The sequence below is a fragment of the Amycolatopsis azurea DSM 43854 genome (assembly GCF_001995215.1).
GTDB lineage: Bacteria > Actinomycetota > Actinomycetes > Mycobacteriales > Pseudonocardiaceae > Amycolatopsis > Amycolatopsis azurea.
In genome coordinates this window covers 115,343-171,785 of the sequence record NZ_MUXN01000011.1, presented here as the reverse complement: position 1 = coordinate 171,785, position 56,443 = coordinate 115,343, and the positions used below count along the sequence as shown (strand labels likewise).

The window sequence follows — 56,443 nt, the reverse complement described above, 5'->3', positions numbered from 1 at the left end:
TGCGGAGCGTGTCGAGGGTGTCCACCAGGACAGCGTAGCGAGGGGAATAAAGTTCTCACTGCGCAAGTTTGCACAGTGAGCAATAATTGCCCCGAACGCTTGAAAGGACGCCATGAAGACCGAAGGAACGGCGGAGGCACCGTCGGGGGCGATGGGGCACCGCCAGGTGCTCGAGTCGCTGTCCGGGCTGCTGCTCGCGCTGCTCGTGGCGATGATCAGTTCGACGGTGGTGTCGACCGCCCTGCCGTTGATCATCGGTTCGCTGAACGGCTCGCAGACGCAGTACACCTGGGTGGTCACGGCCACCCTGCTGGCGGCGACGGCCACCACCCCGATCTGGGGCAAGCTCGCCGACCTGTTCAACAAGAAGACGCTGGTCCAGGTCGCGATCGTGATCTTCGTGATCGGCTCGATGATCAGCGGGTTCAGCCAGAACACCGGGCAGCTGATCGCCGCCAGGGCGTTCCAGGGCATCGGCGTCGGCGGCCTGCAGGCGCTGGTCCAGGTCGTGATCGCGGCGATCATCCCGCCGCGCGAGCGGGGCCGCTACAACGGTTATCTCGGCGCGGTCATGGCGGTCGCCACGGTCGGCGGCCCGCTGCTCGGCGGCCTGATCGTCGACGTGCCGTGGCTGGGCTGGCGCTGGTGCTTCTTCGTCGGCGTGCCGATCGCGGTGGCGGCGTTCATCGTGCTGCAGCGGACTCTGAAGCTGGAGACGGTGCGCCGGGAGAACGTCCAGGTCGACTACCTCGGCGCGGGTCTCATCGCGGCGGGCGTGAGTGTCCTGCTGATCTGGGTCTCGTTCGTCGGCAACAGCTTCGACTGGCTGTCGTGGCAGACGGCGGTCATGGTGGCGGGCGGTGTCGTGCTCCTCGCGCTCGCGCTTGCGGTGGAACGGAAGGTCCGCGAACCCGTCGTGCCGTTGCACATCATCACCCAGCGCACCCCCGCGCTGGCGATCGTCGCGAGCCTCGCGGTCGGCATGGCGATGTTCGGCGGGGCGGTGTTCCTCGGCCAGTACTTCCAGGTCGGGCGCGGCTACTCCCCCACCGAAGCCGGTCTGCTGACCATCCCGCTGATGGGTGGCGTGCTCGTGTCCTCGACCGTTTCCGGGCGCCTGATCAGCCGGACCGGGCGGATCAAGCCGTACATCGTGGCGGGCACTATCACCCTGGTGATCGGCTTCCTCGGACTCGGCACGGTCGACCACGCGTCGCCGCTGTGGCTGGTCGGCGTCGCGATGGCGATCGTCGGTATCGGGGTCGGCATGACGATGCAGAACCTCGTGCTCGCCGTGCAGAACACCGTGCCGTTGCGGGATCTGGGCGCGGCCAGCGCCTCGGTCACGTTCTTCCGGTCGCTCGGCGGCACCATCGGGGTCTCGGTGCTGGGCGCGGTGCTCGCGAACCGGGTCACCGCCGATCTGTCCACCGCGCTGCACGTGCCGGCGGGCCAGGCGTCGACGGGCAGTGTCAGCGCGCTGAACCTCAAGGCGCTGCCGCCAGAGGTCCAGACGATCGTGCACACCGTGTACGGCGACGCGACCGCGCACATCTTCCTGATCTCCGCGGCGGTGGGCGTCGTGGGCGTGATCGCGGCGCTGCTCCTCAAGCCGCTCACCCTGCGTACCACCCTCGACGTGGAGCCGAAGACGGAAGCCCCGGCTTCCGACCCGGTCGCGCGGTAGGCCCGCGATGAACGGGAACGCCGCCGGGGCCTTCGAGTCCACTGTGGAGCGTTTCGGCCCGCCCCGGCAGCAGTCGGGGCGGGCCATCCTGGCCGGGGTCGACGGCTCCGACACGGCGATGCGGGCCGCCGCTTTCGCCTTCGGGATGGCGCGGCGTGAGAGTGGCAGGCTGATCGTCGCGTTCGTCGTCTGCCGCACGGCGCTGACCAATCTCGGACCGGCGGTCGCGACGACCGTGGAGCACGACACGACACTCCAGCTCTACGCCGAACTCCGCGATCAGATCCGCGAGGCCGCCGAAGAGCTGGAAGTGCCGGTCAGTTTCCTGAAGACGTTCGGCGATCCGTACACCGCGCTCCGCGACACCGCCGACCGCAGCCAGGTCGACACGGTCGTGGTCGGCGCGTCACAGAAGGCCGGTCACCGGTTCGCGGGGTCGGTCGCGACGAAGCTCATCAAGACCGGGCACTGGCCGGTGCTCGTCGTGCCTTGACGATCGGCCGCCGAGGAACGACAGGGCTCCCACCGTGGCGACGACGAGCGCACAGCCCGCCAGTTGCAGCGCCGTCGGCCACTGGCCGAGCAGGAGCGCGCCGAACAGGATCGCGGCGGCGGGTTGCAACATGAGCACGGCGGACCCGCCGCTCGCCGGAAGGGCCGACAGGGCCTTGCCGATCAGGAGCCAGCCGAACACCTGTGCCGTGACGGCCAGCGCGAGCAGCCACAGCAGCGACGAAGCGGACGGCGTGACGTCGAGGGTTCCCGCCGCCAGCCCCGAAAGACCGCCCACGCTCGCGGAGGCCGCGGTCGCCGTGGCGAGCATCGTCGTGTGGCCGCCGCCTTCGGTCCCGGCGCGGCGCAGCAGGATCAGGTAGCCGGCGTAGGCCACGCCCGCCAGCACCGCCATGACGGTGCCGTACCAGGGATCGCTGCCCGCGGTCCCGCCGTCCGCCAGTCCCCCGGCCAGCGCCGTCCCCGCCAGCATGACCGGGATCGACAGCCAGAACAGCCGCGACGGCCGTTCGCCGAACCACAGCAGTCCGGCCAGCGGGACGAGGACCACCTGGACGTTGACCAGTGCCGTGGCGACGCCCGCCCCGACGGAGAAGATCGCTTCGCTCCACAGCACCATGTCGATCCCGAGCAGGACACCGGCCAGCACGTGCCGCCGCCGTGCGGCCGGGGTGGGGCGGTGCCCGCGCTCCCGCGTCCTGGCCAGCAGCACGAGGATCGGCAGCGCGAACAGGCAGCGGAAGAACGTCGCCGTCGTCGAGCTCACGCCGGACAGCGCGACGAGCGGGGCGGACAAGGCGATCGCGAGCGCTCCGAGGACTCCTTGCGCCCGCGGATCGGCGAGAATTCTGTGCTGGGACATGCTTTCGATTCGATCGCACGAAGGCGGGCAGGACCAGCGAGATCCTCTTACCCCGAGGGTTAAGCTCGGCTAATGAGTGGCGAACTGTCCAATGTGGAGCGGCTGCGGATGCTGCACGCGGTGTGGCGGCGGGGCTCGCTCGCCGCGGCGGCCGAGCTGCTGCACGTGACGCCGTCGGCGATCTCGCAGCAGCTGACCAAACTGGAGCGGGAGGCGGGCACCGGGCTGCTCGTCCGGCACGGGCGCGGTGTCCGGCTCACCCCGGCCGGGCTGCTGCTCGCGCAGCGTTCGGAGCGGGTCCTCGCCGAACTCCGGGCCGCCCGCGCCGATCTCGACTCGCTCACCGGGGAGACGACCGGCGTCGTCGAGCTCGGCGCCATCCCGTCCGGGGTGCACACGTTCATCACGCCCGCGCTCACCGGCCTCGCCGTCCGGTATCCCGGCATCGAGGTGCGGCTGCACGAGGTCGAACCGGAAGAAGCCCTTCCCGCGCTCGCCGACGGAGTCTTCGACGTCGTTGTCGTCGAGAGCTGGGAGAACCTGCCGCTCACCCGGCCGCCGAGCACCCGCTGGACCGTCCTGCGCGACGACGCGGCGACGATCGTGCTCCCGGCCGGGCACCGTCTGGCCGGCGCGGACTCGATCCGCGCCGAAGACCTGGCGGAGGAGATCTGGGTCGCCTGGGCCCGCCCGACCCTCGCGAACGCCTGGATCCGCCACACCCTGCGCGAACGCGGCATCGAACCGACGGTGCGCCACACGGTCAGCGGGTTCGGCACGCAGTTCGCCGTCGTCGCCGGGCTCGGCGCGGTCACGGTCGTGCCGGGCATGGCGACCACGATCGCGCCGCCGACCGTGGTGTGCGCGCCGCTCGAACCCGTGCTGCACCGCCGGCTCTACGCCGTGCAGCCCCAGGGGGAGACCCGGCCCGCTGTCGCGGAATGCGTCGCGGCCCTGGTCGATGCGGCCCGGTCCTGGGGCGCTTCGGGGTCGTGAGTGTTTTGGGTCGTTCTAACGCTCTTTATCACTCACGACCCCCTGCCCCAGCGCGGGTCAGACGATCATGCCCGGCACCACGAGGGCCAGCCGTCCCACCGGCGGGAGCGACGCCGGTTCCGGCACGGCCCGGAAGGACTGGATCGCGAGCGCGGCGAACCGCCGGGACGCCGCGACCTGAGCGGCGGGCGAAGCGGCGTGGATGCCGTTGTTGGCCATGAGCATGAGGATCAGGTCGTCGATGACGAAGTCGGCGCGCAGTTTCCCGGCGTCCTTGGCCCGGCTCGCCAGCTCCGCGATCGCCTTGAGCGCGTCGTTGCGGCCCGAGGTGAAATCGACCGCTTTCGGGAAGGCCGAAACGAAAGCCGCGGTGAAGCCCCGGTCGCGCGAGTGCAGTTCGCAGATCTTCTCGATCACGGAACAGAAACCACGCCACGGATCCGGGTCGGCGAGGCCCTCGTCGACGATGACGTGGCACAGGCACATCTGGTCGGCGAAGGCCTCCGTCGCCAGGATCTCCTTGGTCGGGAAATGGCGGTACAGCGTGGCGGGGCCGACGTCGGCGCGGCGCGCGACTTCCCGCATCGGCACGTTCAAGCCTTCGGTGGCGAACAGCGCGCGAGCCGCTTCGAGGATGCGCTCACGGTTGTCCACGGCGTCGGAGCGCGGGATCCGAGTCAAACGGTCGGTCACCACTCTCACTTTAGCCAAACCGGACGCAGGCGTCCGTTAACGTCCGCCCGACCAGCGATCGAAGACCGAGGAGACAGAAATGCGAGCAGTCGAGATCCGGAAATTCGGTGCCCCCGAAGGACTGGCCGTCATCGACCTCCCCGCGCCCGTTCCCGCCGAGGGAGAAGTGCTGATCGACGTGGAAGCGATCGGCGTCGGCGGCGTCGACACCGTGGTCCGGAGCGGCGCTCTCGCCGGTTTCGGTTTCCAGGAAGGGTTCATTCCCGGCAACGAGATCGCGGGCACCGTCGCCTCGGTCGGCGACGGCGTCGATCCGTCCTGGACCGGGCGGCGCGTCTGGGCGTTCACCGGTGAAGGCGGCGGTTACGTCGAGCGGACGACGATTCCCGTCGACAAGGTCGTCCCCCTGCCCGAGAACCTACCCGCCGACGCGGCGGTCGCCCTCGGGACTTCCGGCATGGTGGCGCATTTCGCCCTCGCGCACGCCCATTTCGCACCCGGCGAGTCCGTGCTGGTGCGCGGGGCGGCGGGCAGCATCGGGATCATGACGGTGCAACTGGCGGCGGCCGGTGGCGCGAGCGCGGTGGCGGTGACGACGTCCTCGGCCGAACGCGGCGAACGTCTGCGCGAACTGGGCGCGACCCACGTGCTCGACCGCTCCGGCGACGGGGACGGCCCCGCGGCGTATGACGTCGTCATCGACATCGTGGCCGGTGCGGACATGCCGTCCTTCCTCGACCGGCTCGAACCGAACGGCCGCCTGGTGACCGTCGGCGTGATCGCGGGCATGCCACCGGCGGACTTCGGCGCGAAGCTGCTGACGGCGTTCCGCAAGTCCCTGTCGGTCGCGGCCTTCAGCGCGGACTCGATCCCCGAACCGGACCGGCGGGCGGTGACCGCGGCGCAGTTCGAGACGGCCGTCCACGGCGGACTGCGTCCGGTGGTGCACGAACTGCTGCCGTTGGAGAAAGCCGTGCTGGCGCACCGGAAGATGGACGACGGCGAGGTGTTCGGCCGGATCGTGCTGACTCCGTAGCCAGGTCCTTTGTGGAGACCGCGTCACCCGGTCGGTGCACTTTTCCCCTCGCCCGCGCCCCTCGCACTAGGCTGCCCACTCGTGCCCGAACCGTCCAGACCAGAGGCGGCGCCGATGCCAGAGGGACCCGGTTTCACGGCGGTCGACCTGCGACCGCTCGCCGCCGGGGAGGGCACCAGCGCCTACTGCGTGAACGACGCCGGGATGATCGTCGGCGAGTCGGGTTCACGACCGGTCCGCTGGGATCGCGACGGGAATCCCACGCCGTTGCCGATTCTCGACGGCTGTTCCGGCGGTCGCGCGGTCAGCGCCAACATCGCCGGTGTCATCGCGGGCGCGCTCTACACCGGCGAGCATCTCCGGCCGGTGTGCTGGCGGCCCGACGGCCGGGTGCACGCGCTCGAGCTTCCCCTCGGCGTGATCTCCGGTACGACGTGCCGGGTGAACGCGCGCGGTTCGATACTGGGGAACGCGATGCGGCCGGGCTACCGCTGGCGGGCGCTGCGCTGGGAACCCGGCGGCGAGGCGGTGGAACTCGGTGCCCTGCCCGGCGGCGGCGAGACCCAGGGGCACGACCTGAACGGGCTGGACGAGGTCGTCGGTTCGGCCAAGAACGGCGCGGGCGGCGGCCGGACCGCGGTGCGCTGGGATCCCTCGGGGAAGATCAGCAAACTGCCCCCGCCCCGCCGCGCGACGGCCTGCGGGATCACCGATTCCGGCGCCATTCTCGGCGACGGGGTCGTGTGGAACCGTGACGGGGGAACGATCCTGCTGACCGGCGGACCGGAGTTCGCGGCCGGACAGGTCGTCCGGATCACCGGGCGCGGTGTCGCGATCGGCTGGGGCGTGACCCCGGACCGGCACGGCACCTGCGCGCGCTGGGATCGCGACGGACGGCCGACCGTGCTCCGGCCCTTGCCCTCGGACGTCGCCAGCACGTGTTACGACATCGACGACGCCGGGACGGTCGTCGGCGAGTCCGTGAGCAAGGGGACGGTGCGGCCGGTCCGCTGGGACGCCGACGCGACGCCGTTCCCGCTGCCGTCGCCGCGCGGTCTCACCGCGATCATGGCCCAGCACATCAGCGCGAGCGGCGCCGTGATCATCGGCTACGGCTTCGATCCGGACGGCTCCACCTATCGCGGGATCGCTTGGCGCCGCTCGTGATCAGCTGCTGGAGTGTTCCTCGACCGTCCACGACCGGGTCCGCGAACGGTCGAGGAACCGGGCTTCGTCCTCGGCGACCCCGGAGCCGTCGGCGAGCACGAGGGCCAGCCAGGCGCCGCGGGTGGCCTCGTCGGCGAACTTCATGTGCGTGATCACGTCGAAGTCGGCGGGGAAGCCGCGCTCCCCGGTCTCCGGCAGGTAACTGCGGGTGTAGAGGGCGGGCGCCGGTGCGAGACCGAGGATGAGCGGGACGTGCCGGTTCTCGTAGTAGTCGACGAACTCGTCCCGGCTGAGCCCTTCACGGGCCTTGAGCAGGGCGATGGTGGTGATCACAGGCGTTCTCCTTCTGCCGCATCAGCCGCCGACCCGGTCGAGCACCGCACGCGTGTACTCGGCGGTGTCGGCCGTTCCGCCGAGATCGACGGTACTGACACCTTCGGCCAGCGCGCCGAAAGCGGCGGCCAGCAGCTCCTCGCTCGCTTCGGGGTGTCCCAAGTGGTCGAGCATCATGGCCGCGGACCACAAGGCGCCCAGCGGATTCGCCTTGCCCTGCCCGGCGATGTCGGGAGCGGAGCCGTGCACCGGCTCGAACATCGACGGGAATTCCCGTTCGGGGTTGAGGTTCGCCGCCGGGGCGACGCCGATGCTCCCGGCCACCGCGGCGGCCAGGTCGCTGAGGATGTCGCCGAAGAGGTTGGAGCCGACGATGACGTCGAATCGCTCGGGCGCCAGGAGGAGCTTCGCGGCGAGCGCGTCGATGTGCTCCTTGTCCGTGCGGACGTTTTGGTGCCGTGCCGCCGCTTCTTCCACCAGTTCGTCCCAGAACGGCATCGTGTGGACGATGCCGTTGCTCTTCGTCGCCGAGGTCACGTGACCGCGGCGGGTCCCGGCCAGCGCGTACGCGTACTCGACGACGCGAGTGACTCCCTTGCGGGTGAACACCGCCTCCTGCACGGCCAGTTCGTCCTCGGTGCCCCGGCCGAGCCTGCCGCCGATCTCGGAGTACTCGCCCTCGACGTTCTCGCGGACCACCACGAGGTCGACGTCCCCGGCGCCGGCGTTCCGCAGCGGGCTGGGCACGCCGTCCAGCACCTTGACCGGCCGCAGGTTCACGTACTGCCGGAAGCCGCGCCGGATCGGGATCAGCAGGCCCCACAACGAAACGTGGTCCGGCACGCCCGGCCAGCCGACCGCGCCCAGTAGTACGGCGTCGTGCCGCCGGATCCGGTCGAGACCGTCGGACGGCATCATCGCGCCCTCGGCGAGGTAGCGCTCGCAGGACCAGTCGAAGGAGTCGTAGGTGAAGGCGATCCCGTGCCGCTTGCCGACGGCGGCGAGCACGGCCTGCGCCGGGGGCAGCACCTCGGTGCCGATGCCGTCGCCGGGGACGAGCGCGATGCGATAACTGGTCATGGGTCCAGTGGACGTCGAGCCGGACCGCCGCGTCCAAGACCTGGTTCTTGCCACGCTGAGAGGCTGCGCCTATCAGCCAGAAGCGGCCAGCTCGTGGAACGCCGCCGCGGCCGGGCTCAGCCGTCCCTGCCGGGACACCAACGACACCACGAGGGAATCGGGACAGTCGAGCGCCCGGACGGCCGCACCTGCCGCTTCCGCCAGCACGCGCCAGGAATCGCTGACCACCGCGATGCCGACGCCGGCGAGAACCAGCGGCAGCACGGCTTCCCGGTGTTCCACCTCGACCGCGAACCGGCTGCCGGGGGCCTCGCGGAGCACGCCATCGGCCACGGCGCGCATCCCCGTTCCCTGCTGGCCGACGATGAGCGCGGCCCCGGCGAGTTCGGCGGGACGGACCGGATCCCCGGCGGGCAGTGCCGCGTCGTCGCGGCCGAGGACGGCGAAACGCTGGATCTCCAGGTGCAGGGCGGCCAGACCGGGCAGCGACGCGGCCGTCGGCGAGGCCGCCACGACGCCGAGTTCGGCGTCGCCGGTCGTGAGCATCTTCCCCACGTCCGCCGGGGTGCTCGCCGCGCGCACGGAGATCCGCACGCGCGGGTTGGCGACGGTGAACGCGGCGATCAGGTCCGTGAGCGGACTGACCGACTGCGACGGCATCGAGGCGATGACCAGTTCCCCGCCGAGGAGACCGTCGACCGCCTCGACCGTCGCGCGGGCGAGGTCCAGCCCGCGCATGACCTCACGCGCGGGCGCCACGAGCGCGTGCCCCGCCGCCGTCAGCACCAGCCGCCGGCCGGTCCGGTGGAACAGGAGGCTCCCCAGGTCCCGCTCCAGCGCGCGCAGCGACTGGGAAACCGAGGGCTGGGCGACGAAGAGCAGCTCAGCGGCCCGGTGGACGCTTCCGGCGTCGACGACGGCCAGGAAGTACCTCAGCTGACGGGCATCCACTCCGTACCTCCTCGTGGTCGATAGCCGGTACCTATCAGCTTGCCAGCAACCCGGTCTTGGACCGGCGACCCGTCCGAGGGGCTTACTGGGTCGCTACGAGGGACGGCACCGGCGCCGGCCCGCCGCGAGTCCGAGGAGGGCACCGTGTCCGATGCCTGGCTCCTTGCCCACACCGGCATCGCCATCGTGGGCATCGTCGTGCTGATCACCTGGCTCAAGACGCCCCCGATCTTCGGTCTGCTGATCGGCGCCACCTATCTGGGGCTGGCCACGGGCCTGGGAGCAGGCGGCACGACCGAGGCGCTCACCGCCGGTTTCGGTGCCGTGATGGCCGAGATCGGCCTGCTGATCACCTTCGGAGTCGTCATCGGCTCGCTGCTCACCGCCACGAACACCCTGCACCGTGTCCTGGAACGGCTGCTGGGTGTCTTCGGGCGGAAACGGGTACCGATGGTGTTCGCGGTCTCGCTGTCGACCGTGTTCACGTCGATCTACTCCGACGTGGTCCTGGTGCTCACCGCGCCGCTGGCCCGGCGCCTCGGTTCCCGGCTGGGCCCGCGTGGGGTCGCGCTCATGGGCGGCGCGCTGACCGCGGGGATCGAGGTCGGGCTGGTGTTCGTCGTCCCCGGCGTGGCCGCTCTGGCCGTCGCGGGCCTTCTCGGCGTGCCGCTCGGCGAGATGTTCCTGGTCGGGCTGGCCGTCGGCCTGCCCACCGCCGTGCTGACCACACTGGTCTTCACCGTGCTGGTTCGCCGGACGCTCCGCTGGGATCCGGCGACCGACGAACTGGAGACCGAGCAGGCCGACGACGCCGACGACGCCGACGACCCTGAAAAGACCGACGACACCACGCCCGCATCGGAGGTCCGGCGGCTGCCGCTCTGGCTGTCGGTGTCGCCGGTGGTGGTGACGCTCGCGCTGATCGCCCTCGGCGCGCTCGCCGACGCCTTCCGCTTCCCGCTGGGGCCTGTCGCGCTGCTGACCGAGCCGGTGATCGCCATGGCGATCGGCGCCGGCCTCGCGCATCTGCTGGCCCGCCGTGTCCTGCCCCGGCTCGAGGTCAATGCCGCCGTGGGCAAGGCGCTCGCGATGGCCGGGCCCATTCTCGTGCTGTCCGGGCTTTCCGGCTCGGTCGCCGAGGTGATCGGCGAGTCGGGACTGCGCGACGTGCTGGCGGGCTCGTTCGGCACGGGCTTCCTGCCACCGCTCGTGCTGGTCTGGCTGATCGCCGCCGTCCTGCACATCGCGATGGGGTCCATCTCGATCTCAGCGATCACGGCGGCGGGCATCCTCGCGCCGATCGCGGGCTCGCTCGGGGTCCCGGTGGTGCTGGTCGCCCTCGCCGCCTGCTCCGGCGCGCTGTTCCTCCCGCACGTCAGCAGCAACTTCTTCTGGATGTTCCAGTCGCTGCTGGGGCTGAGCACACGAGGCACGTTCAAGACCCACACCGTCGCCATGTCACTGGCTTCGGTGATCTCGCTCCCGATCGTGCTCGTGCTCGGCCTCGTCTTCTGACCGCGACGTCACTCGCGCCAGCGGTTGTTGAGGAAGGCGTCGTCCTCGTCGTCCACCGGTGCCGGACGACGAGGAGCACGCCGGGGCGCGTCCCGCCCCGCGCGGGCGGGCGGCTCCGGGGTGAACGAAGCCGCCGGCTCGTCGAAGGTAGGAGCGTCGTCGAACGCCGACGCGTTCCCCGGTTCGGCGTGGGACCGGTCGGTGCTCCAGCCGGACTTCGTCTTGCGCTCCCCCAGCTCCCGCCGATGCTCGACGTAGCGCTGGGCGGTCATGACCTGTTTGGTCATGACCTCCTGCGCGCTGGCCTTGATCTCGTCGGCCTTCTTGTCCCGCAGCCCCCGGCGCTCCGCCTGCTCGCGGACGAGACCGTCCAGGGCCGTCTTCATGGCCGAGGTTTCATCGACGCTCATCTGCTTCTCCCCTGCCTCGGACTACCGCCTGCGGGTGGACGGCTGGTCCTCATCGTCCAGCAACGAACCGGTGATCCGCCCGGTGGGTTCGTTGATCTGGTCGAACACCTCGCCCTCGATCCGGTACGCGCGGTTGGTCCGCTCCTGGTCGCCGCCGCCTTGGCCGCCACCGGCGCCCATGCCACCCATCGGCATCCCGCCCATGGGTGCTTGGCCGGGCGACGATCCGCTCAGCGGGGCGGACGGGGCGCCTGCGGGCACCGCCTGCGGCTGGTGCGCCACACCGCCTCCGCCCGTGTGCACGCCTTCGGTCAGCGACTGGCCCGTCGCCGGGGCCGCGGTTTCGAGCGAGACCCCGGTCGCCCCTCCGACTCCGTGGGCACCGCCTCCGCCTCCGCCACCACCGCCGCCGACATCCCCGCCGCCGATGTGGCCACCGCCGAGACCGTCGGGCACGGTTCCGCCGCCACCGTGGTGCGGGGTGAACGCCGGACGGGAATCGGGCTGGACCGTCCCGGTCAGGGGCTTGGCCGCAGGTGAGGCCTTGTCCGTGTCCGAGGGGTCCTTGTCCTCGCCGAGGGTGTACGTGGTCGGCTTGCCGGTGCCGTCGTCGACGGTGACGACCGTCGGACCGGACGGGCCGTCGGGACGTTCGGCGGTGATCTTCACATCGCCGTCCTGGATGTGGATCTTGCCGTCCGCCCCGGGGCGATGGACGTCGTCCTTCTTGTCGTCGCCGCCGGGCGCGTCGCCCAGCTTGGACTCGTCGTCGGTCCAGTCGAGCTTGAAGTCCTTGGCAGGCCCGGAACCGTCGCCGATCTTGATGTCCATCTCGCCGTCTTTGTCCGGCTCGGTCATCTCGAAGGTCTTGTCGCCCTGCTTGACCTTGAGGGTCTCGCGCTCGCCGTCCTCGGCCTTGTCGCCATCCTTGTCGCCGTCACCGGGCTTGTCATCGGTCAGCTTCTCGCCGCCTTCGCTGCCCGGAAGCTTGTCGTCGATCTTGTCGAGCTCTTCGGAGGCCTTCTTCTTCGCCTCCTCCGTGGCCTTTTCGGCGTCCTGCTTGGGATCGCCGTCCTTGGAGTCACCAGGCTTGGAATCGGAGTCGCCCGGGCCGCCGCCAGGGGTGTCGCCCAGCTTGTTCAGCGCTTCCGAAGCCTGCTTCTTCGCCTCCTCAGTGGCCTTTTCGGCCGCAGCCTTGGCTTCGGAAGCCGCGTCCGTGTTACCGCCGCCGGGGCCGCCACCACCGGGTCCGCCGCCACCGGGACCGGAACCGCCGCCACCGAGGTCGCCACCGGTGGGACCGTCGCCCAGCTTGTTCAGCGCTTCGGAAGCCTGCTTCTTCGCGTTCTCGGCGGCCGCCGCGGCCTGCTTCTTGGCCTCTTCGGCCGCGGCCTTCTGCTCGTCGCCGGAAGACGACGGCGGAGCCGAGCCCGAGGGCGACGTCTTGTCCTTGCTCGGGTCGGGACCGCCACCGGGTCCGCCGCCACCCGGGCCGGAGCCGCCGGCGCCGCTGTCGGGGATCTTCACGTCCGGGACAGGCGGGGGCTTCTGCTCGCCGCCGCCCGGGCCGGAGCCCGAGCCGCCACCGGGACCGGAACCGCCGCCGGGTCCACCACCGGAACCGCCCTCGGGGATCTTCACATCCGGGACAGGCGGGGGCTTCTGGCCCGACGGGCCGGTGCCATCCCCCGAGCCGCCACCGGGACCGCCGCCAGGGCCGCCGCCGGTGCCCGAGCCGCCGCCGTTCCCGCCGCCCTGACCACCTTGGCCGCCACCTTGGCCGCCGGTGAAGTCCGGGCCGCCGTTGCCAGGGCCGCCGGGTCCGCCGGGGCCGCCGCCCGTGCCACCCGGGCCGCCATTGCCACCCGGGCCGCCGTTGCCGCCCGCGCCCGCGCCTTCGAACTCGTTCTTGACCTTGCCCATGACCTTGTCGAGCTCGTCGTAGGCCTGGTTGACGAAGTCCTTGGTCTCCTTGCAGTTCTTCTCGAATCCCAAGTAGATGGCGGTCCACATCTCGGGGATGAACTGCTTCTGGATCCACTGCTTGGCGAGGGTCTGGCCCGCCTTCTTGAACTCGTCGTCGTCACAGCAGCCGTCGTTGTTCAGCTGCTGAACGAGATTGGAGCCGAAGTTCGCGTCCATCCAGCCCGCGATCGCGCCCAGGTCTTCCTTGCCGCTCTTCTCACCGGCGGCGATGGCGACGACCTTCTGCGCCATCGCGAAGTCGGCCTTGCCGACGATCTCCTTGTACCCCTTGATGACCTCGTCGGCCTTCTCCTTGCACAACTTGAACACCGTGGTGGTGGTGTGCAGCGTCGCTTCGCTCGCGGTGTTCAGCGTCTGGGAGAGTTTCTTGGCCTTGGGAAGGATCTTCTCGTTGTAGTTCTCCGACGAAGCGTCCGCGGCCTTCCCGGTCCAGGTCCCGTACAACTTGGTCAGCTGGGAACCGGTGTCCGCGATGGCCTTCTCGACGGTCTTCGAACCGGTCTTGAAGTGCGCGGCGTCGTCGGTGAAGTTCTTGAAGTTGATGCCGCGCTGCTCGTCGAACGGCTTCTTGATGTCCTTCTCGAAGTCGAGCGCGCGGCTGGTGCCCCGGCAGTCCTCCGGGAGCTTCGCCAGCAGGGAACCGAAGGTCTGGAAGACCTTGAGCGCGGGCGCGGCGGCGTCGAAGATCTCGTCGGACGTCTTGGTCCCGCCGCCTTCCGGCGTGGGTTCCTTGGTGCCGTCGAGCTTCTTGTCGCCCTCGTTGACGGCCTTCGTCTCTTCTTTCTGGGTGAAGCTGGCCTGATCGCCGGCGTTCTTCGCGCCGTCGTAGACCTTTTTGGTGTCACCGTCGTAGGGCAGGAACGGAAGGGCGTTGTACGTCTGCGCGTACTTTTCGGCTTCCTTGCGCTTCTGCTTGATCTCCTCCGGCTCCTCGACCCCGCCCCAGGGCGGGGGCGCCGGATGCGTCTTGATCCACGAGCCGATGAGCGCGGTCTTGTTGCCCGGCGGCACGCTCGGGTCGTCGAGCAGGGCCTTGACCTGGGTCCAGGTGAGTTCGTCGGCCACTAGAGCGTCCCCGTCTTGGTGATCTTGTTCTTCGTCTCGTCCTCGTTCTTGCCGTAGGTGGTACCCGCGGTGCCGAGGTTCGTGCCGAACGAACCGAGCGTTTTGCTGTACCCCTGGACCGAGGCCCACAGCGCGGCCACACCGTCGGTGTACTTCTTCGAGTGGTCACCGTGTGCCTGACCGAAACCGGCCGCGTTGACGGGCGTGCTCGACAGATCGGGATTGTCCTCGAGCAACTGCTCCGTCAGCTTTCCGATGTCCTTCGACGCCGATGAAAGCGCATCGGTCGCCGCGGTGAAGCCCCCGCTCATTCTTCTCAGCGCCTTTCGTCGGATCCGTCGGCCTTACCGTCGAGTGCCTCGGTGAGCACTTCCGCCACCGACCCGATGTCGGTGAACCGGTCCAGCTGGTCCAGATCAATCCTCACGTCGTGGTAGATCTCCAGCGCCGACAGGAGTTTTATCCGTCCTTTGGAGTCGATACCCAGCTCTTCGAGCGGTGCGTCGAACTCGATTTCGGCGGGATCAAGCCGAAAAGTCTCACTGACGACCTTCACGACCTCCGCGCGGTGATCACCCACGGGGCCGACTATAACGCGCCTTCGCGGCCGCTCGCGCAACCTTGCCACTGGAAGTGCGCGGAAGGTCACCGGAGGGAACCATACGTACCGATCGCAACGTCAGATCATGTTCATGTGACACCGCGCGCAATACCACCCGGGTGACTTCTTTGACATCCGCTTCGGCGTTCTTTGCCCATTCGGCTACCAACATGGCCCCTTCACCCATTTCGTCCGCCACGCCGAATGCCGCGACGCGGTCCCGGCGGATGGCGGGATGCGCTTCGCCCGCCACCGCCTCGATGTCCTGCGGGTGGAAGTTGCGGCCGTCGATGACGATCAGATCCTTGAGCCTGCCGGTGATGTAGAGGTCGCCGCGATGGAACACGCCGAGGTCGCCGGTGCGCAGCCAGCCGCCGACGCCGTCGAGTTCGCCGCCGAACGCAGCGGCATCGCCGCGGCCCCAGTACCCGGACGCGACGTTCGGCCCGTGGATCCAGATCTCCCCGACGAGACCGTCGGGTCGCGCGACGCCGTCGCGGACTATCCGGACCCGCTGCCCGAGGGGACGGCCGACCGAGACGAGCCCCTGGCCGTCGGGGACTTCGATCGCCCGGCCCTGCGCGAGGGCCTCCCTGTCGAACACCGCGCCCCGCGGTCCTTCCTCGCCCGCGCTCGCGACGTACACGGTGGCTTCGGCCAGGCCGTAGGACGGGCGGTGGGCTTCGGGCCGGAAGCCGCGCGGGCCGAAGGCCTCCTGGAACCGCGCGACCGTGCGCGGCTGGACCGGCTCGGCGCCGTTGAGCGCGACTCGGACATCGGACAGGTCGAGGTCGTCCCCCGCCTCACCGGCGGCGTCGACGGCCAGGTCGAACGCGAAGTTCGGCGCGGCGGTGAACACGGCCGGGTGATCGGCGAGCTGTCGCAGCCACCTGGCGGGCCGGTGCACGAACTCGGCGGGCGACATGAACACCGACCGTGCGCCCGCGTAGACCGGCAGGCACAGCAACTGGATCAGGCCCATGTCGTGGAAGAACGGGATCCAGCCGGCGCAGGTCGTGCCCTCGTCGACGGCGTAGGCGTGACTCGCCTGCCAGCAGGCGGCGGCAACCGCCCGGTGCGGGATCACGGCACCGGCGGGCTCCCGTGTGGACCCGGACGTGTACTGCAAGTACGCGGGGCTTTCGGGGGTGACGGGAAGCGGGTCGGCGCCCGGCCCGGAGAGTTCGTCGACCACGATCAGGTGCTCGGGCGTCCCGGCTTCGCGCACTTTCGCGGCGGCGGCCGACGAGGTCAGCCAGACCTGCGCGCCGCAGTCCGCCAGCACTCCGGTGAGCCTGCCCCGCTGGGAAGCGCTGGCCGGTGCCATCAACGGCACGGCCACCAGCCCGGCGGCGAGCGCGCCGAAGAACGCCAGGGGGTAGCTCAGGTCCTGGCCGGTGAGCACGGCGGCCCGATCACCCGGCCGCGTGACCTCGCGCAGCGCCCCCGCGACCACCCGCACGCGGATGACGAACTCCGCCCAGGTGACCGTGTCGTCCACGCCGGCGATGTGGTCCTGATGCGTGAAAAGCGGTCGCTGGTCGGCTTCGCGAGCGAACAACCGCTCGACGATCGAGGTGCGCAGCACCTGTTCCGGAACATCCACCGGCGACGCGGTCATGTCCCGCAACCTACTGGAACCGCGGGTCACGCGCCGGGACGGGCCCGCGCCGGGAAGCGTTGGGTGGCCGGGTCGTGAGTGGCGATTCGGGTTCTAACCCGAATCGCCACTCACGACCACCCGGACCGAGTCGGTGCTTTCGCGTGATCGGTCGGACGGCACGTGTGATCCGGCGGACGACACGCGTGACCGGATGGACGACACGGCCGCGGCCGGGGTCTCGCCGCGAGTCGTCCGTCTGGACACGCGTGTCGTCCATCCGATCACGCGAAACCGGGCAGCAGGTACCCAAGACACCCTTGACCCTGCCCCGAATCGCCACTCACGACCAGCCCGTGAACGCGCTTCGCGACCTTCACACCTACCCAGGTACATGAAGGCCCCCTTCCTTGCGCCAGGCGCAAGGAAGGGGGCCTTCATGTACCGCAGGAGGGCAAGCACCGGTGCCCAGTCGGTCGAGGTGGTCGTGAGTGGTAAGTGACGTTCTAACGACACTTACCACTCACGAGACCCAGGGCAGGCGCGGGAGGTCAGTTCACGGTCACGGTCGCGAGCGAGGCGTCCTGGCCGGGGTCCATGCCGCACGGCAGGTCGAAGGTGCCGAGGTCCGTCGGCGTCCCGTCCGCCCGTTTCGGCGTGACCTTCCCGGTGAAGCCGCCGCCGACGGTGAAGACGATCGACCCGGGCTTCTTCACGGTGAGCCCGGGGATCGGTCCGGTGATGACGATCCCCAGCGGACCGTCCTGCGGCACGGCGGTGGCCGGGAAGCCCAGGCCGTTGAGCGTGACACCGAGTTCGGTGCCGTTGTAGTCGACGCCGACGTTCGCGGACGCCGTCCCGTCGATGGTCGCCGCGCCGATCAGGTTCAGCGCGGAGACGATGTCCCCGTCGAGGGAGACCGCGACCGAAAAGCCGGTGACGTCGATCGGCGAGCCGACGGCCACCGTCCCGGGGAAGGTCGCCGTCACGGTGGCGGCGACCTGGCGCGCTCCGATGAGCGGCATTTCGCAGGTGAAGGTCAGGTTCTTGGTCACCGGTCCGGGCAGCGGAGCGGCGGAAGCCGTACTGGCGGGCAAGGTGACCGCGGCTCCGGCGAAAACGAGAGCGGCGGCGATGCGGGCAAGGGGTCTCAGTGACGAAAAGCGCGGCATGGAATCCTCCGGTCAGGAATTCGGGGAAAGGAACGGAAGGCTGAAAAAACGTTACGGCGCACCGATCCCGCCAACAACAGACAGTCCTTCTCGGATCGATTCAGGCTCCCGGCCCCTGATTGTTCTTGTCATCAGGCGACGATTTCCCCGCCGGATTGTTGCCAGCTCCGTCATGGTCACGCGCGGACTCTCCGCACAGCTTTTCCAGTCCCTGTCGCCAGCGCCGCCGTCGCTCGCCGGAATCCTGTTCCCACCAGGGAGTGCCACGTTCCCCCAAGCCGACCTTGGCGAGATGCACGCGCGACCGGGCGTCTCGTTCCGCCTCGGCGTCCTGGTTGCGCCGCGCCGCGCCGACGTCCCTCCGGGCACGCATCAACAGGCCGCGCAGACGGGTGGCCGCTTCTTCCGGGATCTCCGGATCCGCCGCCCGCCAGCGCCGTCCGCCGATCACGACGAAGTGCCCGTCCGGTGTCCTCTCCGGTTCAGCCATCCCACCAGGGTCTCTCGGATCGGCCGTGGGCGCTCGCCTCCGCGCCCCGCGTTCGAAGTCGTTCACTCTTGTTAATTTCGGACAGAAGACCGGACAATTCTCGCCATTTCCGAACTCTCGGCCGCACACTCGGCGGGCAGTGTGTTTCTTTCCCCCGGCCTTGGAGGAGTCACCATGCGTCGAAGAATCGCCCTGGCACTCGGCGGCGCCGCCGTCCTGACCGCGAGCCTCGCGTCCGCCGCCCTCGCCCCGATCGCGCAGGCATCCCCCGAACTGATCTCCGCCATGCAGCGGGATCTGGGCCTCACCGCAGCGCAGGCCTCTGTCCGGCTCACCCAGGAAATGACGGCCTCGCGCGTGATGCCCGCGGCTCAGCAGGCCGCCGGCGCGGCGTTCGGCGGCGCCTGGTTCGACCCTGCGCGCGGCAAACTCGTCGTCGGGGTCACCGATCCCGCCGCGGCCTCCGCCGTCCGGCAGGCCGGTGCCGAGCCCACCGCGGTCGCGATCAGCGCCGCCGCACTCGACGCGGCGAAGGCGGAAATCGACTTGTCGGCCCAGGACCGGCCCGCGCCCGCCGCCGTCAGCGGCTGGCGTGCCGACCCGCGCAGCGGCAGTGTCGTCGTGGCCCTGCGACCCGGCGCGCACGGCTCCGACGTCGACGACTTCCTCGCCAGGGCCCGAAAGGCCGGTCCGGTCTCCGTGGTCACCGCGCCGAAGGCCGAGCCGTTCGCGGCGGGCACCGTCGGCGGCGACCCGTACTACATCAACGGGAACACCCGCTGCTCGATCGGCTTCTCCGTCCAAGGCGGCTTCGTCAGCGCCGGTCACTGCGGCGGCACGGGCAGTTCCGTCGTCGGCTGGGACGGCTCGGCGATGGGCAACTTCGCCGGTTCTTCCTTCCCCGACAACGACTACTCGTTCATCCGGATCGGCAACGGCTGGTGGACGGCGCCGGTCGTCCTCGGCTGGGGCACGGTGAGCGACGCGCTGGTCCGGGGATCGTGGGTCGCGCCCGTCGGCACCTCGGTGTGCCGGTCCGGTTCGACGACGCACTGGCACTGCGGCACCGTGCTGGGGCACAACGAGACGATCAACTACTCGCAGGGCGCGGTACACCAGATGACCCGCACCAACGTCTGCGCGGAACCCGGCGACTCCGGCGGTTCCTTCATCACCGGTGACCAGGCCCAGGGCGTCACCTCCGGCGGCTGGGGGAACTGCGGTTCCGGCGGCGAGACCTGGTTCCAGCCGGTGAACGAGATCTTGCAGCGCTACGGTCTGTCACTCGTCACCGCGTGACGCAAGTCCGCCCGTCGACCAGGACGTCGACCGTGTGAGTTCCCAATGTCGCATTCGAGACGCTCAGCGTCTCGAATGCGACATTGGGAACAGCCGAACACTCACGAGTTCGCTTGCGGCACATAAGCCGGCAGAGCGTCGAGGCTGTGGCGCACAGCCTCGGCACCGTACGCGAGCATCTGCCGCTCGTAGTCGCCGACGGCGTCAAGGAGGCTCCGGTGTCCCTCCGCGGCCTCGATCAGGCTGCGGCGCAACAGATCCGCGTCGCGCAGGGCGGTGTTCGCCCCGTTGCCGCCGGTCGGGGAGGTGGCGTGGATCGCGTCGCCGAGCAACGTGACCGGGCCGGACGCCCACCGCTCGCCGGGCTCGACCACGCGGATGGACAGGAGCGTGCTGTTGTCCGGATCGGATTGTTCGACGAGCTCCCGCAGTTCCGGGTGCCAACCGTCCATTCTGGACAGAGCCGCTTCCTGCGGGGTCGAGGCGCCGAGCGCACCGTCCGGCGGCAGGATCATCGCCCAGCGCACGTAGTCATGGACGTCCGGAAGGGTCACTTCGGGCGCCAGTTCTTCGGCCGCTTCCTTCGGCGGGGTGCGGAAACGCATCGCGCCGAGCAGCAGGCTCACCCCGTCCCCGGCGATCTTCGAGCCGAAAGCCTTCGACAGTCCGGCGAAACGCTCCGTCAGCGTGGTACGGCCGATGACGAACCGGACGCCGGTATCGGTCGGAGTGGTCGACGGCGACAGCGCCGAGCGAACGGCGGAACCGACCCCGTCCGCCCCGACGAGCAGGTCGGCGGTCACCGGGCCGCCGTCCGCGAACCGTGCTTCGACCTTGCCGTCGGCCAGGACCTCGTACCCGGTCAGCGCGGCCCCGGTGCGCACGGGGAGCCCGGTCAGCAGCAGATGCCGGAGCACGTGCCGGTCGACCACCATCCCGGTCCTGCCGGGGCCGAGTTCGCCGATCGTGTTCAGCCACGGGTCCAGGACCAGCCGCTCGCCGTAGGCGTCGCCGACGATCGCGTCCAGCAGCGGATGCCAGCGTGACGGCAGGCAGCCGCGCACCGCTTCGAAACCCGCCTGGTTCAGCACGAGCCGGTAGCCCTGGAACCGGGCGGTGATAGCGGGATCCCGCTCGTACACCTCGGCCTCGATCCCGGCTCCGCGCAGACCCTGCGCCAAGGCGAGACCTCCCAGACCGGCTCCGGCCACTGAAACTCGCATCACACACCTCCGAACCTCTTGACGAACTAAGTTCGTCGGCTGCGAACTAAGTTCTACTCGGCGAACTAAGTTCGTGTCAAGCTAGAGTGACCGGCATGCCCTCCGATCCCCGCCAACGCCGAGCGGCCCGTCACGCCCAGCCCGCCGAGGACCCGGCGGCGTCGCCACCACGCAAGAAGCCCATCACGGTCGACCGCATCACCGACGCCGCCCTGCAGGTCGTCGCCACCGAGGGCTACGACGCCCTGACCATCCGCCGGGTCGCCGCGGTGCTGGGCTCCGGGCCGTCGTCGCTGTACGCGCACATCGTCAACAAGGACGACATCGACGACCTGCTCGTCGGACGGCTCTACTCCGGGATCGTGCTCCCCGAGCCGGATCCGGCGCGGTGGCGGGAGCAGATCCGCGACGTCTACACCCAGATCCGCGACCAGTACCTGAAATATCCGGGAATCTCCCGCGCCGTCCTGGGCACGGTCCCGACCAACCTCCACAGCTTGAAAGTGCGCGAAGGGCTGCTGGCGATCTTGCTCGCCGGCGACGTCGAACCGCGGACCGCCGCCTGGGCTCTCGACGCCCTGTCCCTCTACGTCAGTGCCTACGCCCTGGAGCAGTCACTGGTCCGGCAACGACAGGACGATCCGGACCAGGAATGGGTCGTCAGCCGCGAGGAACTGCTGCGCCGGTTCGCCGCACTGCCCGCCGACGCGTTTCCGCACACCCGGCGCCATGCCGCCGAGCTGACGTCGGGCACCGGGCACGACCGGTTCGACTTCACCCTCGGCCTGATCATGGAAAATCTCTCCAGAAGCTAGTCCCCCGGACGGCCCTCCGATCGAGGCTGTTCGGCCCTAGTCACCCTCCCGCGCCCCGAGAACCGTGGAACCGGTCCATTCCCGCGAAAACATCGGTCAACGGCGCCCGGGGAAAGGGATCCGATGTTCTGCACCGCCCTCCCCCTCGGCCGGTGGGCAGGAATCGCCGTACGCGCCCACTGGTCGGCCCTCGTGATGCTCTTCCTGATCGCCGATCTCCTCGCCTCGGCCGCACTCCCCCGCGCCGCGCCCGGAGCGAGCCCCGGGTGGTACTGGGTCACCGGCGCGCTCACCGCCGCGGGTTTCCTCACCTCGCTGCTGCTGCACGAGTTGTCACACGTCGCGGTCGCGCGGCGGCACGGTCTCGGGGTCAAGAGGATCACGCTGTGGATGCTCGGCGGCGCCGCCGAACTCGAGGACGAACCCGCCACACCGGGAGCCGACTTCCGGATCGCGATCGCGGGCCCGATCGCCAGCGCGCTGATCGGCATGACCGGGCTCGGTGCCGCCGTCCTCGTCGCGGACGTCGTGCCGCCCCTGCCGGTCAGCGGCCTGGCGTGGATCGGCGTCGGCAATCTCCTGCTGGCGGTGGTCAACCTGCTGCCGGCCATGCCACTGGACGGCGGGAGGATGCTGCGCGCGGCGGTCTGGTCGCGGCGCGGCGACCGGGCCCGCGCCGGGACCGTCGTGGGGCGATTCGGGCAGGTCCTCGGCGCGGCCCTGGGGCTCGCGGGGCTCGCGCAACTGCTCCTGTTCGGCAGTTTCGCCGGTCTGTGGCTCATCCTCCTCGGCTGGTTCCTGATCTTCGCCGCGCAGGCCGAGTTCGCCGCGGGTCCGCTGCGCGACCGGCTCGGCGGGGTCCGGGTGGGCGAGATCATGAACCCCTCCCCGACGGTCGCGCCCGGTTGGTGGACGGTGGACACCTTCGCCGAGCACGCGGCGAGTACCGGTCACGATCGGGTGTTCCCGGTGCTGTCGTTCGACGGTGTCCTCATCGGCGTCGTCAGTCTCGGGGACCTGATCCGGGTTCCGGCCGACGCCCGCCGCGTGACCACGGTCGCGGACGTGGCGCGCGAGGACCGGGCGGTCACCGTCGTCGGTGTCGACGCGCACGTGTCCGAGTTGATGAACCGGGTCTTCCTGCGGCACGGCCGTGATCTCGTCCTGGTCACCGAGTCCAGCGCGCTCGCCGGGGTGGTGGGAGCCGACGACCTGGCCAGGGCCGTCGAACTCGCCACACTGGGGCACCGCCCGCGCGCCTCGGATCTGCGGTGAGCCTCGCTCATTTCGCCGCGCCGGGGCCCGCGCGGGGCCTCAGCAAAAGCCCGGGCGGCAATTCCACCTCCAGTCCCATGATCGTCGCGGTCGGCCTGCGACGAGGCCACCACCCCGTTGTGGTGACGTCGATCAGGTCGTCGGTGAACGCCTTGCGCTGCGCCGGGGTCACCGCGTGCCAGCGCATCTTGAACGCGGGACGCACCGGCGCGATGAACGGCCTGACCGCTTCGTGGGCGCGGGCGAACACGGCCTCGAAGTTCCGGTCCGGCACGTAGTTCAGCTCCAGGTCGATCAACGGGTCCGGCCCGCCGGCGCGGTGAAGGCACCGCGCGAGGATCCGCGCGATCTCGTCCACCGCCAGGCGCACGGCACCGGGGACCTGCTCCTGCCACCAGCCGAGGAACGGCGCGTTCAGCGACTGCGCGGTGAGTTCGTCCGGCAGCACGATCACCGCCCGGACCGCGGTACCGGTGAGCTCCACGTGAAGCCGGGTCCACCGGCTGTCCGTGTCCAGGAAGAACCGCGGCAGCGGCAGCGGCGCCGGGGTGTCGGCGCCGAGCCGGATCCGCTCCTTCACCGCGACGAACGGGTGGTCCGACGGTTCGGGTTCCGTCGCGTGCCTGCCGTTCCGGCCGTCCGGCAGGACGAACACGAATTCGAGGCGATCGCCGGTGAGCTTCAACCCGGCCGGGAACAGCGACCCGAGACCACCCATGAGCGCCGAGCCGGCGACGAGTGCGCTATAGCTGGACGCCCCTCCGGTCATCGTCGGCTTCCTCCGATCCGGGTGGTCGCCGCCGCACCCACGCCTGCGTTCAGACCTGCAACTCCGTCTCGATGCGCTTGAGATAGTGCCGCGCCAGCGCGAGATTCGCCTGGTCCCGGTCCAGCACCAGATAGAGGAACAGGGAACTCCTGGCACTCACGGAATCCAGCAGGCGGATCAGGTGGTACTGGCGATGCAACGTGATGAGGATGTCCTCGATACTGTCGTTGAGCGCGAGCGCGGACATCACCCGGAGCTTCGACCTGACGACATCGGTGTTACCCGCCGCCGCGACCTCCAGGTTGAGCCAGTCACCGCCGCCGCTGGTGCCGAGTGACATCCCGCTCTCGTAGTCGACCAGCGCGACGCCGACGGCCCCGGCGATCGACATGGATTCCTTCATGGCGTTTTCGATGTTCATCGAACTCCACTTTCTTCGTTGCGATTGACGGTCAAGCAGCCAGGATCGAACTGATCCGGTCGATGACCGGGCGGCATTCGAAAAGAAGGCGGCCGACATTCAACTGCCGGTCGCCCATGATGACCATGAGTGCCCTCCGGTCGATGGCGTAAACGGCCATGTAACCGTCGCTGCTGAACACCACGGTCTGCCTGAGTGTGCCCTTGCCGGTCACCTCGGCGGCCTGACGCGCGATCCCGAGATTCGCGGCGGCGAGCGCGGACACCTCCGCGGGATCGATACTCCTCGCCGCGTCGGCGACGATCGGTATTCCGTCGACCGCGGCTATCACCGTGTCGGTCACTCCCGCGACGTTGTCCCGCAGGGTCCGCAGTTCGGCGATCAGTGCATCGAAATCCACTACACAATACTTCCTGTTTCAGAGGGCCTCATCAGGAGATTCCGCGATGAACAGCGCCACTCCGCGTGAACTCGAATCAGTGAAGCCGGCACGGGACAAGGATCACTCGACGGATTTCTCGAACGCGATGGAACGTACCATCGGCGGTTGTCATCACCTATGCGTATCCGGGACCCGGCGGAGGTATCACGCGATCGGCCCAAACACTTTCCGTGTACGCACCAGGTCGTCGGATCAACCGCCGTCATCCGTCGTGGCATCACCCGGAAACAGGACAGTTCGAGAATTCCCGACGATCCCGGAAAGGCCGAGAAAATGCCTTACCAATCGGCCACTCGTGGCGTCAAGGCGTCCTCGAGCGCCTGCTGCCGCTCGGCTTCCGGGTTCTGATACTCCTTGACCATGATGTCGGTGGTCAGATACTCGTCCGGCCTGCCGGAAGGGCCGGCCGCGGTCAGCAAGGTGGTCGCCGGGTATTCGATCTCGCAAGGACCTTTCTCCCCCTCTTTCTCCTCACGGTAGAAGCGCGTGATCGCCAGTCCGTTGCTCACCGCCGCTTTCGCGCCGAGGTGCACGGTCAATCTCTGCCCCGCTTCCGCCTGCCACCCCTTCTTCCACATGGGAGCGGCGAGAACCGGTACGAGAATGTGGGTGACCCCCATCGCCATGAGATGGTTGTGGCGCTCCGGACGAGTGAAGTCCTCGCACACTTGGACAGCGAATCGCCCGGCACGGGACTCGAGCACGGTTATCAGCGAATCGTGGGAGATGCGTTCGTCACGTTTGACCCCGCCGAGTTCGATCTCGTACTCCTTCTGCTTCTCCACCGTGAAGCAGAAGCCCGACATCTTGTCCTGGGTGAGCATCGGTTCGGCCCAGCCGTTGCGATGAACGAGAACGGCGCGGTTCGGCGGCCGGTTGCTGCCCGGCGCCGGCCCGGCGCTGAACACCGGGCCGGTTCCCAGGAGAAGCCACGTGAGCGAGCTTTCCTCGGGCCGGGGCGTGGCCCTGAGCTGCTCGCGCCATCGTTCGAGGAGGCTGTCGTCCAGGCAGCCCTCGGGAGGGACGGCCAGTACCGCCCCGCTCTTGTCGAGAACCTCCAGCGCTTTCGCGATCCGACCGTCGAGGCGCGCGCTGTCCGGCGCGACGGTGTAGAACCCGCCGTCGGGATGATCCGGTTCCCAGCGCAGATCGGCCGGTTCGGCCAGCAAGGGCAGTTGCGCGATCTTGAGCGGCGAACGCGGCAGGTCGCGGACGGCCGCGACTCGCGAAAGCTGGAGGTTGAGGCTGACGTACGCCGGGATACGCAGCAGGTGCACGAAGTCGTCGAGACTTTCCCGGTCGACGTTCGGCCGGAGCGGGAAGGTCCGGCGAGGCACGAGGATGCCCCCGGTCTCGTCGTTGAGCCTGCCGTTCATCTCCAGCCGCACCTGAAGGTAGTCGAGCGCCCTGTCGCCCAGATGGCACGTGTCGACGTTGGCGTCGAGGAGCGCGAGGTCCAGGCCGAGCAGGACGCCGAAGTCCTTCTGGTCGTCCGGGAAGCCGGAGATCCACTCCTCGGCGAGGAACCCGGTCGACCGCACCTCGGCCCGGACCACTTTCTCGATCTCCCGCACTCTCCCGTCCGCGGACCAGTCGCTGAGCTTGTCCCCGGGGACACTCCTGAGCCCGTCGTACAGGTTGACGAACGCGTCGGCAGGATCCATACTTAACACTTCCTTGATTCTGGAGGTGGGGAGCCCATGCCCTCTACTGCGACAGCCGCACTGGACAGGACGTCGGCGGGCGTGGCCCCCGCACCCGGCAACACGGCCGAGGACGCGGAGGGGCTTTCCCGGGGCTTGGACACTTGGGCGACCAAGCTGCGAGAGGAGACCGGAGAGGGAAAGGTACTCGGCGACCACGCGGCGGTGGACCGCTGGGCCGCGGCGGTCGGCAGATGGCTGGTCGACGCCACCCTGCTCGCGGACATCCCGTCACTGCGTTCCGCGTTGCAGGCCTTCCAGGCCGCGGGGATGCGGTTGCAGCCAGGCGGGGCGACGACGCGCCTCGAAGCCGTCGTGACGGCGTTGGCCGAGGTGGCGCAGTCCGCGCTCGACCGGGCGGAGCAGGCGGCGCTGGCCGACGACCTGGACCCGAAGTCGTGGGCGGCCAAGATGCTCGTGCTGGTACACGGCGAACCGCACATCACCAGTTCCGACGTCTGCTCCCGGCTCGGCGCGCACGAGGCGCAGATCAGCCGCAGCGGGAAGGCACTGATGGAGCGTGGCCTGGTCGTCAAGACCCGGCTCGGCCGGTCGAAGGGCTGGTACGCCACTCCCCGGGGCGGAGCCGTCGCCACGCAGTTCGCGGAACGTGAGAACGAATAGCCACGATCCGATAATCGTGGTGGCCGTTCCTGGCCGATGTCGAGAATCGCGCTTTCACCACCCTCCGGCACGCCGTTCCTGCGTTAGTCGTCGGCGGCCGGAGGATGGTTACGCTTGGCGACGCCTATGAGACACGTTTTGCTTCAGGTCGTGACCCGGTTATGACATTCACCGTGCGAACAGGCCGTCCAGCGAGGACTGGCTTTCCTCGTCCATGGCACGGTAGATCACCAGGCGCTGGTCCTGATCCTGCAGTGGCGTGAGCACTTCGAAATGCAGTTCGATCCTACCGGCCTCGGGATGCCGGATCACCTTGCTCCCACGCCCTTTGACCTTGACGTCACGTTCGGCCCACAGGCGCGCGAATTCGTCGTCCGTGGTGAAATCGGCGATGAGATCGATCAATGCCTGATCATCGGGATGCGCCGCCCACGCGGCGCGCAGATGAGCGATTCCTTCCCGCACGACCCGTTCACGGTCTACAGCGAAATCGCGGATCTCCGGATGCTTGAGGCATAACCACATCGAATTTCGCCGGGACGGCGGCAGGGTGTCGAAATCCACCAGCAGCCGCGCCATTTCGTCGTTCCAGGCCAGAATGTCGTAGCGGTGGTTCATCAGCATGACGGGCAAGGGCGACAGATCGGCGACCAGCCGGGCCAGCGGCGGCGCCGGGGTGGTCGCGAGCTTGTCGGCGTTGCGGGGACGCCGCCTCGCCAGATCGAAAAGGTAGGCGCGTTCGTCGGGGGCCAGGCGCAGCGCCCCCGCCAGCGCCTCGACCACGTCCGCCGAGGGCCGCAGCCCGCGAGCCTGTTCCAGCCGCACGATGTAGTCGATGCTGACCCCGGCCAGTTCGGCGACCTCCTCCCGGCGCAGCCCGGGTGTCCGCCGGGACCGGCGGCGCGACGGCAGGCCGAAATCGTCCGGGTCCAGCCGTTCACGCCGGGTTCGCAGGAACGCGGCCAGCTCCTGGGTCGTGTCCACGGTGCGGGTCGTCATGATCGGTCCAACAGCCGGGGTAGGACCGGTGTTCCCAGGATCTTCTCTCCCTTACCCCCTGCTCACGACGGTCGCAGACTCGCTTCCGACAACGGAACACGAGCACAGGAGGACACGATGTCGCTCACCCTCGACACCTACCGGCTGCTGGGCCGGTCCGGGCTGCGGGTGTCCCCGCTGGCGCTGGGCGCGGCGACCTTCGGCACCGAATGGGGCTGGGGCGCCGAGCGGGACGAGGCACGCAAGCTGTTCGACCTCTACGTCGAGCGCGGCGGCAACTTCGTCGACACCGCCAGCACCTACACGAACGGCAGCTCCGAGCGGCTGCTGGGCGAATTCACCCGCGACAACCGCGAAAGCCTCGTGCTGGCCACGAAGTACACGACACTGCGCCGGCCCGGTGACCCGAATTCCGGCGGTGGCCAGCGCAAGAACCTGGTCGCGTCGGTGGAATCCAGCCTGCGGCGGCTGAACACGGACTACATCGACCTGTTCTACCTGCACCTGTGGGACTTCACGACGCCTGTCGAAGAGATCCTGCGCGGGATGGACGACCTGGTCCGGCAGGGCAAGCTCCTGTACGTCGCGATCTCCAACACCCCGGCCTGGGAGGTTTCGCGGATGCAGGCGATCGCCGATCTGCGCGGCTGGTCGCCGCTGGTCGCGTTGCAGATCGAGTACAACCTGATCGAGCGCACGGGGGAACGCGACCTGATCCCCATGGCGCGCGAGCTGGGCTTGGGCGTCGTCCCGTGGTCACCACTGGCGGGTGGCGTCCTCACCGGGAAGTACAGCCGCGACGACATGACCCCGGCCGAGGACGGCACCCGCAGGAACTTCAACCTCGCCCTGGGCACGCTCACCGAACGGACCTTCACCATCGTGGACGTCGTGAAGGAGGTCGCCGCGGAACTCGGCCGCACCCCCGCCCAGGTCGGGCTGGCGTGGACCCTGCGGAACCCCGGCGTGACGGCACCGATCATCGGCGCCCGTACTCCCGCTCAGCTGGAGGACAACCTGGGTGCGCTGGAGGTCGACTTCACCCCGTCGCAGCTGGCCCGCCTCGACGAGGTGAGCGCGATCGACCTCGGCTTCCCGCACGAGACGCTCGCCCGCGACACGACCCTCGCGATGACGCGAGGTGACATGACGATCGAAGCCCGCCGCTGAGATCCGCGGCTCGGTCGCGTGGGTCGTGAGTGGTAAGTCGCGTTCTAACGACACTTACCACTCACGACCCCCTGCACCGACCGCTCACTCCCGCCCTCCCCTCCGCTCACTCTCGTCCCCCTCCACTAGGCCCCGATTTCCCCATCCGCCGGGAAAGCTTCCCCTACCTCCCGGGAAAGCTCCCGAACTAGCTTGGGGCCACCGGTCGGCCATGTCGGCAACATTCCTTGTCTCCCAAGGGCCTGGACCCGCGCCGGTGTGTCTCGTGCACCACCGCGGGGATCCGACCATGGAGGATGTGTGACTGAGCGAGCAAGCAGGGCCACGAGAACCGGCGTCTTCGCGGTGCTGCGGGCGACCCCCGCCCCCGTCAGGTACCTGCTCGGCGGCGTGCTTATCAACCAGCTGGGCGCTTTCGTCCAGACGTTCCTGATCCTGTACCTGACTTTCCGGGGCACCTCGGTGGGTTTCGCCGGGGTCTGCCTCGCCGCGTACAGCGTGGGGGCGCTCTTCGGCGCCATGCTCGGCGGCGAGCTGACCCACCGTTTCGGCGGCCGGGCGACGATCGTGACGGTGATGACGTGCGCCGCACCGCTCGTCGCGTCGATCCCGCTGGTCCAGGGAACACCCGCGGCGCTGCTCGCCGTGGTCGCGCTGTCCGGGATGGCGATCCAGGCGTACCGGCCGGCGGCGGCGGTGCTGCTGGCCGAGTACATGCCGGAAGAACACCGTGTCATGGCCTTTTCGATGATGCGCATCGCGCTGAACATCGGGGCCGCCTTGGCACCGCTGATCGCCGCCGTGGTCATCCAGGTGAACTGGGATCTGCTGTTCTGGCTCGACGGGACGACCGCGGCGCTGTGGGCGTTGCTGGCGTTCCTGTTGCTGCCCAAGCGAAGCGCGGCCCCGCACGAGACCGAGTCCGGCGAAGAGTCCGCGCCCGCCCTGAGCGCCCGCGAGGTGTACAGCACGCTGATCCGCGACACCCGTTTCCTCTGTTACCTGGTGGCGGGCCTGTTCGGCATGATGATCTACGCCGGGTGGGTCGCGGTACTGCCGTTGAACATCGTCGACGCCGGATATCCGGTGGGGCTGTACAGCACGGTGCTGGTGATCTCCTCGGTCGTGCTGATCACCTGTGAGCTGAAGATCACCACCTACATCGTCCGGATCCCGAAATACCTCGCCGGCTTGTTCGGCAATCTGGTCTGCGCGCTGGGATTCGCCCTCTACGGGATGATGGCGCAGCATCCGTTCTTCGTGATCGCGGGCGCCCTGCTCGCGGTGTCCGGGCTGATGATCCACGGACCGAGCACCGCCTCGCATCCGGCCACTTTCCCGGTCCAGCTGAGAAGCCGCTACATCGCGACGAAGGAAACGGTGGCAGGCGTGGCCGCGACGATCGGCCCGATGCTGGGGCTGTACCTCTGGAGCACCTTCGGCGGCCCGGGGTTCTGGGGTTTCTGCGCGGTGCTGTCCGTCATCGCCGGATCGATGCACATCTACGGCCTCAAACAGCCACCCGTGGTGAAACAGCCGGAAGTCGTGGGAGAGCGACCATGAACGAAGCCAACGGTGTCCTGCTGGTCATCGGCAGCGGACTGAAGCTGTATCGCGAATACCTGGTCTCGTCGATCCACCGGTGCGCCCGCGCGGCCGGGATCGGCCTGGTGCTGCTGAACAATCTCAAACCCACCTGGCAGCACGCGTACTTCGACGAGATCGTCCACACCGACGTGTTCGACGCGGACGCCATGCTCGCCTCCGCCCGGGAAGTCGCCGGACGGCACCGGATCGTCGGCCTGATGTGCTGGGACGAACCGGTCGTGCTCGCCGCGGGTGAGCTCGCCGCCGAACTCGGCGTCCCCGGCCTGAGTGTGGACGGGGTCCGCGGTTGCCGCGACAAGAACCGCACCCGCACCGTGCTCACCGCCGAAGGGTTGTTGCAGCCGGGCTACGCCTTGACGACCGGTCTCGCCGAGGCACGCGCCGCGGCCGCCCGGATCGGCTATCCGGTGGTGCTCAAGCCGAGGGCCATGGGCGCGAGCATCGGTGTGGTGTTCGCCGCCGACGAGTCCGAAGTGGACGCCGCGTTCGGTGTCGCCATGGGCGCGGCCACAGTCGACCAGAGCCGCTACGGCGGCGGCGCGATCGTGGAGGGCTACGTCTCCGGGCCCGAGATCAGCGTCGACGCGGCCGTGTACAAGGGCGAATACCTGCCGATGTTCGTGGCCCGCAAGGAAACCGGCGATCAGCCCTACTTCGAGGAGGTCGGGCACGTCGTCGACGCCGGCGATCCGCTGCTGCACGACGCCGAACTGATGGACGTCCTGGCGCGGGCGCACCGCGCGCTCGGTGTGGAGGACGGCATCACCCATTCCGAGGTCCGGCTGACCGGCCGCGGCCCGTTGATCATCGAGATCAACGGCCGCCTCGGCGGGGACCTGATCCCGTTCCTGGGCAGGACGGCCACCGGTCTCGACCCCGGCGAGATCCTGTTCTCCGTCGCGACCGGGCACCGGCCGGTCATCGCCCCGTCCCGGCACGCCGTCGCCGGCATCCGGTTCGGCTACCCGGACCACGACTGCCTGGTGCACCAGGTCACCGTCCCCGCCGAAGCGCCGGGACTGGTCGTCGCGTCGCCGATGATCGGGCCGGGCACCACCCTGCGGCTGCCGCCCGGCGGCTACATCGCCCGGCATTCGTTCGTGGTGTGCGAGGCCGGTGACCGTGAGACCTGTGGCCGGCGGCTGGACGCGGCCGCCGCACTGGTGCGAATCGACGCCGATCCGGTGGACCCACCGCGACCCGGTACCGCGTTCGAGATGCCCGCCGGGCTGCTCGACGTCGACGAACAAGAGGGAGTTTCCGCATGACCATGACCGAACCCGTCCGCACCGACGCGCCGATGACCGGCGCGCAGATCCTCGCGAACGCGAAGGCGCTCGCGCCGATCCTGCGGGAGCGGGCGGCAGAGATCGAGAAGAACCGGAGCCTGCCCGAGGACATCGTCCGGATGCTGCGCGACTCCGGTGCCTTCCGGATCGGCTTCAGCCGGGACTGGGGCGGCCCCGAGATGACCTCGATGGAGCAGACCGAGGTGATCGAAGCGCTTTCCTACGGCGACGCGTCCGCCGGCTGGTGCGCCAAACTCGGCTCGGACATCGGGTTGCACGCCAACTTCCTCGACCAGGACGAGGCGCGCCGGATGTTCACCAGCATCGACATGCACTCCGCGGGGGTGCTCCCGGTGACGGGACGCGCGGACCGGGTCCCCGGCGGCTACCGGCTCAACGGCCGGTGGAGCTTCGGCAGCGGCTCGACCCACGCCGACTGGGTGGCCTCCGGGGCCATGGTGTTCGAGAACGGCGAGCCCTACGCGAGCCCGGACGGCAGCAACCCACACGAGTCGCGCCTGTTCATGGTGCCCGGCGACCAGATCGAGCCCGTCGACAACTGGTACACCCTGGGCCTGTGCGGCTCCGGCAGCAGCGACTACACGATCACGGACGTGTTCGTGCCGGAGAACCACTCGCTGACGTTCGACAACCCGAAGGTCCCCAATGGACCGCTGGTGCAGCCGGACGTGATCCAGCGCAGCATGTGCGGCGTCCCGCTCGGTGTGGCGAGGGCCGCGCTGGACTACGTCCGCGATCTCACCATGGAGCGGGTCGACATGCTGAAGGGCTCGCCTTGGCGGATGAGCGGCATCGCGTGGAAGGACAACGAGCACATCCAGATCACGCTGGCCGAATGCGAGGCCGACTACAGCACCACCCGCGCGGGGGTGTACCGGGCGCTGGAGCGGCAATGGGAGGTCACCGCCGACGGCATCGGCACGCTCGACGACCTCACGCCCGACGAGCGGGTGGCCCCGGCGCTGACCGGCTGGCAGGCGTTCCAGATGTCCAAGCGGGTCGTGCAGCGGCTCTGTGACATCCTCGGCACCGCGGCCATCAGGTCGGGCGATCCGATGAACCGGTGGCTCCGGGACTCGATGACGATGGCGATGCACCCGACCGCGCGGGATCGCGTCACCCAGACGGTCGGCGCGCATCTGGTCGGCGCCAAGCCTTCCATGCGGTTCATGCTCGGCATCGTGGACAAGCCCAAGACCGAGTCCGATGAGTGAGCGACCCGTCCTGATCGTCGGGTTCGTGACGCCGGTGCTGATGGCTCTCGCCGGCGTCGAACCCGACGGTTCGGTCGTCCTCGTCGAAGAGCCGGACGTGATCCGGAAGCGGGACCTGCTCACGAAGCTCGCCGGGTCCGCTCTGGTCCGCGAGCTGATCGGCTGGGAGCACGCCCGGCCCGGCTCGGCCGACGAGTTCCACGCCACCCACCGCGACCTGGACCCGGTCGCGGTGATCCCGCTGACGGAGTACGCCACCCCGTTCGCCGCCCGGCTCGCCGAACGCTTCGGCCTGCCGGGCGCGAGCCTGGGCGCCGCGCAGATCCTGCGGGACAAGGCGTTGCTGCGGAAGGTCAGCGCGGCCGCCGGGCTGCCCAATCCGGCGAGCGCCACGGTGACCTGCCCGGCGGACGTGCTGGCGTTCATGCGGGCGCATCCCGGCCCGGCGGTGCTCAAACCGGCGAACCGGCAGGCCGCCGTCGGCACGCAGATCATCCACGCCCCATCCGAGGTCGACCAGGCTTGGGCGAGCTGCGTCGAGCAGGACGAAGGCATCTTCGTCCCCGACCGGCCGATGCGGCTGTCCATGCTGGCCGAGCGGTACGTGCCCGGCCCCGAGTACAGCGTCGAGATGCTCGTCCGCGGTGGACGGCAGCTGTTCGCCAACGTCACCGGCAAACAGCTTTTCCCCGGGCCGCGCCCGGTGGAGCTGGCCCATGTCGTGCCCGCCGACATTCCCGGCGAGCTCACCGAGAAGCTGGCGGAGCACACCCGTCAGGTCGTCGCGGCCGTCGGGTTCGGGGACGGCATCCTGCACTGCGAATGGATCGTCTCCGACGGCGTGCCGTACCTGGTCGAATGCGCCGGCCGCATCGCCGGTGACGGGATCATGGAGATCATCGACCGCGCCTACTCGATGAAACTGCTGCACTCCTACTTCGCGATGATGCGCGGCGAATCGCTGCCGGAGCTGCCTCGCCGCGCGACAGGCGGTGCCGCCGTCCGGTTCGTCCCGATGGAGCCAGGGGTGATCGACGCCGTCCTCGGGCTCGAGCAGGCCCGGCAGGTGGAAGGCGTGTGCCTGGTGGACATCATGGTCGGGCCCGGCCACCGGTTCGCCGGGTTGCGCAGCTCGTGGGACCGGACGGGCCTGGTGATGGCTGTCGCGGACAGCCCGGCCGAAGCCTTGCAGCGCGCCGAAAAAGCCGCGGGCCTGATCCGTATCGAGGTCACCCCGGCCTAGCTCCGCTTCCTGCGCGTGAAGGCCCCCTTCCCTCGACTGAGCCGAGGGAAGGGGGCCTTCACGCGCTTCAGGTCAGCGTCGGAGCCGGCGGAACAGGGCGACGGCAGTGGCGGACGCGACCACCGCACCCGAGTACTTCAGGATTCGATGCTGCCGAGTCGCCCGCTGAAGCGCCTTGGCGTAAGGGACCGTGGTGTTGGTGACCAGGGCGTGCAGCGGCATCCACCGGTGACGGAGAAGCCGCTCCAGGACCGAGTCCACAGCCCGTTCCAGCCGGACGGCCGGAGAACGAACGGTGTCGCGGAGTTCGGCGAAGTTGCGGTGGGACATGGTGGCCAGCGCGTCGGTGTTCGGTTTGCGGAGCGTGTAGTACCGCGTCAATGCCGCCGTGGTGTTGACCGGATGCCGGATGAGGCTGTCCGTCAGCTCCAGCGCGTCCTCGAAGGCCGAGTTCATGCCCTGCGCCAGGAACGGGTAGACGGCGTGGCAGGCGTCCCCGATCAGCGCCACCTTGCCTTCGTGCGTCCACGGCGCGGTGCTGACGGTGACGAGGTTGAACGTTGGCCGCCGCAGGAACTCCTCGCCGAGGCCGGGCACCAGCGGAAGGACGTCGGGGAAATGGGTGCGGAACAAGGATTCCACGTCCGCCTCCGTTCTCAGCGAGTCGAACCCGTGCGGGCCGTGGAACGGGAGGACGCAGGAACAGGTGAAGGAGCCGTCGCGGTTGGGGTGGGCGAACATCATGATGTCGCCGCGGGGCCAGAGATGGAAGACGTCGTCGGCCATGCGATGCGCACCGCCGTCGGCCGCCGGGATGTGGAGTTCGCGCCAGCCCCATTCGAGGTAGCTCTGCGAGAACTCGGCGCGCTGATCGTGGTGCATGGCCCGACGGACGGCCGAGAACGCTCCGTCCGCGCCCACCACGACGTCCGGCTTCACCACGAGCGCCCGGCCGTCCGGGTCCACAAAGGACGCCGACGGCAGGTCGCGGTCCACCCCGGTGCACCGCGTGTCGAACACGAACCGCACGGTGAGTTCCCGGCTCGCCGCGTCCACCAGGAGCGCGCTCAGGTCCTGGCGCTGGATCGCCAGGATGCCGCCCTCGCCGTACGCCGAAAACCGCAGCCCGCCGTCGGTGTTGTGCAGCATCCGCCCGCGCATCGGTACGACGAGCCGTCGTACCTCTTCGGACAGTCCGAGGCTGTCGAGCGCCGCCAGGCCGCGCCGGGACAGGCCGAGGTTCATGGACGTCACCGCGCTCGCGGCCTCGCGGGGATCCGGCCTGCGGTCGTACACCGTCACCACATGCCCTTGCCTGCCCAGCGAAAGCGCCAGGAACGCGCCCGCCATGCCGGCGCCGACGATCGTGAACTCCACTATGCACTCCCCTTGTTCACGCACTGACCTCCAGGACAGCGCCGAGGATCTCCTCGGCGACGAGCGGCGCGGCGGCGAAACCGGACCCGCCGCAGGCGGGGCGGGTCCACACCGACGGATGGATCCGGGTGAGCATCGGGCCGTCGTCGACGGGATCGGCCGCGTAGTGGCAGTCCCGCACGCCGACGACGGTGTAGTCCGTGGCGACGGTGAGAATCGGCTCCGCGAGCAGTCGTTCCGCCCACGGCTCGCGATCATCGTCCACTGTGGACGTGACTCTTCGGCAGACCGCGTCGGAACTGATCTTCAGCAGGGTGCCCGCGCCGGGCGGCAGCAGCCAGGCCGTGCGAGCGGCGCCGATCCGGCCGACACCGGGTGCCGACGCCCACCATCCGGCCAGATTCTCCGGCGGGCGCAGGTAGATCATGGTCTGGCGATACAGCGTGACGGACTGTTCGACCGGTTCGGTGCTCCCCGGTCCGGTCGCGACGAGTACGAGATCCGCGCCCGCCGCGGTACCGTCGGCCAGGGTCACGCGGTGATCGCCGACGTCGACGACGGCGCGACGCGGCCGCAGCTCCACCGCGGGATGCGCGGCGAGCCATTCCGCGGCCGCGCGGAGAAACCGTTCGGCCAGCAGCACTCCGGCGTCCGGGTCGAGCACTCCGCCGGTCCCGGCGGGAAACGCCACGGGCGACAGGGCTTCCGGCGACACGGCGACAGCGGGGAGCCCGACCTCACGCGCGGTGCCGAGCGCCTGCTCGACTTCGTCCCGGGTACCGGCGGTGACCACACCGACCGGCCGGAAGATCCTCGTCCGCAGCACCGATTCCAGCTCCAGCCAGCGGCGGCGGGCCTCGGCCATCCGCCGGGTGCCGTCGACGTCGCCCGGGCGCAGCACCCGCAACGCCCGGTGCTGGTCGGACGAGGCCGACGCGGGGTTCGGGATGGGGCCGAGATCGAACACGGTGACGCGGTGACCGGCACGCGCGCAGCCGATCGCGGTCACCAACCCGGTCACGCCGGCGCCGACGACGGCGACCGACGCCATCAGCCGGCCAGCCGGGGCAGCTTCTTGGGGATGACCGCGTCCGCGTCCACTTGGCCGGGCAGCGTCGTGTCGGGCAGCGCGGCCGCGGCGAGATCGATCAGGATCGGCGCGGCACAGCGCAGGAACACGTCCACCTGATGGCAGAGGTCGCCCGCGGTCGCGGCGGTCGTCGCGGCGGCCAGCCGGTCGAGCCGCCCCAGCTGTTCGGCCAGTGTCGAGGCCACGGCCGTCAGGCTGAACCGCCGGAGTTCGTACCCGTCGGCGAACCGTTCGGCCATCCGCAGCGCCGTCCGCCTGGCGTCTTCGGAGACCGGCAGCGGACCGCGGTCCACCCAGGCGTCGATCGCCGCCGCGACCCGGTTCCACGGTCCGGTCAGCCGTGTCTCGCTGACCCGGAGCAGCGCCTCGTGGGTGAAGTCGGTGCGCTGGTACTCGGGGCTGGTGGCGCAGAGATGGAAGCGGATGAGGTCGCGCGGCACCTCGGCGGCCAGGTCCCGGCCGGACACGACGTGCCCGCGGCTGGTGGAGAACTTCTCGTTGGCGAGCTCATAGAACTCGTTGGTGACGTACTGCGCCGGGAGGACGTGGCCGCCGAGCGCGGTGAGCATCGCCGTACCCACGATCGCGAACGGGTACGTCGCGTCCAAGCCGAGGAAGTACACCACGGTCGAACCGGAGTCCGCGTGCCACAGTTCGTCGTCGGAGGTCAGGATCGCGCCGCGTTTCTCGGCCGCCAGCGCGGTGGTGAACATGCTCCACGGCATGCCCTCCATATGCGGGTAGATCACCTGCCCCGGCACCTCCGGGAACGGCGCCGGGATGCCCCACGACGTCGGCTGGGTGATCGGGAAGTCCGGCAGTGGTCCCGCCAGCGCGGACTCGATGAGCTGGGCCATGCCGGGCCGCATCGGGATCCGGGCGAAATACGCCTCCAGATCCGCGCGGTACCGCTCCACCGGGAAGACGAGGATGTCCGCCTCGCGGTACTCCAGCGGTTCGTCCGGGCGCAACGTCGAACGCGGCTCGATCAGGTCGCCGGGAGCGACCGGCAGCCCGCAGCTCTCGCAGACCCCGGCGTACCCGTCGGCCAGGCAGAAGGGGCAGCCGCCGGTGACGTAGGCGTCCATCAGGTACTCACCGGTGCTTGGCAGGTAAGGGAAACGTACGGTACGCAGCTCCAGCGCGCCCATGCCGTGCAGACGGTCGTAGAAGTCCATGACCAGTTCGGTGAACCGGTCGCCGATGCAGCCGAATCCGTCGACCTCGATGCCCATCGTGGCCAAGGTCCGCTGTACCTGATCCGCGGAGCGTTCCCGCAGCTCCTCGGGGGCCACGCCGAGCCGCGCGGCCGCGGTGACGATGTAGTTCTGGGTGAAGTGCATGCCGGTGCCGTAAAGGGCTTCCCTGCCGGTCGCGCGGGCGTACCGGGCGCAGACGTCGGCGGCGAGGAACGGGCCGGCGAGATGGCCGAGGTGCAGGTCGCCGTTCGCCGTCGGTGCCGGCGAGATCACCACGAGCCGATTCATCAGGCGGTCCTCGTCTCGCCGGCGCCGCGGCGGGCGAGGAGATCGCCGACGATGTCGCGGGAACGGTGGGCCAGCACGCTGATCAACGAATCGGCGATGCCGTGCGTCGCCTCGTTGACGCCCTGCAGATATACCGCGCCCCAAGCGGAATCGCCGAGATCGACCCGGTAGCAGCGGCTGACCGAGACCTCCGACAGGCCGACGCGGTCGGCCAGATCGCGCACCATCGCGGGCATCCGCTGGTCGAAGCCGGTGCCGAGCAAAACCAGATCACAGTGCAGTGGTTCGACCTTGCCACTGGTCCGGTCACGCAGGTCGAGGACGACCTCGTCGTCTTCGACCCTGGCGCCGACCACCTCGGTCAGGGTCCGCACCTTCGAACGCTGCCCGCCGAGGCCGCGCTGCTGATAAAGCGTGGTGTACAGCTGATCGAGGAACGGCGGGGCCGCCCCGGCGTAGTTCGTCAGGCGCATCTCGTCCAGCATCTGTTCCCGGACCTCGGCCGGGCTGTCGTAGAACCGGTCGACGAACGACGGGAAGAACAGCTCGTTGACGAACTTGCTGGTCTGGTAGTTCTGCGGGCCCACCGAACGCACGATCATGGTCCGGGTGCTGTTGGGCAGATTGTCGTGCAGTGCCATGAACATCTCGGCCGCGCTCTGCGCCCCGCCCACCACGACGGCGCGCAGCGGCGCGTCCGAAGGCAGTTGCGCGATCCTGCGCCGGTACTGGGCGCTGTGGATGATCCGATCGGCGGGCAGACCGGCGAACACGTCCGGCACGTTCGCGTCCCGGCCGCCACCGACCACCAGATCGCGGCAATGGATCGTGTCCCCGCCGGCGAGAGTGGCCGTCCAGCCGGTGATCGACCCGTCGGCGTCGCGCGCGGGCTCGATGCGCTGAACCCTGGCGTCGTAACGGATGCGGACCTTCTCCAGCGACCGCGCGACCCACTGCAGATAGTCGGAGAACTCCCAGCGGAACGGGTGGAACGTGCCGAGGTTGACGAACTCGTCGAGCCGGTTCTCCTCGTACAGGAAGTTGAGGAACGAGAACCTGCTGCGCGGATTGCGCAGGGTCACCAGGTCCTTGAGGAAGGAGACCTGGCTGCGCGCCCACGGCATCAGCAGATCCCGTTGCCACTTGATGTCCGGGCTCTGCTCCAGCAGCAGCGTCTGGTCGGCCAGCTCCGGATTCCCGGACTCCTCGATGGCCACCGCGAGCGCCAGGTTCGCCGGTCCGGCGCCGATCGCCAGCAAACCCACCTGTATTTCAGTCACAGATACACCCCGTTCGTCCAGAATAGAGTGCCGACACTATGGACCGGTGTTTCCCGGGGATAGGGACTGGTATCCCGCGGGCCGGGGAATCTCGCCGTGGCCATCGCCCGGTACACCGGATTTCCCGGGATCGGGGAAGATCTCCCCTTTTCCCGGGAAATCGCGGCGGCTAGTCTCCCGGCGGCCGAACGGGCTTGTCCTGGTACCCTTTGAGGCTAACTCCCGGGTACTAACCCGAATGCCGGAATCGCCCCTGGTCACACTCCAGGACCTGGACTTTCCTATTGATCGGACACTTCTCCCCGCGCGAAAAATTGATTGCGATCAATTGTCCATAACCGTCGCATGGCTCCGTTCGACACCTTCTACATAGACTGGTCTCGCGACCGGCCGATCCCATCCCCGCCACGGCCGGGCACTCACCTCATCGCACCTCACCGAACGGAACCGATCAGGCAGGATCGGTAGCGGCAGGCACAGGGGGAAGAATGAATCATCACGCAAGTATCGGCAACACCGCACGTATCTGGCCGGCCGAACGTCGTGATCAGCGGCGCACCGCGCGCCTGCTGCCCGACCACGGCGGAGACGAAAAGGACGCCGACCCCGCCTGGGTCACCGTTCTGCTCGCCGACAGCCAGCCGACGGTCCGCTACCGGGTCCGGTCCGCGCTCGAAACCGTCAGCGGCATCGCCGTCATCGGCGAGGCGGCGACGGCGAACGCGACGATCGCGGAGACCTTCCGGCACCGGCCGGACGTCCTGATCATCGACCCGCAGCTCGGCGAATCCGCGGCCGTCGACGTGATTGGCAGAGTTTCCCGCGTCGCACCGGAAACCAGGGTCCTGGTGCTGAGCGCGGTCGACGACGACACCGCCGTCAGATCCGCGATCCAGGCGGGCGCGCGCGGATACCTGATCAAGGGCGCCGATCTGGATCAGGTCATCCGCGGTGTCCAGGTCGTGGCCGCGGGCGAGGCGATCGTCGGCAAGGCGATCGCCCGCCGGTTCAGCGCCCTGCTTCGCTCGACACTCGGCCCGGAGCCCTATCCCTTCCCCCAGTTGACCACCAGGGAACGGGAAGTGCTCGACCGGATCGCCGCGGGCAAGTCGAACGCGGCCATCGCCAGGGATCTCGCACTCGCGCAGAAGACCATCAGCAACCGCGTTTCCGCCGTCTTCGGCAAACTCGGGGTGGCCGATCGCGCACAGGCGATAGTGCTGGCGCGGGACGCCGGTCTCGGCCGCGGCTGATTGACCGGCAATCGGGAACAGTTCCCCTATCGCCGGGAAACCGGCCGAACATAGCCTGCGATCAGCCCCGGACGCCGGACGGGAATGCACGCTGATCGGAGTGGGATGTGACTGAGCAAGACCTTGCTGTCGTGGACATCCGCAAGCTGGAGCACGAGAACCTGACGCGGGCCTACGGATTGGACATGAAGCTCCTTTATCCGTGGGATGGTTTGACGGCACCGTTTCGAGGAGCTTGGTGCGTACTGCGCCCTGGCGACGTCTCGGTGGCCCACGCTCATCACGAGCACGAGATCTTCATCGGAATGGCGGGAAGCGCCGCCGTGATCGCCGGAGACCGGCGACACGAGTTCGTGGCCGGAGACCTCGTATTCCTGAAACCGGGGATCGAGCATCATCTCGTCAATGACCGGGACGAGGACTTCTCCTACTACGCGATCTGGTGGGATCGCGCGATGTCGGACGAGTTCGCCGCCCACGAGGCAGGCCGGGCCGAGTCCCGTGATTGATTACGACGGGCGGAAATTCCGCAAAGCGGGCGGTGACGCCGAAGCGATCGCCGTGTACCGGCAAGAAGGCGACGTCGTCTGGGCCGAATTCGCCGGCGGCGAGGTGCGACGAGGGTCGATCACCGGCGCCCAAAGGGAAAACGGCGCTCTGCATCTCGGGTACACCATGGTGCTCGCCACCGGTGAGGTGATCTGCGGGCACACGGTGAACACCCCGGAGATGGGCGAAGACGGCCGCCTCCGGCTGCGTGAGGTGTGGGAACGCTACGGCCCGCACGCCGCGACCGGCGTCTCCTACCTCGACGAGGTGAGCTAGTGACCCGCAGCCTGACCGACGCGGACTGGCGACGCCTCGACCGAGCCGTGGACGGCCGCGTCCGGCGTCCTGGAGAGGCCGGCTTCCGCGACGCCTCCATGCCGTTCAACAAGCGGTTCGCCGGAACCACCCCCGGCGGCGTCGTTTCCGTGGCCGGCACCGAGGACGTACGACGTGCCATCGTGTGGGCGCGCGATGCCGGCGTCGACGTCGTCGCACGGTGCGGCGGGCACAGCTACGCGGGACATTCGGTCGGCACCGGCCTGGTGATCGACCTCGGCGCGATGAACACCGTGTCCGCCAATGGTTCGACCGGGCTCGTGACGGTCGCGGGCGGCGCGCTGATGGCGGACGTCTACGCCGCCGTCCAGCCCCACGAAATGGCGTTCGCACTGGGCAACGGCGCCTCGGTCGGCATCGCGGGGCTCACCCTCGGCGGCGGCTGCGGGGCCACCTCCCGCGTACTCGGCCTCACCGCGGACGCGCTCGTGGAGACCACGCTGGTGACCGCGGACGGGCAGGTGCTGCGCTGCGACGCGAACACCAACGCCGACCTGTTCTGGGCGTGCCGCGGCGGTGGTGGCGGGAACTTCGGCGTCAACGTCTCCTTCACTTTCCAGGCGAGGCCGGTCGCCGACTGCGCCAGCTACCTGCTGTTGTGGGACCGCGCGGACGCGCCGAAGGTCTTCTCGGTACTGCAAGAGATCGCGCTGCGGGCGCCGGACGAGTTCGCGACCAGGATCGGTATCAGCAAGGCGGGCGAGTCGAAGGGCGTGGTGTCGGCCATCGGGCAGCATTTCGGTTCCGCCAAGGAGTTGCGCGAGATCCTCGACCCCGTCCTGTCCGTCGCCCAGCCGATCCGCGCGGACATCGCGGACCGGACTTTCTGGGAGGCCAAGGACGATCTGCTGCACGAGACCTCCGAGGGCGCGTTCGCGGTGCGGACCAACACCACCACTCGGCCACTGCCCGAGGAGGCGATCGCCACGATGCTCTCGTTCGTCGATCGCGTGCCCGGCAGCGGAAATCCGGACGGTGGTGGTGCGGCCCTGTTCTCCTGGGGCGGCGCGATCAACCGGGTGGGCGCGACGGAGACCGCGTTCGCCCACCGGAACGCGCTTTTCCTGCTCTCCATGGACGTTTCGTGGGCCGAAGCCGACAATCCCGCCGTGGTCGACGCCAACCTCCGCTGGCTGGCGGAACTGGCTGACGCGATGTCGCCTTACGTGTCCGAAGGCGCCTTCCAGAACTTCATCGACCCGGATCTCGAGTCCTGGCGCGACGCTTACTACGGCGCCAACTACCCGCGGCTGAAGGAAATCAAGGAACGGGTCGACCCCGACGGCGTCTTCACCTTCGCGCAAAGCATCGGATCATGATCGGCGACGACAAGGTACACATCTGGACGGCGGCCGAGGTCGAAAGCGGTGCCGTACCCGCGGAACATCTACCGCACACCCGGGAGATCCTGGCCTGGGCGGGACGCTACCTCGTCTCCCCGCATCCGGAACTCGGCCGAAACGGCCCGGTATGCCCCTACACCCAGCCGTCACTCCACAAAGGACTCTTTCATCTGGCAGCCCTGACCGCGACGAACGGCGGGACGGACGTCCGCGACGCGATCGAAAGCCTGCGCTCGTGGTACGAACGGCTGTCGGCCAGGATCCCGCCCGCGGACCGGGAACTGCTGACGATCCTGCTCGTACTGCCGCAACTGGACCATCAGGACTCGACGGGGCTGGACGCCCTGCAACGCGAGGCGAAGGACAAGTTCGTCAACGACGGTCTGATGATCGGGCAGTTCCACCCGGTCTGCGACCAGCCCGGCCTGTGGAACGAGAAGTTCAAGGCGCTGCGCGCGCCGGTCCCGTTGCTGGCCATCCGCAAACTGGTCGTCTTCGACCTGCCGTTCCTGATGGACGACGAGGTGCACGCCGAGAGCTACCTCCGGCGGTTCGCCCCGGACATCCCGCCCCGCATTCGCGACCAGCTGGTCAAACGGCTGGTGAGCACCCGGAAATCCTTGCAGACGGCCTGAACACTCGGGGGAGACGACAGATGCGGCACTATCTCATGGTCAGACCGGCGTATTTCGACGTCGAGTACTCGATCAACCCGTGGATGGATCCCGGAAAGCCCACCGACACCCGGCTCGCGATCACCCAGTGGGAAGGACTGCGCGACCTCTACCTCGAACTGGGCCACCGGGTGGACCTGCTCGATCCGGCGCCGGGTCTGCCGGACATGGTGTACGCGGCCAACGGTGCCACGGTGGTGAACGGACGGGTGCTCGTCGCACGCTTCCACCACCGGCACCGCCGCCCGGAATCCACGGCTTACCTGAAGTGGTTCACCGAGCACGGTTATCGCGACGTCCGGCAAGCCGGGTGGGACAACGAGGGCGAAGGGGACTTCCTCGTCGCGGGTTCCCGGATCCTGGCGGGTTCGGGCTTCCGCACCGACCGCCGGGCGCACGACGAAGCCGCGGAGTTCTTCGGTGTCCAGGTGCTCGGGCTGACCTTGACCGACCCTCGCTACTACCACCTGGACACCGCGCTGACCGTCCTGGACGACGACCTGATCATGTACTTCCCGGAAGCGTTCAGTGAGGACAGCCGCCGACGGCTCGAAAAGCTGTACCCGGACGCCGTCGTCGCCTCGGCCGCCGACGCCGCGGCCTTCGGGCTGAACGCGGTCTCCGACGGGCGTCACGTCATCCTTCCGCAAGCCGCGACGGGACTGATCGAACGACTGCGAGAGCGAGGTTTCGAGCCGATCGGCGCCGATCTTTCGGAACTGCTCAAAGGCGGCGGGAGCGTGAAATGCTGCACGCTGGAATTACGTCCGGCTCGTGACCGGGCCTCGTAGGCGCGGCGTCCTCGTCGTGGAGCGGAAGCGACTCGCTGGTAGCATCCCTTTCGACGTTGAGTGACCGTCTGATTACCTGTGGGGTATGCCGTGGGCCAAGACCGTGGGACCGCCGATCTTCCTTCGAACAGGATCGACACGACCGTGCCCAGCGTGGCGCGCGCCTACGACGCGGCCCTCGGCGGCAAGGACAACTACGAGGTCGACAGGCAACTGCTCGCGCAGCTGAACCAGGCCGTGCCCGAGGTCAACATCATCGCGGTCAGCAACCGCGCCTTCCTGACCCGCGCGGTCCGTTTCCTCGCCGGCAAGGCCGGGATCGACCAGTTCCTCGACTGCGGCTCCGGCCTTCCCACGGCGGAGAACACCCACCAGGTCGCGCAGCGGATCAACCCCGACGCGCAGGTCGTGTACGTCGACAACGACCCCGTGGTGCTCGCGCACGGCCGCGCGCTCCTCGAAGAGAACGACCGGACCCGCCTCATCGGCGCCAACATCTTCGAGCCGGACGAGGTCCTGAAGAACGACGTCGTCACGACCACGCTCGACTTCAGCCGCCCGCTGGCCCTGATGCACGTGGCCACGCTGCACCACCACAGCGAGGCCGAAGGACTGCCCCCGGCGCAGGTCCTGCAGACCTACATCGAAGCGATCCCCTCCGGTTCCTACGTGGTGTTCTCGCATTTCTTCGATCCGGAGAACGAGCACAGCCCCATCGCCCACCGGGTGCAGGCGATCCTGAACCAGAGCATCAGCCGCGGCTTCTTCCGCACCAAGAGCGAACTCGAAGAGATGCTCGTCGGCCTCGAACTCATGGACCCGGGCATCGTGGTCAACGACGAGTGGTGGCCGACCGGTCCCCGTTCGGAACCGATGCCGGCCGCGGGCAACTGCATCGTCGCCGCCGTGGGCCGCAAGCCCTGACCAGAACCACCGTCAGTTGCGGATGATCCTCCGTTCCGTGGCGACGGAGACCGCACCGGTGCGGCTGTCGACGCCGAGCTTGTCGTAGATGTGGACCAAGTGCGTCTTCACCGTCGCTTCGGAAATGAACAGTCGCGCGGCGATCTGCCGGTTGATCAGGCCTTCCGCCAGTAGCTGCACGATCTCGGTCTCACGGGGGCTCAGCGCGGGCGCCGGGGCCCGCATGTGCCCGAAAAGCCGGGCTGCGACCTGAGGTGCCAGCGCGGTCTCCCCGCGCGCGGCCGCGTGGATGCCGTGGAAGAGGTCCTCGGGTGGCCCGGCCTTGAGCAGGTAGCCGGTGGCGCCCGCCGCCACCGCCCTGGTGATGTCCAGTTCGGCGTCGTAGGTGGTGAGCACGAGGACCTTCGGGGCGTCCGGCAGGGCGGTCAGGCGCTCGGTCGCGTTCACGCCGTCGGGACCGTCGCCGAGCTGGAGGTCCATCAGCACGACGTCCGGCTTCCGGGCCTCGGCGAACAGCACGGCTTCGTCGGCGCCGGCACATTCGCCGATCACCTCGAATTCGGGCTCCCCGGCGAGCAGGGCGGCGATCCCCGCCCGGACCACCGGATGATCGTCGACGATCAGTACCCGGATGGTCATCGCACCTCCCTGGTGGGCACGGCGACGGCGAGCGCGGTGCCCTCTCCCGGTGCGCTCTCGACCACCATCTCACCACCGAGTTCGGCGAGCCGCTCCCTGATCATTCTCAGCCCGTTCCCCCGGTCGCCGCTCGCGCGCACCGCACCCGGGTCGAAGCCGACGCCGTCGTCACGGATGTCGAGGACGACGGCTTCTTCCACGTAGGTCAGCGTGACCGCCGCTTCCTTCGCCCCGGCGTGTTCACTCACGTTCGCCAGGGCGCCCTGCGCGATACGAAGCAGACCTGCCTCCACCTCGGGCCGCAGCGGATAGGGCTCTCCGCTGATCTCGAAACGCACCCGGTGCATGGCGACGAACCCGATCTGCTCGGCGAGATCCTTCAAGGACTCGACGAGATCGGTGTCGGCGAGACGCGGTGACCCCAGGCCTTGGACGAACCGGCGTGCCTCGTCGAGAGTGTCGCCCGCCGCTTCGACGGCGCGGGACACATGGCCTCTGGCCAGCTTCGGATCCGTGTCCCAGGTCCTCTGCGCGGCTTGCAGCAGCATCCTCATACTCGAAAGCCCCTGCGCGAGGGCGTCGTGGATCTCGCGCGCCAACCGCTCACGTTCCTGGGTGATCCCAGCCAGGCGCTGGCTCTGAGCGAGGTCGAACCTGGCGTGCACGAGATCGCTGACCGCCCTCCTCAGCTCCATCTTGTCCCGGTCGAGCTGGAGGAACGTCATCGTGGCCATCAACGCGACCGCGATCGGCGCGAGCACGATGCTCGGATCGAACTCGGTCGCGATCCGCAGCTGGGCGAGGATGGTCGCGACGGTCAGCAGGACGACCACCGCGATCACGACCCTCGGTCTCAGCACCTGCAGGCAGACGAAGAACAACGGCACGGCGCACCAGGCGAAGCTCGGTGCCGCCACCACCAGCGCCAGCCAGACCGCGATCACCGCGGCCAGCCAGACCGGACGCCACCGGTCGAGTGCCGCCCAGCTCAGCACCCCCGCCACGTAGACCAGCGCGAGCGCGCCGGTGAGCACGAGGATCAGCGGGGTCGCGCCGCTCAGCCCGTGTGCCGCGACGAACCTGGCCACCGACGCGGCCAGCAGGAGGAAGAACCCGGCGTGCATGGCGGCGTTCAGTCGCGTGGCCGACCCGATGTGCGGCTTCATCTCGGTCCTCCCTTCGTCGCCGATGATCGTATGCGGTGGGGAGGGGCCTCCCGCATCAATCGTTCGGTTGATGCCCGCACCGATCGCACGGCGTCCGATCAAGGTCCACTCTCCCGATTCGCGCGGCCCGGCCAGCCGGGAGAGTCGAAGGAGAACGAAAAACCCCTCCACGGCAAAGGAAATCCGATGAACGCCAAGCTCCCCCGCACTCGCCTCGTCCTGGGTATGACGGCCGGCCTCGCGACCGTCGCACTCGCCACCGGGCTCGGCGCGGCGCAGGCTCAGGACCGCAAGCCGCAGCAGCCCGCCTCGCCTGCCGTCGTGCAGACCAGTGTTCTCGGCGTCGACGCCGCCACTCGCGCCGCCCAGGCCGCGCTGGACGCCGCCGAGAAGGAGGGGCAGCGGGTCACCGTGGCCGTGCTGGACCGGTCCGGTGACGTGCGGGTCCTGCTCAAGGGCGACGGCGCCGGACCGCAGACCGAGGAGTCGGCCAAGCGGAAGGCCTTCACCGCGGTCTCCTTCGGACAGCCGACGTCCGCGCTGAACAAGAACGCCCAGGGCACCGGCCCGACCGTCCGCGACATCCCCGGCACGCTCTTCCTCGCCGGCGGTGTGCCGGTCGCCGTGAACGGCGGCCCGATCGCCGGGATCGGCGTCGGCGGCGCGCCCAGCGGCGACCTCGACGAGAAGTTCGCCGCGGCGGGCCTGCGCGCCATCGGGGAACTTCGCTGATGATCGGTGGACGGGCGCTCGTGGCGCTGCTCGCCGCCCTCGTGCTCGGTGCCTGTTCCCCGCAGGCGCCGAGTGCTCCACCCCCACCGGCGTCGAGCGCTCCGTCCTCGCCCACCGCATCCCAGCCGCCCCGCCAAGGAGTCCCCGTGAGTCACCTTTTCGCAGCCGACGCGAATCTCGTCCGGCAGGCCGTCGACTCCGGCGCCGACCTGGAGACCCGCGACGATCACGGCCGGACCCCGCTGCTCGTCGCCGTCACCGAAAACCGGGTCGAGATCGCCGAAGTACTGGTCAAGGCGGGTGCCGACCCGAACGCGCTCGACGGCCGGCACGACACACCCTGGCTGGTCACCGGCGTCACCGGGAGCGTCCCGATGGCACAGGTGCTGCTCAAGGCGAAGCCGGACCTGACCATCACAAACCGGTTCGGCGGCGTCTCGCTGATCCCCGCCTCGGAACGCGGGCACGTCGAGTACGTGCGGCTGGTGGCGAACAGCGGGATCGACGTCGACCACGTGAACGACCTGGGCTGGACCGCGCTGCTGGAGGCGGTCATCCTCGGCGACGGCGGGCCGCGCCACCAGGAAGTGGTCCGGGCGCTCGTCGCCGCTGGCGCGGACGTCGACCTCGCCGACAAACAAGGCGTCACTCCCCTCGCCCACGCCAGGAACAAGGGACAGACGGCCGTCGCCCGGATCCTCGCCGAGGCGGGCGCCTGAGGTCCACGAGTTCGTGAGTGGCGATTCGCGGTTCTGTTGCGAGGTAAGGCAAAGGTGGCGTGTTCAGTCGCTCGCCCGTACGCCGACCTCGAGAGCGTTGCGAAAGCCACTTCCGCAACGTTGAAGGTTGCGAAAGTGGCTTTCGCAACGCTTCGGGGACTCCGCCGCCCACGAGAACCGCAAGACCCGCGACAAAGGGGACTTTCCCCTCATCGCACGAGTGGAAAGCCCCCTTCACCCCGCTGATCGCCACCGAACACCGGTCCGTGAAGGCCTCCTTGAGGGACTCTGGGTCCCTCAAGGAGGCCTTCACGGACTTCACGCGATTGAGGGCGGCGGTGAGGCGTCGGCACAGGTGGTCGTGAGTGGCGATTCGGGTTAGAGCCAAGCGTGTCTCAGGTACCTACAGTCGCGCGCAGTCTCGCGTGATCAGATGGACGACACAGGTGATCGAGTGGGCGACATACGTGATCAGACGGACGACACGTGGTGGGACCAGGCGGCGAGCGTGTCGTCCAGCCAATCACGCGTGCCGTCCGCTCAGACACCGAAAGCCCCAGCTCGGCATGGTGATCATGAGTGACTCGGTACCGGCACCCTCGCTCGCTTGAGGTACATGAAGGCCCCCTTCCTTGAGCCTGTCGCAAGGAAGGGGGCCTTCATGTACTCGGGGCCCTGCGAAGGGCGAGTTTCCTCGGCTGAGCCGAGGGAAGGGGGCCTTCACGCGCAGCCAGTGTGACTGTTGGTGCGTCTGGGGCGAACGTGGCGGTCCGCAAAGTCCGTGAAGGCCTCCTTCCCTACCTTCAGGGTTGGGAAGGAGGCCTTCACGGACCTGCCGCCTGGGAACCGACCGCGGCCGAAATCCAGTAGGCACCCAAGACACGACACCGACGCCTCACCGGTCCCACCAATCACTTCAGTCACAAAAGCACCCCGCCTCACCGCTCCCCGAAACTATTTTCTGTTATGCCAATTGACACAAGTCCTCACGGCTGGCTACGGTTCGGCCGTGGATGAGGTACGAGGACGAGGCAGGCCGCGCAAAGACCCAGCGAAGCTGGCCCGATGGACGCCTCCCGAGGGCTGGTCGCGGCTGGTCGCCTGGATCTCCCCGGAGGAGAAGAAAGCGCTCAAGCATGTCGCGGTCGAGGCCGACGTCCCCGTGGCGGAGCTGATCCGGGCGCTCGCCGGCGGGCTGGCCAGCGGCGTCATCACCCCTGAAGAACTCATCGGGCACGTCGTGAAAGGGAAGACCGTCATGGAGAAGATCCCCACGCTTTTCGAGCGCGATGAGCGCTTCCACGTCGTCGACAGACCTCGCGCCGAGTGCGCGTGGGTCTTCGACGGCGCCGGGGTGGGGACCGAGAAGCTCGACGGCACCAACATCCGGTTGACCGTGCGTGCCGGTCAGCTGGTCCGGGTCGAGAAGCGGCGCAACCCGAGCAAGGCGCAGAAGCAGCAGGGCATCGTGGACGGCTGGTACGTGGACACCGACAGCGAGTCCGCCGACGACAAGTGGATCCTCTCGGCGGCCGCGAACACCGACGTGTCCGGATGGCCGGACGGGGAGCACCCGAGCGAGGCGCTCGGTCCCCGCATCCAGGGCAACCCCCTGGGACTGGACGAACACCGGTGCATCCCCTTCAACTTCCAGGCACCGGCCCTGCCCGAGGCGCCGCGCAGCTACGCCGAACTGCGGGACTTCCTCGCCACACTGGACAGCCAGTTCTCCCCCGGACATCCGGCGGAGGGCATCGTCTTCCACCATCCGGACGGGCGCCGGGCCAAGATCAAGCGAAAGGACTTTCCCCGCACTGTGCCGGCATAACCGTCCTCAAGCCTGGTGAGATGACCTCACATCCGGCGGCGCTCTCTCGTCGTATCCGGGACGAGGCACGCGACTCTGAGGCGGGAATCCCATGACCGATCCATCCGAGCAGGCCCACGATCCGCTCGCCCCGGGCCTGAAGGCGATCGTGAGTGAGCGGCGTCAGCTGATCGGGATCGCGTATCGCCTGGTCGGATCGCTTTCCGAGGCCGAGGACGTGGTGCAGGAGACCTACACCCGCTGGTATGCCCTGTCCCCGGCCCAGCGGGCGGCGATCGACTCCCCCGGTGCCTGGCTGACGACGGTCGCCGGCCGCATCTGCCTGGACCTCCTCGGCTCGGCCCGCGCCAGGCGGGAACGCTACGTCGGCGAATGGCTCCCCGAACCGCTGCCGGGACAGGTCACGTGGACGACCGGACGGCCACCGGCCGCCGACCCGGCCGACCGGATCACCCTCGACGAGTCGATCAACATGGCGTTCCTCGTCGTGCTCGAGTCACTGACCCCGGCCGAGCGGGTCGCGTTCGTGCTGCACGACGTCTTCCGCTATCCCTTCGCCGAGGTGGCGGAGATCGTCGGCCGCTCCCCCGCCGCCTGCCGCCAGCTGGCCTCCTCCGCGCGCCGCCGCATCCGCGCGACGCAGGTCTCCCCTGCCCCGGTCGCCCGGCAAGCGAACCTCGTCAAGGAATTCAAGAAAGCCTGGGAGGCCAGGGACATCGAAGCGCTCATCGGTCTGCTCGATCCCGATGTCAAGGCTGTCGGCGACGGCGGCGGACTCGTCAGCGCCGCGCTCCATCCTTTCGAGGGCCGCGAGCAGGTCGCGTCCTATCTCCTGGAGGTGGCGGGCAAGGCGTCCGGCCACGAACTGCTGGAGCGGACCGTCAACGGCCGGCCCGGCCTCGTGCTCCAGCAGGCCGGGCTGACCGTCGCGGTGTTCGCGTTCCACGTCGCCGAAGACCGCATCCGGCGCATCTGGGGTGTGCGGAACCCCGAGAAACTCCGGCCGTGGACGGACGCCTGACCGCTAAGCCGCGAGAGCGCCGAGTTGCCGCAGCTGGGTCAGGACGTCGACGACGCCCCAGATCTCGACGATCCGCCCTCCGGCGAACCGGAAAATGAAGATCTCCCGGTAGGAGACCGTCTTTCCCGTCGCCGGGATACCCCTGAACTCACCTTGGTGGGTACCGGTGACGGTGTTCCGGCAGACGACCCTGTCCCCGTCGGCCAGCACGTCCTCGGCCTCGACCCGAAGATCGGGGAACGCGCGAAGCAGCACCGTCCACACTTGTTTCAGCGCCCGCGCCCCTGTCGTGTCCATCGGGACCGGCGAGTGGAACACCACTTCCGGGTCGACGACCTCGTCGATCGTCCTCTCGACGAGCTGGACACTGCCGGTGTTGGTCGCGTCGTGAAAGCGTTCGAACGCCGCCAGATTGCGTGCTTTTTCTTTCATGGTCATGGTTTCTCCCGAAAGTTGTCGGAGCCGGGCCCCGCACCGGACGGCACGGGGCCCGGCACACCGGACGAGGTCAGGCGAACTGCCCGGCCACGTAGTCGCCCGCGGGGTTCCGGACGATGGCGTTCACCCGGTTGAAGGCGTTGATCAGCGAGATCACCGCGACCAGCGCGGCGAGCTGGTCCTCGTCGAAATGCCGGGCGGCGTTCGCCCACGCCTCGTCGGTGACCTCACCGCCGTCGGCCATCCGGCAGGCCTGTTCGGTCAGCTCCAGCGCGGAACGCTCGACCTCGCTGAAGACCGTCGCCTCCCGCCACGCCGCGACCAGGTTGATCCGCACGGCGGATTCACCCGCCGCGGCGGCTTCCTTCGTGTGGATGTCCAGGCACACCGCGCAGCCGTTGATCTGGCTCGCGCGCATCCTCACCAGTTCCTGGATCGTGACCGGCAAGGACGAGCCCGCCAGCGCCCGCCCTGCCGAGATGATGGTCTTCATGAACTTTCCGCCGACCGGGTTGCCGAAGTAGTCGAGCCGGGCGTCCATCGTGATCTCCTTGTCGTAGTGGGTGTTCTGCCCTACCGACGACGCACCCCCACGAAATGTGAGCCCTGGCGGTCATGGACCATGGTCGGCACTCGACCACTGTGACTAGGGCGGTTCGCCCCGGCGCACGATACTGCCCAACAGAAAGCTCTCCAGGGCAGGCTTTTGCGAAGTCACCTGCGCGAACCGAACCCGTAAGATGTTTGTGTGGCACGGGATTACCTCCCGGCCCGGTCGCCCCTTGCGCCAGAGAAGTGTGACGAACCATCGCACCACGCGGATCTTCGGACCGGCATCCGCGTCCACGTCCCTTCAGCGAAAGGCTTTCCCATGCCAGAAGGAACCGGCACGAGCAGAAGACCCTGGGAAGTCGCCGTGGCCCACGGAAAACGCCTCGCCGTCACCGCGGAAGACCTCCTACAACGCACTCTTTCGACCGCGGGCCTCCGGCAACCCGACTCGACGATCGCCGCCGACGCGCAGGACTACTGGCGGCGCCCGAAGGGATCCCGGTGGGCCGCCGACTCGCATTGGCGGGAGGCTCCCGCCTTCCGGGGTACCGACCTGTGGGACCGGATCGGCGCGGACCACCTCGACCTGTTCGAAGCCGGGGCACGGATGGCGGGGTTCTCCCGGTCCTGGGACCGGGTGGTCGAGTGGGGCTGTGGTGGCGGCGCGAACGCGGTGCGTTTCGCACCACGTGCCAAGGAGTTCATCGGAGTCGACATCTCCCGCGAATCGCTCGAGGAGTGCGGCAGGCAGATCGCGAGCGTCTGCGACACGGCCTTTCAGCCGGTGGCCGTCGAGGTCGCCAATCCGGAATCCGCGCTCGGGGACATCGACGGCGTCTGCGACGTGTTCCTGTGCTTCTACGTCTTCGAGCTGATCCCCTCGCCGGAATACGGCGAACGACTGCTGCGCGTCGCCCACGATCTCCTCGCGCCCGGCGGCCTCGCCCTGATCCAGATCAAGTACGAAACCGGCGACTGGCGCACCAAACCCCGGCGGCGCTCCTACCGGCGTGGCCTCGCGAACATGACGACCTACCCGATCCACGGCTTCTGGGAACTCGCCGGGCGCTGCGGCCTCGTCCCGCGCGGGGTCCGGCTGGTACCGCGGAACGAACTCGACGAACGGTACGCGTATTTCTTCCTTTCCAAGGAATGACCGGGTCACTGCCGACGCGTTCGCCCGGGTTCTTTGGCCGGGCCGAAGGCGTGACTCGCGTGCTTGGAGGCGTAACTCACGTGATCGCCGTCTGATCACGCGAATCGCCCGCCCCGCCCAGCCTTACCGTCAAGAGAACGGTGAGAAAGCGGTGTTGCGAAAGTGGCTTTCGCATCATCCGAAGCCGGGTGCACGTGATCGAGCGGCGAACTCACGTGATCAGACGGACGACACTCGTGACTGGAGGGACGACACGGTTGGTCCTAACCGGCCTTGCCGCTCACGACCGCCGGGGTTCGTTCGGTGACGCGTTCGACCTTGCCGACGAGGAAGACGTAAGAAAGGATCCCGGCGATCGTGATCACGGTCATGTAGGCGAAGCCGGGCGCGAAGCTGTCGTCGGTGACGATCAGGCCGATGACGATCGGGGTGGCGATCGACGACAGGTTCCCGATGAAGTTGAACATCCCGCCGGTCAGTCCGAGCAGCCGCCGCGGCGCCAGCGCGGACACCAGCGACCAGGTGATCGACGCGAGACCGTTGCCGAAGAAGGCCACCGACAGGATCACGATGACCAGCGCGGTCGAGTCGGTGAACCCGGCCCCGACCATCACGGTGCTCAGTACCAGCCCGGCGATGATCGGCCCCTTGCGGGCCGCCCCGAGCGAAACCCCGCGCCGGACCAGGAAGTCCGACAGCACACCGGAGGCGAGCACACCGACCAGCGCCGCGATGAACGGCAGCGACGCCAGGAAGCCGGACTTGATGTAGTCCATCCCCCGGTACTCGACGAGGTACGTCGGGAACCAGGTGAGGAAGAACCAGAGCGTCGAGGTGAGGCAGAACTGTCCGAAGTAGATGCCCCACAGTTTCCGGCTGCCCAGCACGGTCGCCAGGTCCGCCTTGGTGATCCGCGCGCGCTCCGGCCGTTCACGTGCCAGATCCACCAGGCCGCCGCCGGAGCGGATCAGCTCCACCTCGGCGTCGTTGGCGCGGGAGTCGCGCGGCTCGCGGTACTTCGCGTACCAAAGCGCCGCCCACAGGATGCCGACCAGTCCGGTCGCGATGAACACCCAGTGCCACGAAAGCATCGCCTGCAACCAGGAAAGCACGGGCGTCAGCAGCGCGAGTCCGATGAACTGGCCCGAGGTGTAGAAACCGATCGCGGTGGCACGTTCGCGTTCCGGGAACCAGACGGTCGCGATCTTGCTGTTGATCGGATACGCGGGCGCCTCGAAGACACCGACCATCAGCCGCAACGCGATCAGCGCCACGAACCCGCCGATCACGCCCATGAACAACGTCGCGAGCGACCACAGGACCAGGCAGGCCGGGTAGAGCAGCCGCGGCGGGATCTTGTCGACCAGCCAGCCGCCGGGCAGCTGCAACGCGGCGTAGGTCCAGCCGAAGGCCGACAGGAGCAGGCCCTGTTCCGCTTTGGACAGATCGAGCTCGCCGGCGATCGCGGGCATCGCGATCGACAGGTTCGAGCGGTCGAGGTAGTTGATGACGACGGTGATGAACAGCATCGCCGCGATGAGCACACGGTACCGGGACGGACGCGCGGTGAGTCCCGGGTGGACGGACGTCGCCATGGCGCTCACCACTCGGCGAACGAGCCGTCGGTGTGCCGCCACACCGGATTCCGCCAGCGATGTCCCTCGGCCGCGCGTTCGGTGACGTACTCCTCGTTGATCTCGATGCCCAGCCCGGGCCCGCGAGGGATGGTGACCTGTCCGTCCTCGTAGGCGAACACCGCGGGGTCCGTGACGTAGTCGAGCAGGTCGTTGCTCGTGTTGTAGTGGATGCCGAGGCTCTGTTCCTGGATCGTCGCGTTGTAGCAGCCCGCGTCGATCTGCAGGCACGCCGCCAGCGCGATCGGGCCGAGCGGGCAGTGCAGGGCGAGGCCGACGTCGTAGGCCTCGGCCATGTGCGCGATCTTGCGCGCTTCGGTGATGCCGCCGCAGTGCGACGGGTCCGGCTGGATGATGTCGACAGCGCCCGAAGCCAGCACGGCCTTGAAGTCCCACCTGGAAAAGAGCCGCTCGCCGAGCGCGATCGGGATCGGCGAGGTGCGCAGGACTTCCGCGAAGCCGTCGACGTGTTCGGACAGCACCGGTTCCTCGACGAACATCAGCCGGAACGGCTCCAGTTCGCGCAGCAGGACCTTGGCCATCGGCTTGTGCACGCGGCCGTGGAAGTCCACCCCGATGCCGATGTCCGGGCCCACCGCCTGGCGCACGGCGTCCACGTTGGCCACGCAGCGATCCACCTTGTCCCAGGTGTCCAGATAGGACAGTTCCTCGGTCCCGTTCATCTTCACCGCGCTGAACCCGCGGTCCACCACCTCGCGCGCGGCGCGGGCGGTCTCGGCGGGACGGTCGCCGCCGATCCACGAGTACACCTTGATCCGGTCGCGCACCCGCCCGCCGAGAAGTTCGTGGACCGGCACACCGAGCGCCTTGCCCTTGATGTCCCACAGGGCCTGGTCGATCCCGGCCAGCGCGCTCATGTGGATGCCGCCGCCGCGGTAGAACCCGCCCCGGTAGAGGACCGTCCACAGATCCTCGATATGCGAGGGATCCTTGCCGATCAGGTAGTCGGAAAGCTCCTCGACGGTGGCCGCCACGGAGGAGGCGCGGCCCTCCAGCACCGGCTCGCCCCATCCGGTGATGCCCGCGTCGGTTTCGATCTTCAGGAACGACCAGCGAGGCGGCACCTGATATGTCGTCATTGACACGATCTTCATGGTTGTCTTCCTATCCCTGGTGCCAGATCTCGGAAAGTGCGCGGGCACGGACGGCGACCGCGTCCGC

57 protein-coding genes (2 of these 57 cut by a window edge) are annotated in these 56,443 nt (G+C 68.9%); 27 read left to right on the top strand and 30 right to left on the bottom strand.

The genetic code is table 11. From position 1 onward, the window contains the following. On the bottom strand, positions 1-25 hold the start of the coding sequence (locus tag B0293_RS15440) for a TetR/AcrR family transcriptional regulator (protein WP_005156596.1). Its footprint begins 557 nt before the window's first position; the window shows 25 of its 582 coding nt (coding positions 1-25); it begins with the start codon at positions 23-25; the stop codon falls past the left edge of the window. Positions 26-112: 87 nt separating this feature from the next. On the opposite strand from B0293_RS15440, the gene B0293_RS15435 reads away from it, so the two are divergent. Both B0293_RS15435 and B0293_RS15430 read left to right on the top strand, forming a co-directional pair. Further along, positions 113-1,687 carry an MDR family MFS transporter gene (locus tag B0293_RS15435; protein ID WP_005156593.1) on the top strand — a complete coding sequence of 525 codons (1,575 nt, stop codon included), beginning with the start codon at positions 113-115 and terminating at the stop codon, positions 1,685-1,687. Positions 1,688-1,694: 7 nt separating this feature from the next. Further along, positions 1,695-2,180, top strand: coding sequence for a universal stress protein (locus tag B0293_RS15430; protein ID WP_039917716.1), 486 nt, complete (start codon positions 1,695-1,697; stop codon positions 2,178-2,180). Here B0293_RS15430 and B0293_RS15425 read toward each other — a convergent pair. Then, entirely contained in the window at positions 2,094-3,062 is a 969-nt protein-coding gene (locus tag B0293_RS15425; RefSeq protein WP_005156591.1) for a DMT family transporter, read from the bottom strand. The genes B0293_RS15430 and B0293_RS15425 overlap by 87 nt on opposite strands. Positions 3,063-3,134: 72 nt before the next feature. Here B0293_RS15425 and B0293_RS15420 point away from each other — a divergent pair, with 72 nt between their 5' ends. Then, positions 3,135-4,058: a LysR family transcriptional regulator gene (locus tag B0293_RS15420; protein ID WP_005156589.1), complete on the top strand. Its 924-nt coding sequence runs from the start codon at positions 3,135-3,137 to the stop codon at positions 4,056-4,058. Positions 4,059-4,115: 57 nt separating this feature from the next. On the opposite strand, the gene B0293_RS15415 is transcribed toward B0293_RS15420, so the two are convergent. Beyond that, positions 4,116-4,751: a TetR/AcrR family transcriptional regulator gene (locus B0293_RS15415; RefSeq protein ID WP_005156587.1), complete on the bottom strand. Its 636-nt coding sequence runs from the start codon at positions 4,749-4,751 to the stop codon at positions 4,116-4,118. A gap of 79 nt (positions 4,752-4,830) precedes the next feature. Here B0293_RS15415 and B0293_RS15410 point away from each other — a divergent pair, with 79 nt between their 5' ends. Beyond that, the gene (locus B0293_RS15410) at positions 4,831-5,787 is read left to right on the top strand and encodes a zinc-binding dehydrogenase (protein ID WP_005156584.1); all 957 of its coding nucleotides are present in this window, start codon (positions 4,831-4,833) and stop codon (positions 5,785-5,787) included. Between the two features lie 114 nt (positions 5,788-5,901). Next, entirely contained in the window at positions 5,902-6,954 is a 1,053-nt protein-coding gene (locus tag B0293_RS15405; RefSeq protein ID WP_039917712.1) for a hypothetical protein, read from the top strand. Here B0293_RS15405 and B0293_RS15400 read toward each other — a convergent pair whose 3' ends face one another. The 3 genes from B0293_RS15400 to B0293_RS15390 form a co-directional block, all read right to left on the bottom strand. Further along, on the bottom strand, positions 6,955-7,287 hold the full coding sequence (locus B0293_RS15400) for an EthD domain-containing protein (RefSeq protein WP_005156579.1): 333 nt from the start codon (positions 7,285-7,287) through the stop codon (positions 6,955-6,957). A gap of 21 nt (positions 7,288-7,308) precedes the next feature. After that, positions 7,309-8,367: a tartrate dehydrogenase gene (locus B0293_RS15395; protein WP_005156577.1), complete on the bottom strand. Its 1,059-nt coding sequence runs from the start codon at positions 8,365-8,367 to the stop codon at positions 7,309-7,311. A 72-nt stretch (positions 8,368-8,439) separates the two neighbouring features. Then, positions 8,440-9,318: a LysR family transcriptional regulator gene (locus B0293_RS15390; RefSeq protein WP_005156575.1), complete on the bottom strand. Its 879-nt coding sequence runs from the start codon at positions 9,316-9,318 to the stop codon at positions 8,440-8,442. A 144-nt stretch (positions 9,319-9,462) separates the two neighbouring features. Here B0293_RS15390 and B0293_RS15385 point away from each other — a divergent pair, with 144 nt between their 5' ends. Further along, positions 9,463-10,833 carry a GntP family permease gene (locus B0293_RS15385; RefSeq protein ID WP_005156572.1) on the top strand — a complete coding sequence of 457 codons (1,371 nt, stop codon included), beginning with the start codon at positions 9,463-9,465 and terminating at the stop codon, positions 10,831-10,833. An 8-nt stretch (positions 10,834-10,841) separates the two neighbouring features. On the opposite strand, the gene B0293_RS15380 is transcribed toward B0293_RS15385, so the two are convergent. The 7 genes from B0293_RS15380 to B0293_RS15350 form a co-directional block, all read right to left on the bottom strand. Continuing rightward, positions 10,842-11,243, bottom strand: coding sequence for a hypothetical protein (locus B0293_RS15380; protein ID WP_039917702.1), 402 nt, complete (start codon positions 11,241-11,243; stop codon positions 10,842-10,844). 21 nt (positions 11,244-11,264) lie between these two features. Next, the gene (locus B0293_RS15375; RefSeq protein ID WP_077241316.1) at positions 11,265-14,294 is read right to left on the bottom strand and encodes a WXG100 family type VII secretion target; all 3,030 of its coding nucleotides are present in this window, start codon (positions 14,292-14,294) and stop codon (positions 11,265-11,267) included. Beyond that, a complete protein-coding gene (locus B0293_RS15370) occupies positions 14,294-14,605 on the bottom strand; it encodes a hypothetical protein (RefSeq protein WP_005157686.1) in 312 nt (103 codons plus the stop codon). Before B0293_RS15370 ends, B0293_RS15375 begins: the two co-directional genes overlap by 1 nt. Before the next feature lie 5 nt (positions 14,606-14,610). Next, the gene (locus B0293_RS15365; RefSeq protein WP_005157682.1) at positions 14,611-14,874 is read right to left on the bottom strand and encodes an acyl carrier protein; all 264 of its coding nucleotides are present in this window, start codon (positions 14,872-14,874) and stop codon (positions 14,611-14,613) included. Next, on the bottom strand, positions 14,867-16,516 hold the full coding sequence (locus B0293_RS15360) for a fatty acyl-AMP ligase (protein ID WP_005157681.1): 1,650 nt from the start codon (positions 16,514-16,516) through the stop codon (positions 14,867-14,869). The genes B0293_RS15365 and B0293_RS15360 overlap by 8 nt, the downstream gene beginning before the upstream one ends. 530 nt (positions 16,517-17,046) lie before the next feature. Continuing rightward, positions 17,047-17,667: a DUF6801 domain-containing protein gene (locus B0293_RS15355; protein ID WP_005157680.1), complete on the bottom strand. Its 621-nt coding sequence runs from the start codon at positions 17,665-17,667 to the stop codon at positions 17,047-17,049. 100 nt (positions 17,668-17,767) lie between these two features. Then, complete coding sequence (locus B0293_RS15350) at positions 17,768-18,157, bottom strand: hypothetical protein (protein WP_245191947.1); 390 nt, start codon at positions 18,155-18,157, stop codon at positions 17,768-17,770. 174 nt (positions 18,158-18,331) lie between these two features. Here B0293_RS15350 and B0293_RS15345 point away from each other — a divergent pair, with 174 nt between their 5' ends. Further along, on the top strand, positions 18,332-19,456 hold the full coding sequence (locus B0293_RS15345; RefSeq protein ID WP_005157670.1) for a S1 family peptidase: 1,125 nt from the start codon (positions 18,332-18,334) through the stop codon (positions 19,454-19,456). Between the two features lie 101 nt (positions 19,457-19,557). On the opposite strand, the gene B0293_RS15340 is transcribed toward B0293_RS15345, so the two are convergent. Continuing rightward, positions 19,558-20,679, bottom strand: a complete 1,122-nt coding sequence (locus B0293_RS15340) for an FAD-dependent oxidoreductase (RefSeq protein WP_039918010.1) — start codon at positions 20,677-20,679, stop codon at positions 19,558-19,560. Positions 20,680-20,765: 86 nt separating this feature from the next. On the opposite strand from B0293_RS15340, the gene B0293_RS15335 reads away from it, so the two are divergent. Then, positions 20,766-21,494: a TetR/AcrR family transcriptional regulator gene (locus B0293_RS15335; RefSeq protein WP_005157665.1), complete on the top strand. Its 729-nt coding sequence runs from the start codon at positions 20,766-20,768 to the stop codon at positions 21,492-21,494. A 123-nt stretch (positions 21,495-21,617) separates the two neighbouring features. Further along, positions 21,618-22,769, top strand: coding sequence for a site-2 protease family protein (locus tag B0293_RS15330; protein WP_005157662.1), 1,152 nt, complete (start codon positions 21,618-21,620; stop codon positions 22,767-22,769). 7 nt (positions 22,770-22,776) lie between these two features. On the opposite strand, the gene B0293_RS15325 is transcribed toward B0293_RS15330, so the two are convergent. The 4 genes from B0293_RS15325 to B0293_RS15310 form a co-directional block, all read right to left on the bottom strand. Next, positions 22,777-23,538 (bottom strand): hypothetical protein, encoded by a 762-nt coding sequence (locus B0293_RS15325; protein ID WP_005157659.1) that lies wholly within the window; start codon positions 23,536-23,538, stop codon positions 22,777-22,779. Positions 23,539-23,587: 49 nt separating this feature from the next. After that, positions 23,588-23,959 carry a hypothetical protein gene (locus tag B0293_RS15320; RefSeq protein WP_005157656.1) on the bottom strand — a complete coding sequence of 124 codons (372 nt, stop codon included), beginning with the start codon at positions 23,957-23,959 and terminating at the stop codon, positions 23,588-23,590. A 31-nt stretch (positions 23,960-23,990) separates the two neighbouring features. Beyond that, positions 23,991-24,359, bottom strand: coding sequence for a roadblock/LC7 domain-containing protein (locus B0293_RS15315; protein ID WP_005157652.1), 369 nt, complete (start codon positions 24,357-24,359; stop codon positions 23,991-23,993). Positions 24,360-24,679: 320 nt separating this feature from the next. Continuing rightward, on the bottom strand, positions 24,680-26,065 hold the full coding sequence (locus B0293_RS15310; protein WP_005157650.1) for a carbon-nitrogen hydrolase family protein: 1,386 nt from the start codon (positions 26,063-26,065) through the stop codon (positions 24,680-24,682). Between the two features lie 36 nt (positions 26,066-26,101). On the opposite strand from B0293_RS15310, the gene B0293_RS15305 reads away from it, so the two are divergent. Then, the gene (locus B0293_RS15305) at positions 26,102-26,728 is read left to right on the top strand and encodes a MarR family transcriptional regulator (RefSeq protein WP_063936639.1); all 627 of its coding nucleotides are present in this window, start codon (positions 26,102-26,104) and stop codon (positions 26,726-26,728) included. Between the two features lie 168 nt (positions 26,729-26,896). Here B0293_RS15305 and B0293_RS15300 read toward each other — a convergent pair whose 3' ends face one another. Continuing rightward, a complete protein-coding gene (locus tag B0293_RS15300; protein ID WP_039918006.1) occupies positions 26,897-27,727 on the bottom strand; it encodes a helix-turn-helix transcriptional regulator in 831 nt (276 codons plus the stop codon). Between the two features lie 117 nt (positions 27,728-27,844). Here B0293_RS15300 and B0293_RS15295 point away from each other — a divergent pair, with 117 nt between their 5' ends. From B0293_RS15295 to B0293_RS15275, 5 genes are all read left to right on the top strand, one after another. Then, positions 27,845-28,897 (top strand): aldo/keto reductase, encoded by a 1,053-nt coding sequence (locus B0293_RS15295; protein WP_005157644.1) that lies wholly within the window; start codon positions 27,845-27,847, stop codon positions 28,895-28,897. 300 nt (positions 28,898-29,197) lie between these two features. Further along, positions 29,198-30,460: an MFS transporter gene (locus B0293_RS15290; RefSeq protein WP_039918003.1), complete on the top strand. Its 1,263-nt coding sequence runs from the start codon at positions 29,198-29,200 to the stop codon at positions 30,458-30,460. After that, positions 30,457-31,773 carry an ATP-grasp domain-containing protein gene (locus B0293_RS15285; protein WP_005157642.1) on the top strand — a complete coding sequence of 439 codons (1,317 nt, stop codon included), beginning with the start codon at positions 30,457-30,459 and terminating at the stop codon, positions 31,771-31,773. The genes B0293_RS15290 and B0293_RS15285 overlap by 4 nt, the downstream gene beginning before the upstream one ends. Continuing rightward, positions 31,770-33,029, top strand: coding sequence for an acyl-CoA dehydrogenase family protein (locus tag B0293_RS15280; protein ID WP_005157641.1), 1,260 nt, complete (start codon positions 31,770-31,772; stop codon positions 33,027-33,029). The genes B0293_RS15285 and B0293_RS15280 overlap by 4 nt, the downstream gene beginning before the upstream one ends. Next, positions 33,022-34,272, top strand: coding sequence for an ATP-grasp domain-containing protein (locus B0293_RS15275; protein WP_005157640.1), 1,251 nt, complete (start codon positions 33,022-33,024; stop codon positions 34,270-34,272). Before B0293_RS15280 ends, B0293_RS15275 begins: the two co-directional genes overlap by 8 nt. 72 nt (positions 34,273-34,344) lie before the next feature. Here the strand turns inward: B0293_RS15275 and B0293_RS15270 are convergent, their stop codons facing one another. From B0293_RS15270 to B0293_RS15255, 4 genes are read right to left on the bottom strand one after another with little or no spacing between them, the layout of a single operon-like run. Further along, entirely contained in the window at positions 34,345-35,649 is a 1,305-nt protein-coding gene (locus B0293_RS15270; RefSeq protein WP_005157639.1) for an FAD-dependent oxidoreductase, read from the bottom strand. A gap of 16 nt (positions 35,650-35,665) precedes the next feature. Next, complete coding sequence (locus tag B0293_RS15265; protein ID WP_005157629.1) at positions 35,666-36,700, bottom strand: NAD(P)/FAD-dependent oxidoreductase; 1,035 nt, start codon at positions 36,698-36,700, stop codon at positions 35,666-35,668. After that, complete coding sequence (locus tag B0293_RS15260; RefSeq protein ID WP_005157628.1) at positions 36,700-38,226, bottom strand: class I tRNA ligase family protein; 1,527 nt, start codon at positions 38,224-38,226, stop codon at positions 36,700-36,702. The genes B0293_RS15265 and B0293_RS15260 overlap by 1 nt, the downstream gene beginning before the upstream one ends. Further along, positions 38,226-39,506 carry a SidA/IucD/PvdA family monooxygenase gene (locus B0293_RS15255; protein ID WP_039917996.1) on the bottom strand — a complete coding sequence of 427 codons (1,281 nt, stop codon included), beginning with the start codon at positions 39,504-39,506 and terminating at the stop codon, positions 38,226-38,228. Before B0293_RS15255 ends, B0293_RS15260 begins: the two co-directional genes overlap by 1 nt. A 488-nt stretch (positions 39,507-39,994) precedes the next feature. Between B0293_RS15255 and B0293_RS15250 the strand changes: the two genes are divergently transcribed. The 7 genes from B0293_RS15250 (at position 39,995) to B0293_RS15220 (ending at position 45,376) form a co-directional block, all read left to right on the top strand. Then, positions 39,995-40,759: a LuxR C-terminal-related transcriptional regulator gene (locus B0293_RS15250; protein WP_005157626.1), complete on the top strand. Its 765-nt coding sequence runs from the start codon at positions 39,995-39,997 to the stop codon at positions 40,757-40,759. Positions 40,760-40,866: 107 nt separating this feature from the next. Then, the gene (locus B0293_RS15245) at positions 40,867-41,268 is read left to right on the top strand and encodes a cupin domain-containing protein (RefSeq protein ID WP_005157625.1); all 402 of its coding nucleotides are present in this window, start codon (positions 40,867-40,869) and stop codon (positions 41,266-41,268) included. Then, positions 41,261-41,584, top strand: a complete 324-nt coding sequence (locus B0293_RS15240) for a hypothetical protein (protein WP_005157624.1) — start codon at positions 41,261-41,263, stop codon at positions 41,582-41,584. The genes B0293_RS15245 and B0293_RS15240 overlap by 8 nt, the downstream gene beginning before the upstream one ends. Further along, positions 41,584-42,963, top strand: coding sequence for an FAD-binding oxidoreductase (locus tag B0293_RS15235; protein WP_005157622.1), 1,380 nt, complete (start codon positions 41,584-41,586; stop codon positions 42,961-42,963). The genes B0293_RS15240 and B0293_RS15235 overlap by 1 nt, the downstream gene beginning before the upstream one ends. After that, positions 42,960-43,622 carry a DUF6875 domain-containing protein gene (locus tag B0293_RS15230; protein ID WP_005157613.1) on the top strand — a complete coding sequence of 221 codons (663 nt, stop codon included), beginning with the start codon at positions 42,960-42,962 and terminating at the stop codon, positions 43,620-43,622. Before B0293_RS15235 ends, B0293_RS15230 begins: the two co-directional genes overlap by 4 nt. Positions 43,623-43,642: 20 nt before the next feature. Then, positions 43,643-44,452 (top strand): dimethylargininase, encoded by an 810-nt coding sequence (ddaH, locus tag B0293_RS15225; RefSeq protein WP_005157612.1) that lies wholly within the window; start codon positions 43,643-43,645, stop codon positions 44,450-44,452. A gap of 90 nt (positions 44,453-44,542) precedes the next feature. Then, positions 44,543-45,376: an SAM-dependent methyltransferase gene (locus B0293_RS15220; RefSeq protein ID WP_005157611.1), complete on the top strand. Its 834-nt coding sequence runs from the start codon at positions 44,543-44,545 to the stop codon at positions 45,374-45,376. 12 nt (positions 45,377-45,388) lie between these two features. On the opposite strand, the gene B0293_RS15215 is transcribed toward B0293_RS15220, so the two are convergent. Beyond that, positions 45,389-46,015 (bottom strand): response regulator, encoded by a 627-nt coding sequence (locus B0293_RS15215; protein WP_005157610.1) that lies wholly within the window; start codon positions 46,013-46,015, stop codon positions 45,389-45,391. Next, positions 46,012-47,181, bottom strand: coding sequence for a sensor histidine kinase (locus B0293_RS15210; protein ID WP_005157609.1), 1,170 nt, complete (start codon positions 47,179-47,181; stop codon positions 46,012-46,014). The genes B0293_RS15215 and B0293_RS15210 overlap by 4 nt, the downstream gene beginning before the upstream one ends. A 186-nt stretch (positions 47,182-47,367) precedes the next feature. On the opposite strand from B0293_RS15210, the gene B0293_RS15205 reads away from it, so the two are divergent. The 4 genes from B0293_RS15205 to sigJ all read left to right on the top strand — a co-directional run bounded on the left by B0293_RS15205 (position 47,368) and on the right by sigJ (position 51,481). Further along, positions 47,368-47,913 (top strand): GlcG/HbpS family heme-binding protein, encoded by a 546-nt coding sequence (locus B0293_RS15205; RefSeq protein ID WP_005157607.1) that lies wholly within the window; start codon positions 47,368-47,370, stop codon positions 47,911-47,913. Between the two features lie 146 nt (positions 47,914-48,059). Beyond that, positions 48,060-48,632 carry an ankyrin repeat domain-containing protein gene (locus B0293_RS15200; protein ID WP_005157604.1) on the top strand — a complete coding sequence of 191 codons (573 nt, stop codon included), beginning with the start codon at positions 48,060-48,062 and terminating at the stop codon, positions 48,630-48,632. Positions 48,633-49,641: 1,009 nt separating this feature from the next. Beyond that, positions 49,642-50,460, top strand: a complete 819-nt coding sequence (locus B0293_RS15195; RefSeq protein WP_005157602.1) for a DNA ligase-like domain-containing protein — start codon at positions 49,642-49,644, stop codon at positions 50,458-50,460. Between the two features lie 91 nt (positions 50,461-50,551). Then, a complete protein-coding gene (gene sigJ, locus B0293_RS15190; RefSeq protein ID WP_005157600.1) occupies positions 50,552-51,481 on the top strand; it encodes an RNA polymerase sigma factor SigJ in 930 nt (309 codons plus the stop codon). A 3-nt stretch (positions 51,482-51,484) separates the two neighbouring features. Here the strand turns inward: sigJ and B0293_RS15185 are convergent, their stop codons facing one another. After that, a complete protein-coding gene (locus B0293_RS15185) occupies positions 51,485-51,919 on the bottom strand; it encodes an ester cyclase (protein ID WP_005157597.1) in 435 nt (144 codons plus the stop codon). 70 nt (positions 51,920-51,989) lie between these two features. Further along, on the bottom strand, positions 51,990-52,460 hold the full coding sequence (locus tag B0293_RS15180) for a carboxymuconolactone decarboxylase family protein (protein ID WP_005157581.1): 471 nt from the start codon (positions 52,458-52,460) through the stop codon (positions 51,990-51,992). A gap of 330 nt (positions 52,461-52,790) precedes the next feature. Here B0293_RS15180 and B0293_RS15175 point away from each other — a divergent pair, with 330 nt between their 5' ends. After that, the gene (locus B0293_RS15175; protein WP_052014452.1) at positions 52,791-53,627 is read left to right on the top strand and encodes a class I SAM-dependent methyltransferase; all 837 of its coding nucleotides are present in this window, start codon (positions 52,791-52,793) and stop codon (positions 53,625-53,627) included. A 263-nt stretch (positions 53,628-53,890) separates the two neighbouring features. Here B0293_RS15175 and B0293_RS15170 read toward each other — a convergent pair whose 3' ends face one another. The 3 genes in view from B0293_RS15170 to B0293_RS15160 are tightly spaced (at most 10 nt apart) and all read right to left on the bottom strand, a layout consistent with a single transcriptional unit that may run on beyond the window. Continuing rightward, complete coding sequence (locus B0293_RS15170; protein ID WP_039917992.1) at positions 53,891-55,222, bottom strand: MFS transporter; 1,332 nt, start codon at positions 55,220-55,222, stop codon at positions 53,891-53,893. Between the two features lie 5 nt (positions 55,223-55,227). After that, positions 55,228-56,376: a galactonate dehydratase gene (gene dgoD / locus B0293_RS15165; RefSeq protein WP_005157574.1), complete on the bottom strand. Its 1,149-nt coding sequence runs from the start codon at positions 56,374-56,376 to the stop codon at positions 55,228-55,230. A 10-nt stretch (positions 56,377-56,386) separates the two neighbouring features. Then, positions 56,387-56,443, bottom strand: partial view of a 2-dehydro-3-deoxy-6-phosphogalactonate aldolase gene (locus B0293_RS15160; protein WP_005157573.1) — the 3' portion only. It continues 540 nt past the right edge of the window; only the last 57 of its 597 coding nucleotides appear in the window; its start codon lies off the right edge, out of view; its stop codon occupies positions 56,387-56,389.

Coding starts and splice junctions, on each gene's coding strand:
- B0293_RS15435 (WP_005156593.1), top strand. CDS start 113: ATGAAGACCGAAGGAACGGCGGAGGCACCGTCGGGGGCGATGGGGCAC.
- B0293_RS15430 (WP_039917716.1), top strand. CDS start 1,695: ATGAACGGGAACGCCGCCGGGGCCTTCGAGTCCACTGTGGAGCGTTTC.
- B0293_RS15425 (WP_005156591.1), bottom strand. CDS start 3,062: ATGTCCCAGCACAGAATTCTCGCCGATCCGCGGGCGCAAGGAGTCCTC.
- B0293_RS15420 (WP_005156589.1), top strand. CDS start 3,135: ATGAGTGGCGAACTGTCCAATGTGGAGCGGCTGCGGATGCTGCACGCG.
- B0293_RS15410 (WP_005156584.1), top strand. CDS start 4,831: ATGCGAGCAGTCGAGATCCGGAAATTCGGTGCCCCCGAAGGACTGGCC.
- B0293_RS15405 (WP_039917712.1), top strand. CDS start 5,902: ATGCCAGAGGGACCCGGTTTCACGGCGGTCGACCTGCGACCGCTCGCC.
- B0293_RS15395 (WP_005156577.1), bottom strand. CDS start 8,367: ATGACCAGTTATCGCATCGCGCTCGTCCCCGGCGACGGCATCGGCACC.
- B0293_RS15380 (WP_039917702.1), bottom strand. CDS start 11,243: ATGAGCGTCGATGAAACCTCGGCCATGAAGACGGCCCTGGACGGTCTC.
- B0293_RS15370 (WP_005157686.1), bottom strand. CDS start 14,605: ATGAGCGGGGGCTTCACCGCGGCGACCGATGCGCTTTCATCGGCGTCG.
- B0293_RS15360 (WP_005157681.1), bottom strand. CDS start 16,516: ATGACCGCGTCGCCGGTGGATGTTCCGGAACAGGTGCTGCGCACCTCG.
- B0293_RS15355 (WP_005157680.1), bottom strand. CDS start 17,667: ATGCCGCGCTTTTCGTCACTGAGACCCCTTGCCCGCATCGCCGCCGCT.
- B0293_RS15350 (WP_245191947.1), bottom strand. CDS start 18,157: ATGGCTGAACCGGAGAGGACACCGGACGGGCACTTCGTCGTGATCGGC.
- B0293_RS15345 (WP_005157670.1), top strand. CDS start 18,332: ATGCGTCGAAGAATCGCCCTGGCACTCGGCGGCGCCGCCGTCCTGACC.
- B0293_RS15340 (WP_039918010.1), bottom strand. CDS start 20,679: ATGCGAGTTTCAGTGGCCGGAGCCGGTCTGGGAGGTCTCGCCTTGGCG.
- B0293_RS15330 (WP_005157662.1), top strand. CDS start 21,618: ATGTTCTGCACCGCCCTCCCCCTCGGCCGGTGGGCAGGAATCGCCGTA.
- B0293_RS15325 (WP_005157659.1), bottom strand. CDS start 23,538: ATGACCGGAGGGGCGTCCAGCTATAGCGCACTCGTCGCCGGCTCGGCG.
- B0293_RS15320 (WP_005157656.1), bottom strand. CDS start 23,959: ATGAACATCGAAAACGCCATGAAGGAATCCATGTCGATCGCCGGGGCC.
- B0293_RS15310 (WP_005157650.1), bottom strand. CDS start 26,065: ATGGATCCTGCCGACGCGTTCGTCAACCTGTACGACGGGCTCAGGAGT.
- B0293_RS15305 (WP_063936639.1), top strand. CDS start 26,102: ATGCCCTCTACTGCGACAGCCGCACTGGACAGGACGTCGGCGGGCGTG.
- B0293_RS15300 (WP_039918006.1), bottom strand. CDS start 27,727: ATGACGACCCGCACCGTGGACACGACCCAGGAGCTGGCCGCGTTCCTG.
- B0293_RS15295 (WP_005157644.1), top strand. CDS start 27,845: ATGTCGCTCACCCTCGACACCTACCGGCTGCTGGGCCGGTCCGGGCTG.
- B0293_RS15285 (WP_005157642.1), top strand. CDS start 30,457: ATGAACGAAGCCAACGGTGTCCTGCTGGTCATCGGCAGCGGACTGAAG.
- B0293_RS15280 (WP_005157641.1), top strand. CDS start 31,770: ATGACCATGACCGAACCCGTCCGCACCGACGCGCCGATGACCGGCGCG.
- B0293_RS15275 (WP_005157640.1), top strand. CDS start 33,022: ATGAGTGAGCGACCCGTCCTGATCGTCGGGTTCGTGACGCCGGTGCTG.
- B0293_RS15265 (WP_005157629.1), bottom strand. CDS start 36,700: ATGGCGTCGGTCGCCGTCGTCGGCGCCGGCGTGACCGGGTTGGTGACC.
- B0293_RS15260 (WP_005157628.1), bottom strand. CDS start 38,226: ATGAATCGGCTCGTGGTGATCTCGCCGGCACCGACGGCGAACGGCGAC.
- B0293_RS15250 (WP_005157626.1), top strand. CDS start 39,995: ATGAATCATCACGCAAGTATCGGCAACACCGCACGTATCTGGCCGGCC.
- B0293_RS15230 (WP_005157613.1), top strand. CDS start 42,960: ATGATCGGCGACGACAAGGTACACATCTGGACGGCGGCCGAGGTCGAA.
- ddaH (WP_005157612.1), top strand. CDS start 43,643: ATGCGGCACTATCTCATGGTCAGACCGGCGTATTTCGACGTCGAGTAC.
- B0293_RS15215 (WP_005157610.1), bottom strand. CDS start 46,015: ATGACCATCCGGGTACTGATCGTCGACGATCATCCGGTGGTCCGGGCG.
- B0293_RS15210 (WP_005157609.1), bottom strand. CDS start 47,181: ATGAAGCCGCACATCGGGTCGGCCACGCGACTGAACGCCGCCATGCAC.
- B0293_RS15205 (WP_005157607.1), top strand. CDS start 47,368: ATGAACGCCAAGCTCCCCCGCACTCGCCTCGTCCTGGGTATGACGGCC.
- sigJ (WP_005157600.1), top strand. CDS start 50,552: ATGACCGATCCATCCGAGCAGGCCCACGATCCGCTCGCCCCGGGCCTG.
- B0293_RS15185 (WP_005157597.1), bottom strand. CDS start 51,919: ATGACCATGAAAGAAAAAGCACGCAATCTGGCGGCGTTCGAACGCTTT.
- B0293_RS15180 (WP_005157581.1), bottom strand. CDS start 52,460: ATGGACGCCCGGCTCGACTACTTCGGCAACCCGGTCGGCGGAAAGTTC.
- B0293_RS15175 (WP_052014452.1), top strand. CDS start 52,791: ATGCCAGAAGGAACCGGCACGAGCAGAAGACCCTGGGAAGTCGCCGTG.
- B0293_RS15170 (WP_039917992.1), bottom strand. CDS start 55,222: ATGGCGACGTCCGTCCACCCGGGACTCACCGCGCGTCCGTCCCGGTAC.
- dgoD (WP_005157574.1), bottom strand. CDS start 56,376: ATGAAGATCGTGTCAATGACGACATATCAGGTGCCGCCTCGCTGGTCG.